The sequence below is a fragment of the Corynebacterium afermentans subsp. afermentans genome, from assembly GCF_030408355.1.
Classification (GTDB): domain Bacteria; phylum Actinomycetota; class Actinomycetes; order Mycobacteriales; family Mycobacteriaceae; genus Corynebacterium; species Corynebacterium afermentans.
In genome coordinates, this window is sequence record NZ_CP046606.1 from 342,379 (window position 1) to 397,510 (window position 55,132).

Genomic DNA, 55,132 nt, shown 5'->3' on the forward strand with positions numbered 1-55,132 from the left:
TCCGCGGCGCGTTTGAGCGGGTGTTTGGCACGCCGCACGGCACGGACGTGGAGAAGCTGGCGGAAGCCTACGGGGCCGACTACCGCCGCGCCGACACCCTCGCCGAGCTCAACGAGGTGCTGCTGGAGCTCGAATCCCAGCCGAACCCGATCACCGTCGTGGAAGCCGCCACCACCCGCAGCACCCGACGGGTGCTGGCGGCGCGCCTGAACCGATGAGGTGGCGCCGCCGCGCGCACCAGGTGGTGCTCGCGCTCTACGCCTTTGCCACACTCGGCAGCGTGGCAATGGTCGCCGGCCCCGCGCTCAACGACGCCCGCATCCAGGCCAACCCCGGCCGCGGCACCGCCACCGTCACCGAAGCCGGGCGCATGCGCACGTTCGTGGAGTACCAGACCGAAGACGGCCAGTTGGTCTCCCCGCCGCGCGGGCTGTTGTACCCGACCGGCCTGGGCGAAGGGCAGCACGTGTGGGTGACCTACGCGAAGTCCGACCCCGACCTGGTCAAGGTGGAAGGCCGCGGCTGGGCGCTCGCGCTTACCCCCGCCCTGTCGACCTGGGCGGTGGCCACGCTCGTCGCCGCCGGGGCGTGGTTCGCCGTCGGACGGTGGGTACCGGAGGGGTAAAAATTCATGTTTGGTTCAACCAAAATTGGCGGCAAATTTGGATTGCAGTGGGAGAGTGCCTGATATGCGAGTGGGAATCGTGGCGGAGTCTTTCCTGCCCAACGTCAACGGAGTGACCAATTCGGTGCTGCGCGTGCTCGAGCACCTCAAGCGCGAAGGGCACGAGGCCATGGTGGTCGCCCCCGGCGCGCGCGACTTCCAGGACGAGATCCCGGACTACCTAGGCTTCGAGATTGTCCGCGTGCCCACCGTGATGGTCCCGCTGGTGGATTCCCTGCCCATCGGTGTGCCCACCACCACCGTCGCCGCGGCGCTTTCCGAGTTCAAACCGGACATCATCCACCTGGCCAGCCCGTTCGTCCTCGGCGGGGCGGGCGCGTTCGCCGCGCGCCAGCTCGGGGTGCCGGCGGTGGCGCTCTACCAGACGGACGTCGCGGGCTTCGCCACCAAGTACCACCTGCCCATGGTGGCGAATTTGGCGTGGGACTGGACGCGCACGATTCACAATATGAGCGAGATGACGCTGGCGCCGTCGTCAAGCTATATCCGCATGCTCGAATCCCACGGCATCAACAACGTGCGACACTGGGGCCGCGGCGTGGACACCGAGCTGTTCAACCCGCAAAAGCGCTCCGACGTGCTGCGCCGCTCCTGGGACCCCACGGGGACGAAGAAGATCGTCGGCTTCGTCGGGCGCCTGGCCGCGGAGAAGTCGGTGCACCGTCTTGCCCCGCTGCATAGCGACCCGTCGGTCCAACTCGTCATCGTCGGCGACGGCCCGGAGCGCGACTGCCTGGCCGAGACGCTGCCTTCGGCGGTGTTCACCGGGGCGCTGTCCGGCGAGGAGCTCGCCCGCGCGTACGCGTCGCTGGACCTGTTCGTGCACACCGGTGAGTTTGAGACGTTCTGCCAGACCGTACAGGAAGCGCAAGCCTCGGGCTTGCCCACGATCGGCCCGCGCGCGGGCGGCCCCATCGACCTGATCAAACACGGCGACAACGGGCTTTTGCTCGAGGTGGACACCTTCGAGCAGGAGCTTTACGACGCCGCACGGTGGATCCTCGACGACGCCCGCCACACCACGCTGCAGGCCGCCGCGCGCGAGTCCGTGGCGGACAAGACCTGGGCCGCGCTCGGCGACCAGCTGCTGGGCTACTACTCCGAGGTCCTGGACGCCTACGAGCGCAACGTGGTGCACCTGTTCGGCCGCGATGTGGCCCTGCCGCGCTGGGCGCCGGTACGCCTGGGCCAGCCCCGAAGGCAAGCGCGGCGCGACGACACCGCGTAGGCGCATGCGCGCCGCCAAGTAGAGTGGCGAGCATGTCCGTCGGCGACCTATCCACCAGCACCCAGAACTACCTCAAAGGCATCTGGGCGCTTTCGGAGTGGTCAGATACGCCGGTGACGCCGTCGTCGGTGGCCAAGCACCTTGGACTGCGCAAATCCACCGTCTCCGACGGGGTGCGCAAGCTCGGCGAGCAGGGCCTGGTGGAACACAAGCCTTACGGCGCCGTCGAGCTGACCGACACTGGCCGCACGTACGCGGTGGCGATGATTCGCCGCCACCGCCTGATTGAAACGTTTTTGGTGGAGGCGTTGGGTTACACCTGGGACCAGGTGCACGACGAGGCCGAAAACCTCGAGCACTCGGTGAGCGACTTCATGGTCGACCGCATCGACGCGTTTTTGGACTACCCCAGCCGCGACCCCCACGGCGATCCCATCCCCTCAGCCAGCGGCAGCGTCGAGACCCCCGCGGCGGTGCCGCTGACCGGTGTGCAACCCGGGCACACGGCCACGATCGAGCGCATCGCGGACGACGACCCGAAGCTGCTGAAGTTCCTTGACAGCCATGGGCTCGTCGTCGGCGCACAGCTCGAGGTGGCGGCCGGCGCGCCTTATTCCGGCGCGGTGGAAGTCCGGCTGGCGGGCGCGTTGGCGGCGGTTCAGCTCGGCGAGGCCGCGACGGACTCCGTCTTCGTGCACGTCGACGAGTAGCCGCGCCCGCGCCTACGCCCGCCGCGGACGCCGTGCGGGCCGAGAAGCCACACCGCGGCGAACACCGTGCCCTGGGCGAGCACGATCATGCCGCCAGAGGCCGTGTCCAGGTAGTAGGAGCAGTACAGCCCCACAACCGCGCACGCGGCGGACATAGCCGGCGCGATAAGCAGCATCACGCCGAACTTGTTGGTGATCAGGTACGCGGTCGCGCCCGGGATGATCAGCATCGCCACCACCAGGATCACGCCGACGGCCTGCAGCGCCACGACTGACGTCAGCGCCAGCAGCGCCAACAGGGTGGCGCCGAGCAGCCTCGGGTTCAGCCCGATCGCGTGCGCGTGCACGGGGTCGAACGCGTACAGGGTGAAGTCGCGCCGCTTCACAAGGAGCACCGTGAGCACTACCGCGCCCAGCAGCGCGACCTGCAGCACATCCCCGCGGGATACACCCAGCAGGTTGCCAAAGATGATGTGGTTCAAATCCGTATGCGACGGCGTCACCGAAATCAGCACCAAACCCAGGGCGAACATGGTGGTGAACACGATGCCGATCGCGGCGTCCTCCTTCACCCTGGAGGTATCTCGCACCACGCCGATCAGGCCCACCGCCAAAAAGCCGAACAGTACCGCCCCGACGGCGAACGGCACGCCCACGATGTAGGCCAGCACCACGCCGGGCAACACCGCGTGGCTCACCGCGTCGCCCATGAGCGACCAGCCCACCAGCACCAGCCAGCAGGACAAAAGCGCGCACACAACGGACGCCACCAGCGACGTTGCCAGGGCGCGCACCATGAACTCGTAGCCGAACGGCTCGGTTAACAGCGAGGTCATGCCGGCACCCCCATCCCGAAGCCTTGCACGAGGTTGTCTGGCTCCAGCACCACCTTGGTCGGGGCGTGCATGAGCACGCGCCGGTTTAACAGCACCGTCTCGGGCGCGAGCTTCGGCAGCGCAACCAGGTCGTGGGTTACCACAACAACCGTGGTGCCTTCGGCGGCGAGCTCGTGCAGCAGCGCTGTGATGGTGGCTTCGGAGTTGGTGTCTACCCCGGCGAACGGCTCGTCGAGAAGCATGATGCTCGCGCCCTGGGCGATGCCGCGCGCGATGAACGCGCGTTTTTTCTGCCCGCCGGACAGCTGGCCGATCTGGCGGCTGGCGAAATCCTCCAGGTGGGTGCGCGCCAGCGCCCGGTTCACCGCTTCGACGTCCTCCTCGCGGGGGCGGCGGGTCAGGCCCATCCGACCGTAGCGGCCCATCATGACCACATCGCGCACAGTGACGGGAAACTGCCAGTCCACCTCTTCACTCTGGGGGACATAGCCCAAAATCTGCGACTTTCTCGCGCGCTGCGGATCCATCCCGTTGATGCGGACCGTGCCACGATCAGGATGCACCAGCCCCATCACCGCTTTGAGCAGCGTGGATTTTCCGGCGCCGTTCATGCCGATCAGGCCGCAGATGCGGCTTGGCTGGACGGTGACAGTCGCGCCGTCAAGCGCCGCCACGTCGCCGTAGCGCACCGAGACATCCTCCACCGCGATCGCAGGGGTCACTGCTTGCTCCCGGTCAGGCCTTCGATGATCACCTTCGTGTCGTGGCGGATAAGGTCCAGATACGTCGGCACCGGGCCGCCCTCCTCGGACAGCGAATCGACGTACAGTGTGCCGCCGAACTCCGCGCCGGTGGCCTCCGTGACCTGCATCATCGGCGCGTTAGACACCGTGGACTCGCAGAACACCGCCGGAACCTCGTTGTCCTTGACAAACTCGATTGCGCCCGCGATCTGCTGCGGGGTGGCTTCCTGCTCCGCGTTGACCGGCCAGATGTAGCGCTCCTTGAGCTTCGCGTCGCGCGCCAGGTAGGAAAACGCACCCTCGCAGGTCACCAGCGCGCGCTGGTTGTCGGGCACTGCGGCGAGCTTGGTCTCGAGCTCGTCTTGCACGTCCTGCAGCTCGTTTTTGTACTTCCCGCCGTTGGCCTTGAAATCCTCGGCGTGCTGCGGCGAAAGCTTGCTGAACTCCTCGACGATGTTGTCCACGTAGGTCTGCACGTTCACCGGGCTCATCCAAGCGTGCGGGTTGGGCTTGCCGGCGTAGGCGTCCTCGGCGATATCGATCGGCTCCACACCGTCGCTGACCGTGGCGTGCGGCACGTCCAGGTCGGAGACGAACTGGGAGAACCAGCTTTCCAGGTTCATGCCGTTGTCCAGGATCAGGTCGGCGTCGGAGGCGCGTGAGATGTCGCCCGGGGTGGGCTCGTAACCGTGGATTTCCGCGCCGGGTTTGGTGATGGACTCCACCCGTAGGTGGTCGCCGGCGACGTTCGAGGCGATGTCCTGGATCACCGTGAACGTGGTGAGCACCACGGGGGTGTCTTTGTCACCGGCGGTGTCGGTGCTGTCCTGCGAACAGCCTGCCAGGCCGGCAGCTAGCGCAGCCGTGGCGGCGAGTGCGAGCACCTTGGATTTCAGCATGTTGGTCCTTTTCTTTCTGTGTTTTTCCGTGCGGTTAGAGAAGCGGCGGCGGGCCGACGCGGTGGGACGTGGCAATGAATCGGTCGAGCTTTTGCGGGGATTCGTCGCGCAGGTAGACGGCGAGCAGCCGCATCAGGTTGAGCGTGACGTCTTCCGGGTTGGTGCTGGAGCGCACGAGCCGCGCGGACGCGAGGTAGTCGCCTTCGCGTGCGGTCTCGAACAGTGCGATGGCTTCGAGCCATGCGCCCATGTTGGAGTCATCAAGTCCCATACCGGCGAATAATAAAGTTCGGGTCACCGAACTTGCAAGTGTTGTGTTGTCGTACGGCCTCCGTTTGTGGGTGGCAAAGTAGACTTGCGCACCATGGCCAAGGCGGATCTGGACAAACAACCCTTCGACGTTGCCGGCATGTTCGACGACGTGGGCAAAAACTACGACAAGACCAACACTGTGCTGTCGTTCGGCCTGGACAAGCACTGGCGACGCCGCACGCGCGAGCGCCTCAACCTGCAGCCGGGCGAGCTCGTGCTGGATCTCGCCGCCGGCACCGCCGTATCCACCGTGGAGCTTGGCAAGTCCGGCGCGTGGGTGGTGGCCTGCGACTTCTCCCAGGGCATGCTCGCCGCCGGCAAAGACCGCAACGTGCCCAAGGTCGTCGGTGATGCGATGCACCTGCCGTTCGCCGATGGCACCTTCGACGCGGTGACCATCTCCTACGGGCTGCGCAACGTCCACGACTTCGAGGCCGGCTTGCGCGAGATGGCGCGCGTGACCAAGCCGGGCGGGCGCCTGGCCGTCAACGAGTTCTCCACCCCCGTCGTGCCGGGTTTTCGCACCCTGTACAAGGAGTTCCTGCCGCTGGCGGTGCCGGCGCTGGCGAAGCTATTTTCCTCCAATGCGGAGGCATACGAGTACCTCGCCGAATCCATCCGCGCCTGGCCGGGCCAGAAAGAGCTCGCCGCGGCGATTAACGCCAACGGCTGGGCCGATGCCGGCTGGCAGAACCTCACCGGCGGTATTGTCGCGCTGCACAGCGCGGTCAAGCCTGCCTAGCGCACGTCCCAAAGCGGCTGGTCGCCCGACACCGCCCGCGCGCCCTTACCGGCCATGCGCCACAGCCTTGCGACGAGGTCTGTATCTTCCTCGGCCACCAGGTTGCCCATCAGCCGCGCCGCCGCCGGCATGAGGTAGCGCCCGCCCAGCCCGCGCAGCGCCACCGGTCCCGCCAGCGGCAAAAACTGCGGGTATGTCAGCAGGCGCGCCAGGGTGCGGGCCAGGGTGAACGCCTCGCCGTAGCGCTCGCGCAGAAGCGCCGGCCACGCCAGCGTCAGGTCCCCGCCGCCTGCGATCAGCTCGACGGCGGCGACCGCCGTTTCCAGCCCGTAGTCGATGCCCTCGCCGTTGAGCGGGTTCACGCACGCCGCCGCGTCGCCGATCAGCGCCCAGTTCGGGCCCGCCACGTTGGACACCGCCCCACCCATCGGCAGAAGCGCCGAGGCCACCGCCTGTTCTGGGCCGAGCTGCCACGCCTCACGCTGCTGCGAGGCGTACAGGGCCAAAAGCTTTTTGGTGTTGACCTTCGCCGGGCGCGCATCCGTCGACAGTGCGCCGCAGCCGAGGTTGACGGTGCCGTCGCCGAGCGGGAAGATCCAGCCGTAGCCGGGCTGGATTACCCCGTCGGCGTCGCGAAGTTCCACGTGGGAGTGCATCCACGGCTCGTCCGAGTACGGCGAGTCGCAGTAGGAGCGCGCCGCAATCCCGTAGACCTGCCCGCGGTGCCACGTACGCCCCAGCAGCTTGCCGAAAGGGGAGCGCACCCCGTCCGCCACGACCACCCAGCGGGCGCGCACCACCCCCTGCTCGGTCTCCACCGCGCTGATCGCTCCGCCGCTGAAACGCACCCCCGTCGCCGCACAGTCGTGGCGCACGGTCGCGCCGGCCTGCGCCGCCGCGGTCACCAGCGAGGCGTCAAACGCCGCACGCGGGGACGCCGAGCCCTCCCCACGCGGCCACGGCGCGACCACATCCCCGCCGAAGCCATGCAGCTTCAGGCCTTTGTTGCGGTACGCGGGCACGTCCAACCCCAGGCGCACAAGCGTATCGACGGCCCGAGGGGTCAGTCCGTCCCCGCAGGTTTTGTCGCGGCGGGGACCCTGGGCGTCGAGAAGCAATGTGCTCATGCCGGCGCGCTGAGCCGCGATCGCCGCGGCGGAACCCGCAGGGCCAGCGCCCACAACAACGAGGTCGAACAACTCACTCACGCGCCACATTCTGCCAGCGCCACCCGCAAGTGCACCCGGCGGGGTAATTGGGCTACGGTTAGTGCGTTACACATGGGCCCACCCAACCTGCAAGGACGTTATCTATGACGTACGGCACCACTCCGTCACCGCGCCACGGATTCAACCTGGACCTGGGCGACGACGCGCTCAACACCCGGCTCAACACCGGGCTCGAAGCGGTGGAGGAGCTGCTGATAACGGAGCTCAACCGAGGGGAGAGCTTCCTCACCGACAAAGTCACCCACCTGGCCAAAGCCGGCGGCAAACGCTTCCGCCCCATGATGGCGCTGCTCTGCAGCGAATTCGGGCCGAACCCCGGCGCCGAAAACATCATCCGCGGCGCCGCCGTGACCGAGATGGTGCACCTGGCCACGCTCTACCACGACGACGTCATGGACGAAGCCGAGCGCCGCCGCGGCGTCGAATCCGCCAACACCCGGTGGACCAACACCGTGGCCATCCTCGCCGGCGACATCCTGTTCGCCCACGCGTCGCGCCAAATGGCGCTCATGGACCTCGACACCGTGGCCCACTTCGCCGACACCTTCTCCGAGCTGGTCACCGGCCAGATGCGCGAAACCGTCGGCGCGGACGGCACGGGCGCGACGGACCCAGTGGAGCACTACCTGAAAGTCATTGAGGAAAAAACCGGCGTGCTCATCTCCTCCGCCGCCTACCTGGGCGCGCGCCACGCCGGCGCCTCCGACGAGGTGGTGGCGCGCTGCGCCCGCATCGGCGACGCGGTGGGCATGATCTTCCAAATCGTCGACGACATCATCGACATCTTCTCCGACCCCGAGCAGTCCGGAAAAACCCCCGGCACCGACCTGCGCGAGGGCGTGTTCACCCTGCCGGTGCTCTACGCGCTGCAAGAGGACTCGCCGGCGGGCGAGGAGCTTCGCGGGCTGCTCACCGGCCCGCTGACCAACGACGATGATGTGAACCGCGCCCTCGAGCTGCTCGGCCAGACCCGTGGGCGCGAGCGTGCCCTGGAGACCGTGCGCGGCTACGTCGACGACGTTGAGCGCGAACTCGACGCCCTGCCCGACGGCCCCGCCCGCGAAGCGCTTCGCACCATGACCCGCCTGACCGTCGAACGAGTCGGTTAACCAGCCGATTTGCGCCGATTGCAGGGCGGTGTTGTAAGGTAAATCCCGCACTTTGAACGTGCTTGCCAGGTTGCCCGAGCGGCCAAAGGGAGCGGACTGTAAATCCGCCGGCATTGCCTTCAGAAGTTCGAATCTTCTACCTGGCACCACACACAAAACCCCGTCGGTTTTTCAACCGGCGGGGTTTCGTCGTGAGGTGGGGGCAAAGGTGCGCCCGGTTCAGCGTGCCGCGGGGGTGAGGCTTGGCCCCTTTTTGGTGTGCGTAGCTCTGGCCAAGGTGCCGTTTCACTTCACCGCCGCGGTTGGCATTGCGACACCACCGATGCGACATCTTTTGATCCTTATCGCCCTTCAAAACCACCTCTTTCCAGCCGATTTGTGTTTGAAAACAATATCGGGTTAATCTTTCCAAGGCTTCAACGGAGCGGGTCAGAGCGAAAGCGAAGATCCACAACAAAGAGGCTGTGCCCCCTTAGCTCAGTCGGCAGAGCGTTTCCATGGTAAGGAAAAGGTCGACAGTTCGATTCTGTCAGGGGGCTCTGTTGTTTGCTGGGGTCCTTGCACTTCGTGCGAGCGTCAGCGAGCACCATGGCGGTGTAGCTCAGTGGTAGAGCAAGCGACTCATAATCGCTGTGTCGAGAGTTCAATTCTCTCCATCGCTACTCACCTCAAACGGGAACCGAAAGGGCCCCGTGGTAGGGTTAGGCGCACTTGATCGAGTGCCCTAGGGGCGTGGCGCAATTGGTAGCGCAACGGTCTCCAAAACCGTAGGTTGCAGGTTCGAGTCCTGTCGCCCCTGCCAAAACAACCTGGAGGAGTTTTAGTGACTAACCCCAACGGTCAAAACCCCGCACAGCCGACCGGCAAGCGTCAGCTGCGTGGGGCTTCTCCCATTTCCTCCGAAGGCTACGAGGCGAAGCGCGCCCCCGTCGCCACCGACGACGAAGACGCCAAGGACGGCTCCAGCGTCACCGCCTTCCCGGGCGAAGTCGTCTCCGAGATGAACAAAGTCATCTGGCCCACCGGCAAGCAGATGCTCAACTACACGCTCATCGTGTTCGCGTTCTTGATCGTGCTGACCATCTTCGTGTGGGGCACCGACGCGCTGGCATCGTGGGCGATTCGCTGGATCTTCATCCGCTAGGTACAATTTCACGCGTACAACGTTTTCCCGCCGCCTCGGACACCGAGGAGGGCGGGATAATTTTTGCCCCGGTACCCTGGGGCGCACACGTTTCGACGCATGAGGAGACAAAGCCATGACTGAGGCAAACAAAGACGTTCAAGGCGCCATCGAGAACAACGAGCAGGAAATGATCGACGAGGGCGCGCCCGTGCAGCCGTCCACCGACCCGGCCCTCAACGGCGGCGACGACGACCCGGCCGGCACCGAGGGCGGTGACTCCTCCGACGAGGAGAGCGACAGTAGCGGCGAGTCTGACGCTGCGGACGCTGACGCTGCCGTCGCTAGCACGGAGTTGAGCGACGCCGAGGTGCAGGACGCGGCGCAGGACTCCGTCGACGCCGAGGCGGACGAGGCGGCAGACGCCGACGGTGCCGTCGAGGAGCCGGTCCAGGAGACCGACCTCAACAACGTCGAGGCCGAAGCGGGCGAGGGCGAGGCCGACGCGGACGCTGACTCCGACAGCGAATACCGCCGCCGCCTGCGCGAGTACACCCGCGAGCTGAAGAAGCAGCCGGGCGACTGGTACATCATCCAGTCCTACTCCGGCTACGAAAACAAGGTGAAGACCAACCTAGAGATGCGCTCCCAGACCCTCGAGGTCGAAGACTCCATCTACGAGGTTGTCGTGCCCATCGAGCAGGCCATCGAGAACAAGGACGGCAAGAAGAAGCTGGTCAAGCGCAAGCTTCTGCCGGGCTACGTGCTCGTGCGCATGGACATGAACGACGCCGCCTGGTCCGTGGTCCGCGAGACGCCGGGTGTGACCTCGTTCGTGGGCAATGAGGGCAATGCGACGCCGGTGAAGCACCGTGACGTCGCTAAGTTCTTGCTTCCCAAGTCCGCCGCTACCGGCGCGAAGCCGGAGGTCAACGCCGAGGGCGAGACCGTCGTGGCGATGCCGGAGGAAGAGGCGCCGAAGCAGCTCGCGCACGACTACAAGGTCGGCGAGGCTGTCACGATCCTCTCCGGCGCGCTGGCGAGCGTGTCCGCCACCATCAACTCGATCGACCCGGAGACCGGCAAGATCGAGGCGCTGGTGTCCATCTTCGGCCGCGAGACCCCGGTGGAGCTGACCGCCGACCAGATCGAGCGCATCATGTAGGAGCGTTTTGCTTCTCGACGTCCTCACGGCGTATCCTGATTCGTCGCGCGTGCACGCACGCGCGACGTTTCCGTTTCTTGTAAATCCCCGGTGGCTGGGCCAATCCCCGGCATCCGGAAGCCCCGCGGCAGCTCATCGTGGCTGCGGGTGCTGTAACTAGGAGGTAATGCGATGGCTAAGAAGAAGGTCACTGGCCTGATCAAGCTGCAGATCGAAGCAGGCATGGCCAACCCGGCCCCGCCGGTCGGTCCGGCCCTCGGTGCGCACGGCGTGAACATCGTCGAGTTCACCAAGGCCTACAACGCCGCTACCGAGTCCATGCGCGGCAACATCGTGCCGGTGGAGATCACGGTCTACGAGGACCGCTCCTTCGACTTCATCCTGAAGTCCCCGCCGGCAGCGTCGCTGCTGCTGAAGGCTGCAGGTCTGAAGAAGGGCTCCGGCGTCCCGCACACTGACAAGGTTGGCAAGGTCACCTGGGAGCAGTGCAAGGAAATCGCCGAGACCAAGAAGAACGACCTCAACGCCCGCGACATTGAGGCTGGCGCCGCGATCATCGCTGGTACCGCCCGTTCCATGGGTATTGACGTCGAGAAGTAAAAAGCTTCACGTGGAAGGGCCGTAAGCCAGGCCCGCAAACCACAACTCCTGAAAGGAATCCAACATGGCTAAGAAGTCCAAGCACTACATCGAGCAGCTGGCGAAGGTCGACCGCGACAGCTTCTACCACCCGCTCGACGCCGTCACGCTTGCGAAGGAGACCTCCTCCGACAAGTACGACGCCACCATCGACGTGGCAATGCGTCTGTCTGTCGATCCGCGCAAGGCCGACCAGCTGGTCCGCGGCACCGTCAACCTGCCGCACGGCACCGGTAAGACCGTCCGCGTCGCAGTCTTCGCAGAGGGCGAGAACGCTACCAAGGCGCAGGAGGCTGGCGCGGACATCGTCGGCACCGACGAGCTGATCGAGCAGATCAACGCCGGCCAGATCGACTTCGACGTGGCTATCGCTACGCCGGACCAGATGGCCAAGGTCGGCCGCGTCGCCCGCGTGCTGGGCCCGCGTGGTCTGATGCCGAACCCGAAGACCGGCACCGTCACCCCGGACGTCGCGAAGGCGATCCAGGACTCCAAGGGCGGCAAGATCGCCTTCCGCGTGGATAAGGCGTCGAACCTGCACGCGATCATCGGCAAGGCATCCTTCACCCCGGAGCAGCTCGCTGAGAACTACGGCGCACTGCTCGACGAGGTCATCCGCCTCAAGCCGTCCTCCGCGAAGGGTATCTACCTGAAGAAGATCACCGTCTCCGCAACCCAGGGCCCGGGTGTGCCGGTAGACACCTCCGTGGAGAAGAACTACGCCACCAAGTAGTTCGACTTCGAGCGCTTTTACGCGTGCGTTTTACGCCGTCGTCCGTTTGGGCGGCGGCGTTTCGCGTTGCTAGGTGCTTTGTGGTCCGAAGAGTTGGTCGAGTGCTCCGCGGTCGGTGTTTTTGATGTGGTAGCCGCGGGGTGAGACCCACCAGGGTGCGCCTCTGATCATGGCGATGCGGCCGCGTTTGGTGCGCCAGGGGTCATCGTCGTTGATCCGGTTGTGATACCTGCATAGCGGCACCAGGTTGTTCATGTTGGTCAGCCCGCCGTGTTTCCACGCATCCACGTGATGAATCTCCGACCCGTACGCCCCGTGGCGGCAGCCTGGGAAGGCGCACACGGGTGAGACCATGCAGGCCATATCGCGTTGTTTCTGGTTGGCGAAGCGTTCGGTGTCGTAGAGGTTCACCGCGCCTTCCTCGGGGTGGAAGGCGGCAACCTCCAAGGCTTCGCCGAACTCTTGCTGGAGGTACTCCGCCCCGGTCATGATGGTGCCGTCAGTCAGCGTCAGGATGATGTCGTCGCCGTCTCCCGCCATGATGCGTGCGTGCTCCGTGATCGGCACCAGCACGATCGGTCGTGGCGCGGCGGCGACCACCCCGCCAGCCTTACCTTCGACGATGCGCCAGAACGCCTCCTCCATCTGCGCCGCCGCCGGCAGCGTGGCGTCGATGTCTTGGCGCAGGCGGTGCTCTAAGTCGGCTGCTTTGCGGTCGGTGGTGTCGATGGTGATGCGTGCGCGCCCGTTTCTCGGCTGTGAGAACGCCACCTGTTTCTTTGTCGGGGTGTTGTCCTCGCGGGGCACGATGTCGCGTGCGGCGCGTTCGATCGCGCGGTACCCGCCGGTGACATCCAACAGTTCCAGCCGCAGCCGCCACCGCTCGCCGGCATCCTTCACCACGGCAACACGTCGTTCGATCAGCGCGAGCTCGTCCAAGGAGAACCCGCGGGCTTTCTGCACAGCCTCCGATTGCTTGCGGGTGAATTTCGTTGTCCCGTAGTAGACGTCCTGCATCTGATCCCACGCACGCGCCCGATCCGGCGCCATGCCGGCAGCAAGGGCAACCGGCAGGTCGAAGTGCCGCAGTGTCTCCATGGATACTGCGGACATCGCCTGGATGAATGCGTCGAACGAGTTCATGGCCACAGACCCTAAACCCAACGCAACCCCACACAACCCCCACAAGCCCAATCTGTGGATAACCCGTCCCAAAACGCACCAAAGTTGTCCACAGTTGCGGCAGGTCCTTGTGTTTTCCCCGTGATGGGGGTAAATTTCCCGCGCCAATAACTATTGAAACTAATCTCCATTAAGTGTTGAAAAGAGCCGGCAAGGGCAAGCTCACGCTGCCGGGCGCGATTGCGGAGGGCATCCGCTCGCTGGAAAAGGAGCTGAAAAAGCCGGCGACACGCTTGCGCCGCTCGCACGCAAAAAGGACAACAGCGGCGACGGCGGCAGCGGCGCGAAGTCGGGGTCCCTGTCGAGCTTGGCCGCGGCACCGGCAGCACCGCCGAAGCAACCTCAATCGGCCGCCGCGCAACCCGCGCCCGCGCAGCCAGCTCCGGCACCCGCTGCGCAACCTGCGGCGCAGCCGCAGCCGCAGCGCGCGTCGAGCAACAACCGCGCCAGCACCCCCTCCGACAAGCAAAGCACCCGCCGCGCCAGCAGGTCGAAGACCAGGGAGGACACCAAGGCCGCAAAGCCCGCGGTAACGACCAAGGCGAAAGCACCGTCCGAAGCGTCTTCGGCAACGGCCGGTAGCGCAGGCACGTCCGAGACCTACGCCGCCCAGCCAAATCCCGCAGGCGGAAGCGGCACGGGGATCCACTCGTCGCTGGATGCCGCCGGCGCGCAGCCGGACGGTCAGGCCGCGGACACGTCGCCGACCGCGGGCGGGTTCTGGGCGGGCCTTGCCATCGGCGTCGGCGTCATGGCGTTGATCGGAGGGTGCGTCCTGTTCATCGCGGCGGCGAGGTTGCTGCGGCGGGTGGAACAAGGCGCGTCCTAAGGGCGGGGATGGCTCAAACCCTGGGAGGCAGACCCTGGGTTCGCGCAAAAATGCCGCACTCCCCGGGTCTGCCTCCCAGGGTCTGCGGCACAAAGGGAACCATCCCGGCCACCGGGCGCGAAAAACTACCAAAGCGCGATTTGGTTAAACCAGCACCCACCCGCTAACATCCCCAACCGAAGTTTGAACGGCCCAAAAAAGGGCCGAGCTCAAGTTTCACCGAAGACCGTCGGTCACTCTCGTGAGGGAGTCGAAGGCGCTCCACTAAAAAGGGGCCGACCCACGCAGGAGAAACGCGGCACACTCCAACGTATGCCTCGTGCTTCTGCACGGGGCATTTTTGCTTGTATGCGTCAGCTTCGCGCGAAGCGAACGTCGATAGGCAAGATGCTCCGGGCGGATTGAACAACATGAAGTAATCGGAAGGAGGCGTGTGTCATGGCAAACCCGAAGAACACTGCGGAACTTGCAGCTCTGAAGGAGAAGTTCGCTGAGGCGGATTCCCTCGTGCTGACTGAGTACCGTGGCCTGACCGTCGGCCAGCTGCAGCAGCTGCGCGGCGATATGGGTTTCGATGTCGAGTACCACGTCGCCAAGAACACCCTCATCAAGATCGCTGCGAACGAGCAGGGTATCGAGGGTCTCGATGATCTTCTCACCGGCCCGACCGCCGTCGCGTTCATCAAGGGCGACGCTGCTGTCGACGCTGCGAAGGTGATGAAGAAGTTCAACAAGGACCACGACGCGTTCGTGATCAAGGGCGGCTACATGGACGGCAACGTCATGGACGCTTCCCAGGTCGACGCTCTGGCCGAGATGGACAACCGCGAGACCACCCTGGCCAAGATCGCTGGCGCATTTGAGGGCTCTCTGGCAAAGGCAGCCGGCCTGTTCCAGGCTCCGGCATCCAAGACGGCCCGCCTTGTCGCTGCACTGCAGGACAAGCAGGAAGCCGCATAAACACACTTTTACATCCGGGTTGTAAACGCCCACCAACAGAAAGGAAGCCACAATGGCTAAGCTCACCAAGGACGAGCTCATCGAGCAGTTCAAGGAAATGACCCTCATCGAGCTCTCCGAGTTCCTGAAGGAGTTCGAGGAGGTCTTCGACGTGACCGCAGCCGCTCCGGTTGCTGCTGTCGCTGCAGGCGCTCCGGCAGCTGGCGGCGACGCTGCCGCTGAGGAGAAGGACGAGTTCGACGTCGTTCTCGAGGACGCTGGCGACAAGAAGATCGGCGTGATCAAGGTTGTCCGCGAGCTGGTTCCGGGCCTGGGCCTGAAGGACGCCAAGGAAATGGTCGAGGGTGCTCCGAAGGCAATCCTCGAGGGCGCCAACAAGGACGACGCCGAGGCTGCCAAGACCAAGCTCGAGGAGGCTGGCGCAAAGGTCACCCTCAAGTAAGAGCTTTTTGCTTGACGACGATCACCCCCTCCGGTTCGCACACGCGACCGGAGGGGGTTTCGCGTGTGTGGCTGCGGTAAAGTAGCCCACCATGCTGCCCACTTCCCGCATTCTCTACGTCTTGCTCGCCGGCGTCGGTGCTGCGCTGGTGGTGGCGGGGCTGCTGGCGCCGAGCGTGCTGCTTTCGGGCAACCGCCTGCCGCTGGCGCTGGGGGAGGCCACGTGGACCATCACGGACCCGAACGGCACTCGTGACGGCGAGGCGGCGCCGGTGACGCGTCAGCTGCACATGGAGATTCAGGAGCCGTCCGACGGTGACTCGGCGAGTGTGCGCGTGGGCGACACGCTGCGGGCGGGGGAGTCTGGCTCCGATTTCAATGACCTGCTGACGGCCTCTACGTGGTCCTACGCCGTAGACCGCGTCTCAGGCGCCGCGCAAGGCCCGGCGGAGGCGCAGATGATCATGGGCATGCCCGCAACACAGGTGCCTATCGACGGCGCGTGGCTGACCTTCCCCGCCCTCGCGCCGCAGGACACCGTCCAGGTCTTTGACCCGGTGCTCCGCGGCGCGGCGCCGGCGGAGTTCTCTGGCGAGGAAGAGATCGCCGGGCGCGTAGTGCACCGCTATACCCAGCGCATTGCGCCGACGAACGTGGCCAAGCGCTACGCCGACCCGCGCAACACGCTCACAATCGAGGGTGAAAACGGCGAGCCGCAGCGCACCTTCCTGCACCACGCCGCCGAGCGCGTAATCCTGGTGGACCAGGAAACCGGCGTGGTCGTGGGCATCGACGAGAAGGTGGACGACTACTACGCCGACGCAGAAGGCAACGGCGTGAAGAACGTGGTCACCTATGACGGGGTGATGGACCGGCAGGACGTCGAGAAGCTTGTGCGCAAAGTGGATGATGCGCAGACCGCCGCGGCGGACCGTGGGCTGTGGCGCGTGCTGGCCTGGATTGGTGCAGCGCTGAGCCTTGCGGGCCTGGCGGGTGCGCTGCGGCCGGGGCGTGCGGCGCGTCGCGATTGACCGCGCGCGCGGGCCGGGTGGTAGGCTTCCGGCAGCAACCGCACGAGTCGCCCAGACGGCATCGGGCAGACCGGCGGGAGTGATGGCGGGGGCCTTTACAAACAGGGGAGATTACTCTATGGTTGTTCTTTGCGCTGGAAGCCGTCTGCAGTACGCATAGAGAGCCTTGTGCAACGGGAACGAAAAAACCCGATTTGACAAGGTGATTTTGTTGTCTCTGGGGGCGGGTCTTCCGAATGCAGACCGAATGCTAACTTATCCTGCGGAAACGCCGCCGGGCCGCGAAGCCAGACGCGGTGCGGCGAGCCTCCGCCAGAGGTGCTGGAAGGACCCAACTTGGCAGTCTCAGACCAGACCATGAACATGGCTGATACCCCCGGGGCTCCCGAACGTTACTCGTTCGCGAAGATTAATGAGCCGATCACCGTCCCGGGGCTTCTTGATGTGCAGCTCGAATCGTTTGCGTGGCTCGTCGGCACGCAAGAGTGGCGCGAGCGCGAGCAGGCCAACCGCGGCGACGATACACGCATCACGTCCGGCCTGGAGGACATCCTCGAAGAGCTCTCCCCGATCGAGGACTACTCCGGCAACATGAGCCTGACGCTGTCCGAGCCGCGCTTCGAAGACGTGAAGTACACGATCGACGAGTGCAAGGACAAAGACATCAACTACTCCGCGCCGCTGTACGTGACCGCGGAGTTCATCAACAACGACACGCAGGAGATCAAGTCCCAGACCGTGTTCATCGGCGACTTCCCGCTGATGACGGACAAGGGCACCTTCATTGTCAACGGCACTGAGCGTGTCGTCGTCTCGCAGCTGGTGCGCTCCCCGGGCGTGTACTTCGACGAGACCATTGACAAGTCCACGGAGCGCCCGCTGCACTCCGTGAAGGTCATCCCGTCGCGCGGCGCGTGGCTGGAGTTCGACGTGGACAAGCGCGACACCGTCGGTGTGCGCATCGACCGCAAGCGCCGCCAGCCGGTCACCGTGCTGCTGAAGGCGCTGGGCTGGACCACCGAGCAGATCACGGAGCGCTTCGGCTTCTCCGAGATCATGATGTCCACCCTGGAAAACGACGGTGTGTCCAACACCGACGAGGCGCTGTTGGAGATCTACCGCAAGCAGCGCCCGGGCGAGCAGCCGACGCGCGATCTTGCGCAGTCCCTGCTGGAGAACTCCTTCTTCAAGGCCAAGCGCTACGACCTCGCGCGGGTGGGCCGCTACAAGACCAACCGCAAGCTCGGCCTCGGCGGCGACCATGACGGTCTGATGACGCTGACCGAAGAGGACATCGCCACCACGCTCGAGTACCTCGTGCGTCTGCACGCCGGCGAGACCGAGATGACCTCCCCGGCCGGCGAGATCATCCCGATCAACACCGACGACATCGACCACTTTGGTAACCGCCGCCTGCGCACCGTGGGCGAGCTGATCCAGAACCAGGTCCGCGTCGGCCTGTCGCGTATGGAGCGCGTCGTGCGCGAGCGCATGACCACCCAGGACGCGGAGTCCATCACCCCGACGTCCCTGATCAACGTGCGCCCGGTTTCGGCTGCGATCCGCGAGTTCTTCGGTACCTCGCAGCTGTCGCAGTTCATGGACCAGAACAACTCCCTGTCCGGCCTGACCCACAAGCGCCGCCTGTCCGCGCTTGGCCCGGGTGGTTTGAGCCGTGAGCGCGCCGGCATCGAGGTGCGAGACGTGCACCCGTCGCACTACGGCCGAATGTGCCCGGTTGAGACCCCGGAAGGCCCGAACATTGGCCTGATCGGCGCGCTGTCCACCTACGCGCGCGTCAACGCCTTCGGCTTCATCGAGACGCCGTACCAGAAGGTCAACGACGGCAAGCTCACCGGCCAGATCGACTACCTCACCGCCGACGAGGAAGACCGCTACGCCATCGCCGAGGCCGCGACCCCGATGGACAAGGACAACAACCTCACCGGCGAGCGCATCGAGGTCCGTCTCAAGGACGGCGACATCGGCGTTGTCGGCCCGCAGGGCGTTGACTACCTGGACATCTCCCCGCGCCAGATGGTTTCCGTCGCTACCGCGATGATTCCGTTCCTGGAGCACGACGACGCGAACCGTGCGCTGATGGGCGCGAACATGCAGAAGCAGGCTGTGCCGCTGCTGCGCGCCGAGTCCGCCTACGTTGCCACCGGTATGGAGCAGCGCGCCGCGTACGACGCGGGCGACACCGTCATCTCCAAGAAGGCCGGCGTGATCGAGAACGTCACCGGCGACTTCATCACCGTCATGGACGATGAGGGCGGCCGCGACACCTACATGCTGCGCACCTTCGAGCGCACCAACCAGGGCACCTGCTACAACCAGACCCCGATTGTCTCCGCGGGCGACCGCGTCGAGGCCGGCCAGGTCATCGCTGACGGCCCGGGCACCAAGGACGGCGAGATGGCGCTCGGCCGCAACCTGCTGGTTGCGTTCATGCCGTGGGAAGGCCACAACTACGAGGACGCCATCATCCTCAACCAGCGCGTGGTGGAGGAAGACATCCTCACCTCCGTGCACATTGAGGAGCACGAGATTGACGCCCGCGACACCAAGCTCGGTGCCGAGGAGATCACCCGCGAGATCCCGAACGTCTCCGAAGACGTGCTCAAGGATCTGGACGAGCGCGGCATCATCCGCATCGGCGCGGACGTGCGCGACGGCGACATCCTCGTGGGCAAGGTCACCCCGAAGGGCGAGACCGAGCTGACCCCGGAGGAGCGCCTGCTGCGCGCCATCTTCGGCGAGAAGGCCCGCGAGGTCCGCGACACCTCCCTGAAGGTGCCGCACGGCGAGCAGGGCAAGGTCATTGCCGTGCGCCGCTTCTCCCGCGAGGACGACGACGATCTGTCCCCGGGTGTCAACGAGATGATCCGCGTGTACGTGGCTCAGAAGCGCAAGATCCAGGACGGCGACAAGATGGCCGGCCGCCACGGCAACAAGGGTGTCGTGGGCAAGATCCTGCCGCAGGAGGACATGCCGTTCATGGCTGACGGCACCCAGGTGGACATCATCCTGAACACCCACGGTGTGCCGCGTCGTATGAACATCGGCCAGGTCCTGGAGATCCACCTCGGCTGGCTGGCGAAGGCCGGCTGGACCGTCAACCCGGACGACCCGGCAAACGCCAAGCTGCTCGAGACCCTGCCGGAGCACCTCTACGACGTGCCCGCGGATTCGCTCACCGCAACCCCGGTGTTCGACGGCGCGACCAACGAGGAGATCGCAGGCCTTTTGGCAAACACCAAGCCGAACCGCGACGGTGACGTCATGGTCGACGGCGAGGGCAAGACCACCCTGTTCGACGGCCGTTCCGGCGAGCCGTACAAGTACCCGATTTCCGTCGGCTACATGTACATGCTCAAGCTGCACCACCTGGTGGACGAGAAGATCCACGCCCGTTCCACCGGCCCGTACTCCATGATTACGCAGCAGCCGCTGGGCGGTAAGGCCCAGTTCGGCGGCCAGCGCTTCGGCGAGATGGAGGTGTGGGCGATGCAGGCATACGGCGCCGCCTACACCCTGCAGGAGCTTTTGACCATCAAGTCCGATGACGTGGTGGGCCGCGTGAAGGTCTACGAGGCCATTGTGAAGGGCGACAACATCCCGGATCCGGGCATTCCGGAGTCCTTCAAGGTGCTGCTCAAGGAGCTGCAGTCCCTGTGCTTGAACGTGGAGGTCCTCTCCACCGACGGCACCCCGATGGAGCTCGACGGCGACGACGACGAGTTCGATCAGGCCGGCTCCTCGCTTGGCATCAACCTTTCCCGTGACGAGGGTGCAGCGGCGGACACCGCCTAAGCGCCAGGTAGCCGTCGTGAAGCAATTGCTTTTCGACGGCACGACGAACGAACAGCACACATCTAGAAGAAAAGGAACTTTTACGTGTTTGACGTAAACCTCTTCGACGAGCTTCGCATCGGCCTGGCCACCGCCGACGACATCCGCCGTTGGTCCCACGGCGAGGTGAAGAAGCCCGAGACCATTAACTACCGCACCCTCAAGCCGGAAAAGGATGGCCTGTTCTGCGAGCGCATCTTCGGCCCGACCCGCGACTGGGAGTGCGCCTGCGGCAAGTACAAGCGTGTCCGCTACAAGGGCATCATCTGTGAGCGCTGCGGCGTTGAGGTGACCAAGTCCAAGGTGCGCCGCGAGCGCATGGGCCACATCGAGCTGGCCGCTCCGGTGACGCACATCTGGTACTTCAAGGGTGTCCCGTCCCGCCTGGGCTACCTGCTCGACCTGGCACCGAAGGACCTCGAGCGCATCATCTACTTCGCGGCGAACATCGTCACCTCCGTTGACGAAGAGGCCCGCCACACCGACATGTCCACCCTTGAGGCGGAGATGTTGATGGAGAAGAAAGATGTCGAGGACGACACCAACTCCGAGATTGCGGACCGCGCGCAGAAGCTGGAGGAGGACCTCGCCGAGCTCGAGGCTTCCGGTGCGACCGCTGCTGCCCGCAAGAAGGTGCAAAACGCTGCGGACAAGGAAATGCAGCACATGCGCGAGGCCGGCGAGCGCGAGGTTGAGCGCCTAGACGAGATCTGGACCACCTTCCAGAAGCTCGCGCCGAAGCAGATGATCATCGACGAAAACCTCTACGAGGAGCTCGTCGACCGCTACGAGGACTACTTCACCGGCGGCATGGGCGCCGAGGCGATCCAGACCCTGATCCGCAACTTCGACCTGGAGGCTGAGGCTGAGGAGCTGCGCGGCATCATCGCCGAGGGCAAGGGCCAGAAGAAGGTCCGCGCGCTGAAGCGCCTGCGCGTCGTCGCGGCCTTCCAGCGCTCCGGCAACGACCCGGCCGGCATGATCCTGGACGCGATCCCGGTGATCCCGCCGGAGCTGCGCCCGATGGTCCAGCTCGACGGTGGCCGCTTCGCCACCTCGGATCTGAACGACCTGTACCGTCGCGTGATCAACCGCAACAACCGTTTGAAGCGCATGATCGACCTGGGCGCGCCCGAGATCATCGTGAACAACGAAAAGCGCATGCTGCAGGAGTCCGTTGACGCCCTGTTCGACAACGGCCGCCGCGGCCGTCCGGTCACCGGCCCGGGCACCCGTCCGCTGAAGTCCCTGTCCGATCTGCTCAAGGGCAAGCAGGGCCGCTTCCGCCAGAACCTGCTGGGCAAGCGTGTGGACTACTCCGGCCGTTCCGTGATTATTGTCGGCCCGCAGCTGAAGCTGCACGAGTGCGGTCTGCCGAAGCGTATGGCGCTCGAGCTGTTCAAGCCGTTCGTGATGAAGCGCCTGGTGGACAACGACTACGCGCAGAACATCAAGTCCGCCAAGCGCATGGTGGAGCGCCAGCGCCCCGAGGTGTGGGACGTGCTGGAAGAGGCGATTTCGGAGCACCCGGTGCTGCTCAACCGCGCACCGACGCTGCACCGCCTGGGTATCCAGGCCTTCGAGCCGAAGCTGGTCGAAGGTAAGGCCATCCAGCTGCACCCGCTGGCCTGTGAGGCGTTCAACGCCGACTTCGACGGCGACCAGATGGCAGTCCACCTGCCGCTGTCCGCCGAGGCGCAGGCTGAGGCCCGCGTGCTCATGCTGTCGTCGAACAACATCCTGTCCCCGGCGTCTGGCAAACCGCTGGCTATACCGCGCCTCGACATGGTCACCGGCCTGTACTTCCTGACCATGGAGAAGAGCCCGCAGGAGATCGGCGGCGAGGGCGCGTACGCACCTGCCGACGACAACGGCCCGGCCCGTGGCGTCTACTCGTCCTACCGCGAGGCCATCATGGCCTACGACCTGGGTGTTTTGGGCCTGCAGGCGCCGATCCAGGTGCGCATCGACCACCTGCGTCCGACGCCGGAGATCGAGCAGGAGCAGTTCCCGAACGGCTGGTCGAAGGGCCAGGCATGGACCACCGAGACCACCCTCGGCCGGATCATGTTCAACGAGCTGCTGCCGTTTAACTTCCCGTACCAGGAAGGCGCCATGGTCCGTAAGGGCGGTGGCGGCGGCAAGGTGCTGCTCGGCGACATCATCCAGTCGATGGTGGAGAAGTACCCGATGATCACCGTCGCTCAGGTGCTGGACAAGATGAAGGACGCCGGCTTCTACTGGGCCACGCGTTCCGGCATCACCATCTCCATGGCCGACGTGCTCATCCTCCCGAACAAGACCGAGGTCCTCGAGCAGTACGAGAAGGAAGCCGAGGCCATCGAGCGCAAGTTCTGGGAGAAGGGTGCGCTGACCGAGGAGAACCGTTACGACCGCCTGGTCGAACTGTGGCAGGACGCCACCAACAAGGTGGGTCAGGCCGTGGAGGACCTGTACCCGGACCACAACCCGATTCCGATGATCGTGAAGTCCGGTGCTGCCGGTAACATGCGCCAGATCTGGACCCTGGCCGGCATGAAGGGCATGGTCGTGAATTCGCGCGGCGAGTACATCACCCGCCCCATCAAGACCTCCTTCCGCGAGGGCCTGTCCGTGATGGAGTACTTCAACAACTCCCACGGTTCCCGTAAGGGCCTGGCCGATACCGCGCTTCGTACCGCGGACTCCGGCTATCTCACCCGTCGTCTGGTGGACGTGGCGCAGGACGTCATCGTCCGCGAAGAGGACTGTGGCACCCGCCAGGGCGTCAGGGTGCCCGTTGCGGTCGAGTCCGGCGACTCTTTCGTGCGCCACGACCTGGTCGAGACCTCCGTGTCCGGCCGTGTCCTGACGGCCGATGTCAAGGACTCCGACGACAAGGTCATCGCCGAGGCTGGTGCCGAACTGACCGAGGAGCGTATCGACGAGCTCGTGGCAGCCGGTGTCACCCAGATCAAGGTCCGCTCCGTGCTGACCTGCCAGACCCCGACCGGTGTCTGCGCCAAGTGCTACGGCAAGTCCATGGCGTCCGGCCAGCTCGTCGACATCGGCGAGGCCGTCGGCATCGTGGCCGCGCAGTCCATTGGTGAGCCGGGTACGCAGCTGACCATGCGTACCTTCCACCAGGGCGGCGTCGGCGGCGACATCACCGGTGGTCTGCCGCGTGTGCAGGAGCTGTTCGAGGCCCGTGTGCCGAAGAACCGTGCCCCGATCGCGTCCGTTGCTGGCACGATCTCGCTCGAGGACGAGGGCAACTTCTGGACCCTGACCATCCACCCGGATGACGGCTCCGACGTGGTGGTCTACGAGAAGCTGTCCAAGCGCCAGGGCCTGGCCCAGGTGCGCCGCCCGATGGAGTCCAACCCGGACGCCATGATCGAGCGCGGCCTGCGCGAGGGCGACCACGTCGAGGTGGGCGAGCGCCTGCTCCGCGGCGCTGCCGACCCGCACGACGTGCTCGAGGTCCTCGGCCGCCGTGGTGTGGAGAAGCACCTGATCGACGAGGTGCAGGCCGTGTACCGCACCCAGGGTGTGTCCATCCACGACAAGCACATCGAGATCATCATCCGCCAGATGCTGCGTCGCGGCACCGTCATCGACTCCGGTTCCACGGAGTTCCTGCCGGGCACTCTGGTGGATCTGTCCGAGGCGCGCCAGGTCAACGCCGCAGCTGTGGCGGACGGCGGCGAGCCGGCGGAGATGCGCTCCGAGATCATGGGCATCACCAAGGCCTCGCTGGCCACGGAGTCCTGGCTGTCGGCGGCCTCCTTCCAGGAGACCACCCGCGTGCTCACGGACGCCGCGATTAACAAGCGCTCCGACAAGCTGATCGGCCTGAAGGAGAACGTGATCATCGGCAAGCTGATCCCGGCCGGTACGGGCATTTCCCGCTACCGCAACATCCAGGTCAAGCCGACCGAGGCTGCACGCTCTGCGGCGTACTCCATCCCGACGTTCGGCGACTCCATCTACGGCGACGAGGGCTACGGCGAGTTCACCGGCGCCTCCGTGCCGATGGACGAGTTCGGCTTCGAGGAGCTGTAAACGCAAGACCCAGCACTCTGGCTTTTAGCTAGGTCTGCGTAGAAAGCGCCCGGCCTCCCCGCAAAAGGGGAGCCGGGCGTTTTTTCGTTTCCATAGCACTTTGAGTCGAGGCTTCACCTAGAATCTTGGTGTGCGGATGGAGTCATCGCTCGAAACTAAAATGAGCGTAACTAGGACTAATGTGGCGGTGGTCGCCGCTTTTGTAACGCTGCTGGGAGCAGCGGGCCTCAGCGGTGGCTTCCGCGCAGCGAAACCGGAAACGATGGTTGTTGCGGAATTGTCGGCCACCCAGGAGGGGATACAGCCTGTAAGGCTGCGCGCTTCGCCACTGAGCATTGAAGTTTACCGGAGTTACGTCGTGGACGGTGCCCGCATCGTTGAAATGGATGTTACTAACGAATCGTCGATTCCCATGGGAGCATCTCGTTTTACTCAGGGGATTGACCTAATGCATTCGAATCGTGGCAAAGGCGAACAGCCGCAGGTGTCTAAGCATCTTTATCGGCGTGAATCCACAGCCCCCTTGACTGAGGTTCCACTAGGGATTAGCCCAGTTTTAAATCCGGGTGTATCTATAGAGGCGATCTTAGTTTTGACTGATCAACTTGACTTCGAAAACCAGGCCTACAACGTGGCGGATGCCGATACGCTTCGATTTTGGTCACGCGAATATCGCAAGACTCCTCTCGATGGATCCGTCGGGTGGTGGAAGGGGGACGTTGTGGGCGAGTTGATTCTCAGGTGAAGAGTTTTTGCGACATTATTCGTACAGCTTCGGTCGCGGTAGCAGCGTCCGTCGTTTTGTTCATTGGGATGTTGATCCAAGAGCGCATAGCGGATCCACATGATCTTGTATTCGGCACCTTTGATTACGGTAACAATGCGCCCTTGATCGGTGAGATTAGCAAAATGAGCGCAAGCCTCAGTGATGTTGTTAATGGCACCAAGACGAATGGAAAATGGCTGGTGATCGACTTCTCTCGAAAAGCAGACGGTTCGATCCCTCTGTCCGGCGTGATCGAGGATGAGAACGGGACAGTGTTCTATTCAATCAATCCCATGACGTATACCTGTGGCATTGGATACCCGGGGCTGGCCGAAGATTGCACCTTAGTTTTCGAAATCCCAGCAGATATGGGGACGGAAAGTATCCGCGAGGCAGATCTGGTGCTCGCTCGGACGAACACAAAGATGAGCCCTCTGGTTGTTCTGCCGTTGTCCGAGATGGAGTTTGTTGAAGAGACCAGTCTCGAGAGGGAGAACGTCATCTTATGAAGAAGACCTGGTGGGTAAGTGCGTTGGTCGCCGTAGCGTTAATGTTCGCTTCATCATCGAGACCGTATTTCACCATTTACCAGCCATGGTCGTGGACTCGAGAACACAACCTTGATAAGGAGGGTGCCAGTCGTTTCAGTTTGCCTGTGAATGAGGTCGAAAACGCTGCCGGCCTGCCGCGGACAGCGATTGTTGAGATAAAAGGCTTCGAGCAGGTCGATGATGAGAACGATCTCGACGTGTTTGTCCCGGATGGATTCGATGGGTGGGTCCTCTATACGAAGTGGAAGGCCCCCACCAATTCTCTGCTTTCAGGTTGCCAGGTGTGGTTCTCGGGGGCCGATGGGAGGCATTACGAACTCAGCGAGAAACTTACAGGTGACAGTTTTGGAGGTGCTTCAGCCGTACGTCCAGATGAGGTAAGAATCTCCCCAACTTGCACTCCACCCATGCAAAGCGGCCCTCGATACAACTGGCTCGATGGCAAGTTAGAAAACGAGTTTCCACGTCCGGAGACTTGGGACCGGTTTATAGCTGTCTCGATGCCGGACGGAGTGCGGCCGACAGAGTTTCATTTTGGCTGGAGCCCGCCACACTACATAACTTTGGAGTTGCCGGAAAACGCGCCATTTTTAGACGAATTGCTGGGAGACGCTACTTAGCTCGATGAACTTTCGAGGTGGTTGGCAGGTCTCGAGAAGTAATCAACCGCCGACGCGACAAGACAGACAACTACTACTAGGTAGGCGGTTTTGGCCGCTATGAGGATGTAGGATGCTGCAACCTCACTTGCCAGCACGTCAAGCGGGCCAACCATCGCCCGACCAAGATGAATCACCCCGATCTCAACAAAGTTGGTGAGGGTAAATATCAAACAGAATAGTGCTACCGAAAACAACCCTGGCTGCGCGAGTACCCGTAAGCCCCTCCAAGTTGCTTTGAACGTGCCCATAACTGATGGCAGGGAACTACGGGATGAAAGGGGGCGTGGCTGTTGGCCGGTTTCGCAGTTTGGCGCAGCTGAAGTGCCCAATACGAGTACCGCTAGGGTGAGCCAAGCAGTCGGTACAGCTACGAATTGAAGAAGAAGAGGCCAATGGATGGAAATCCAAGCTGCAATCTGGAGGAGTAAGCCATCAGTATTTGAACTCAAACCACTAGAAATGTCGCGGATATTCTGCACCGTTGGAGCAATGTTGCGCCGGTTCGTAACCCATCGTTCAATTTGGCGTGTGAGAAATGCTGATCCCGTTGCCATCCATAGCACTTCGAGGTAAGCCGAAAAAAGCGCTAGTAGGTGGGTTGGTCCCTTTCTCGATATCACATAACCAACCACTCGCCGAAGGATGATTGTGACACCTACGAGCACCACTAAAACAGTCAGATCATTGATGAACGAGCGCGAGGTATCGGCATCATAGCCTCGGTTGATGATTTCTGTTGTGGTCGCTGCGTAGCGGAATGACGTTAGATCGTCACCAAGCATTCCATGCGTTGAATACGCGCCCAAGAATGGCACGAGGAGAGTGCCGACCGAGAGCCAATAAGACTGGCTTGCTTGCCGGGGTGGGGACCACGAATCGTTTCCCAGGTGGAAAAGCGAGGGTTGGACGAACCAAAAAGCAAAAATCATCGATGCCATCACGCATGCTGGTGCGAGGGGCATGATTAGCATCGCTGCGAGCGAACTGAACGACGAGACGCCGACCGCGATCCAGATGACAGCTTGGCGTCCGGCAAGGCCCAAGCAGACTGCGGTGATTAGTTGGGGCAGGTGGCGCCAGAGTAAACGCAGCGCTTGAGAGGGGATGGCGAAGACTTCGACGACTGACCTTCGAATCGGCGAATCTGGATACGCGATTTCGCGCTGACGCATAAAAGTAGTGTATCGGCGTTCTACTTCACGTGGGCGCCGCGGGCCGCGCGGATGATCTCTACCCCGCCCATGAAGGCCAAGCCGCGCACGCGGATCACCGGGGCGTCGGCGGGGAGGTCGGCGAGGGGGAGAGTGCAGGATTCGTGGTCACGGGCCTCGAATCCGCCCATGAGGCTTGCGCCGTTGTCGATGACGCGGACGTCCTCCGGCACGATGATCTCCACCCCGCCCATCAGCGTGACGGCGTTGATGACGGTCTCCTGGGCAGCGAGGCGAGCCTCGCGCAGGTCGATGGTGTTTCCACCCATCACCGCCACGGAGGTGTGCATCGGGGCGACGAGCCACTGGCCCATGCGGTCGCTACCACCCATGAGCGATAGGGAAAAGGCGCTCCCACCGTCCTCGCCCGTGACGTAACCGCGAGACGCGGGTGCAGATGCAGAGGGGGTCGCGGGGGAGAGGTCGTCCACCAGCGCCGGCAGCTCGTCTGAGTAGGTAGCGGCGTACAGGGCGCGGGAGCGTTCGTAGAACTCGGAGACGCTCAGCTGCCCGTCGGCGAAGGCGTCCTGGAGGCGGGTGGCTATGTCGTTGCGCTGGGAACCGGATAGGCGGGTGCGGGGAGGATTTGGCTCGCTCATGGCTATAAGGGTAGAGGGGCGGAGCTGACGTCGATAAGCGATTTGCTTGTGATATGTGGCGTGATGTAGTTTTGACGAGGTTTCGCCCGTACCATGCGGTGCGAAGTACTACGAACTCCGAGCGACTCGTTCACACGGCAGTTCATGCAATCGGCAGGGCCCCGAAGAAGAGCCCCCATTTTTGCATGTATGGCCGGGTGTGAGCGGGAAGCGCTAACAGAAAGAGCGTGAATGCCTACTATTCAGCAGCTGGTCCGCAAGGGCCGCCACGATAAGTCCACCAAGGTGGCAACCGCTGCGCTGAAGGGTTCCCCGCAGCGCCGCGGCGTGTGCACCCGCGTGTACACCACCACTCCGAAGAAGCCGAACTCTGCTCTGCGTAAGGTCGCCCGTGTGCGCCTGACCTCCGGCATCGAGGTTTCCGCATACATCCCGGGCGAGGGCCACAACCTGCAGGAGCACTCCATGGTGCTCGTGCGCGGCGGTCGTGTGAAGGACCTGCCGGGTGTGCGCTACAAGATTGTCCGCGGCGCTCTGGATACCCAGGGTGTGAAGGACCGCAAGCAGGCTCGCTCCCGTTACGGCGCAAAGAAGGGACAGTAATCAATGCGTAAGCAGCAAGCACCGAAGCGTCCCGTCGTTAAGGATCCGGTTTACAATTCCGAGCTGGTCACCATGCTCGTGAACAAGATCCTGCGGGACGGCAAGAAGGCCACCGCAGAGCGCATCGTCTACGGCGCTCTCGAGCAGTGCCGCGAGAAGACCGGCACCGATCCGGTTGGCACCCTGGAAAAGGCAATCGGCAACATCCGCCCGGACCTCGAGGTTCGTTCCCGCCGTGTCGGTGGCGCGACCTACCAGGTGCCGGTGGACGTCAAGCCGGCCCGCTCCACCACCCTCGCCCTGCGTTGGCTGGTCACCTTCACCCGCCAGCGTCGCGAGAACTCCATGATGGAGCGCCTCGCCAACGAGATCCTGGATGCTTCCAACGGTCTCGGCGCCTCCGTGAAGCGCCGCGAGGACACCCACAAGATGGCCGAGGCCAACCGCGCTTTCGCCCACTACCGCTGGTAATCGCTGGAGCAAGGCGACGCATGGACACCCGGAAACTGCATACCCGCTTCCACGTGGAGCGAGCTGGTGCGTTTCCGGGTTTTTCCAGCTGAGTCGAACCTCACGCTGCCACTTCCGCGATGAAGTGGCAGAATTGACAAAGGACAACTGACCGACATAGGCGCCGACAGGCGTCGACGACTTCAAAGTTGGGGTATTTAACGTGGCACAAGAAGTGCTTAAGGATCTGAACAAGGTCCGCAACATCGGCATCATGGCCCACATTGACGCCGGTAAGACCACCACTACCGAGCGCATCCTCTTCTACACGGGTCTCAACCGCAAGGTTGGCGAGACCCACGACGGTGGCGCCACCACTGACTGGATGGAGCAGGAGAAGGAGCGCGGCATCACCATTACGTCCGCCGCTGTTACCTGCTTCTGGAACAACAACCAGATCAATATCATCGACACCCCGGGTCACGTGGACTTCACCGTTGAGGTGGAGCGCTCCCTGCGCGTGCTCGACGGCGCTGTGGCCGTGTTCGACGGCAAGGAAGGTGTGGAGCCGCAGTCCGAGCAGGTGTGGCGACAGGCCGCCAAGTACGACGTCCCGCGTATCTGCTTCGTCAACAAGATGGACAAGCTGGGCGCTGACTTTTACTACACCGTCGGCACCATCGTCGACCGCCTCGGCGCGAAGCCGTTGGTCATGCAGCTCCCGATCGGCGCTGAGGACAACTTCGACGGCGTTGTCGACCTCATCGACATGAAGGCGCTCATGTGGCCGGGCAAGGTCGAGACCGGCACCCCGCCGCAGATCGAGGAGATCCCGGAGGATCTCAAGGAGAAGGCTGAGGAGTACCGCGAGAAGCTGCTCGAGGCCGTCGCTGAGTCCGACGAGGAGCTCATGGAAAAGTACTTCGGCGGCGAGGAGCTGACGAAGGAAGAGATCCAGGCAGCCATCCGCAAGATGACCATTGCTTCCGAGATCTACCCGGTGTTCTGCGGCACCGCATACCGCAACAAGGGCATCGAGCCGATCCTCGACGCTGTCGTCGCTTACCTGCCGAGCCCGCTGGACATCGGCGAGGTACACGGCACCTCCGTCAACGGCGAAGAGGAACTGACCCGTAAGCCGTCCGTCGAGGAGCCGTTCTCCGCTCTGGCGTTCAAGATCGCCGTCCACCCGTTCTTCGGCAAGCTCACCTACGTGCGCGTCTACTCCGGCCAGGCAATCCCGGGCGAGCAGATGCTCAACTCCACGAAGTCCAAGAAGGAGCGCGTGGGCAAGCTCTTCCAGATGCACGCGAACAAGGAGAACCCGGTCGAGCACGCCGACGCCGGCAACATCTACGCGTTCATCGGCCTGAAGGAAACCACCACGGGCGACACCCTGTGCAACCCGGACCACCCGATCATCCTCGAGTCCATGGACTTCCCGGATCCGGTGATCCAGGTGGCCATCGAGCCGAAGACCAAGGCTGACCAGGAGAAGCTGGGCACCGCTATCCAGAAGCTTGCCGAGGAGGACCCGACCTTCACCGTCCAGCTGGACGAGGAGACCGGCCAGACCGTCATCGGCGGCATGGGCGAGCTGCACCTCGACGTGCTGGTGGACCGCATGAAGCGCGAGTTCAAGGTCGAGGCGAACATCGGCTCCCCGCAGGTTGCGTACCGCGAGACCATCCGCAAGAAGGTCGAGTCCCTGGACTACACCCACAAGAAGCAGACCGGTGGTTCCGGCCAGTTCGCGAAGGTCATCGTCACCATCGAGCCGTACTCCCCGGACCCGGAGGAGCTGGAAGAGGGCGAGTCCACTTCCTACAAGTTCGAGAACGCCGTCACCGGTGGCCGCGTGCCGAAGGAGTACATCCCGTCCGTCGACGCTGGTATCCAGGACGCGATGCAGTACGGCTTCCTCGCCGGCTATCCGCTGGTGAACATCAAGGCCACCCTCGAGGACGGTGCGTACCACGACGTCGACTCCTCGGAGATGGCGTTCAAGCTCGCTGGTTCCCAGGTGCTGAAGGAGGCTGTCGCTAAGGCGAAGCCGGTCCTGCTCGAGCCGGTCATGGCCGTCGAGGTTGTGACCCCGGAGGAGTACATGGGCACCGTCAACGGTGACATCAGCTCCCGCCGTGGCCAGGTCTTCGCAATGGAGGACCGCTCCGGTGCGAAGGTTGTCAAGGCAAAGGTGCCGCTGTCCGAGATGTTCGGCTACATCGGCGACCTGCGTTCCTCCACCGCTGGCCGCGCGAACTTCACCATGGTGTTCGACTCCTACGCTGAGGTTCCGCAGTCCGTGGCTCAGGAGATTATCGACGAGCGCAACGGCAACTAAATAGTCGCCGCCCTCCCTTCTCAACGGGCCGCACCGCGTGCCAGCGGTGCGGGTCTACCCCGCGGGATAGGGAGAACGGAGGGCAGCGGCCGCGCTGAGATACCGCAAGAACCGACAAGGTGAGCGGTGTCTGAGCCGGCCGTTACCCTCTAGGTCGATCCCGGGGGAAACGGCAAGGCCGGTTTGAAAAACGGCCGCTGGAAACCTAGGATCTTGTAACTGGCACATTGTGAAATGGCTCCCGTATCCGTGCCCTGCGATGGGCGCGGGCCGGGGCGTATGTAAACCACGTGGCTGCGAAGGTCGTAGTCACCATGAAGTCCAGGAGGACAACAGTGGCAAAGGAAAAGTTCGAGCGCTCTAAGCCGCACGTGAACATCGGCACCATCGGTCACGTCGACCACGGCAAGACCACCACCACCGCCGCTATCACCAAGGTGCTGGCTGATGCTTACCCGGAGGAGAACAAGGCCTTCGACTACGCGATGATCGATAAGGCTCCGGAGGAGCGCGAGCGCGGCATCACCATCAACATCTCCCACGTGGAGTACAACACCCCGAAGCGCCACTACGCTCACGTTGACGCCCCGGGCCACGCCGACTACATCAAGAACATGATTACCGGCGCTGCTCAGATGGACGGCGCAATCCTCGTGGTTGCTGCTACCGACGGCCCGATGCCGCAGACCCGCGAGCACGTGCTGCTGGCCCGCCAGGTTGGCGTTCCGTACATCCTCGTTGCACTGAACAAGTGCGACATGGTCGACGACGAAGAGATCATCGAGCTCGTCGAGATGGAGGTCCGCGAGCTGCTGGCTGAGCAGGAGTACGACGAGGAAGCACCGATCGTTCACATCTCCGCTCTGAAGGCTCTCGAGGGCGAGGAGAAGTGGGTTCAGTCCGTCGTTGACCTCATGCAGGCTTGCGACGACTCCATCCCGGATCCGGAGCGCGAGACCGACAAGCCGTTCCTGATGCCGGTCGAGGACATCTTCACCATTTCCGGCCGCGGCACCGTGGTTACCGGTCGTGTGGAGCGTGGCGTGCTCAACCTCAACGACGACGTTGAGATCATCGGCATCCGCGACAAGGCCACCAAGACCACCGTCACCTCCATCGAGATGTTCAACAAGCTTCTCGACACCGCTGAGGCTGGCGACAACGCAGCTCTGCTGCTCCGCGGTCTGAAGCGTGAGGACGTCGAGCGTGGCCAGGTCGTCATCGCACCGGGCGCTTACACCCCGCACTCCAAGTTCGAGGGTTCCGTCTACGTCCTGGCCAAGGACGAGGGCGGCCGCCACACCCCGTTCTTCGACAACTACCGTCCGCAGTTCTACTTCCGCACCACCGACGTGACCGGTGTTGTGAAGCTGCCGGAGGGCACCGAGATGGTCATGCCGGGCGACAACGTCGAGATGTCCGTCGAGCTGATCCAGCCGGTCGCTATGGACGAGGGCCTGCGCTTCGCTATCCGCGAGGGCTCCCGCACCGTCGGCGCTGGCCGCGTCACCAAGATCCTGGACTAATTCCACTTTTGGTGTAACCAGCTGACGTAAAAAGCCGCCTTTCCCGCTGGGGAGGGCGGCTTTTCGCATGCGATAGGCTCATCGGTGTGCATGACCCGACCCATATCCCACGTCTGATCGAGGCGCTGCAGCGCGCCTGGGAAGGACAGCCGGACCTCACGCTCGCCCAACTGATCGGGGTACTGGAGAACAGCGGCCTGGGCTGGGGCACAACAGACGAGGAAGCCGTCGAGTTGCTCACCGCGATGGAGCGCGAACATCCCTCGATTATCGACGCCACCTCCGGCTCCCACGCCATCACCACCGTCAACCCGCCCCATCTAGTCACAATCACGAACAGATATGTGGTGGTGCGAAACGACGCCGACCCCGAGCGCATGCCGGCGGTGTGGCGCATGGGCGGGATGCGCAAGGCGGGCCCCGGCCTACCGCTGGTTATCGCTGACGCTGAGGGGGTTGAGCACCGCCTGGGGATCGTGTCTTTGTTAACGCGGTTGGAGGGGGCACCGGAGGCGTCGATAAGCACCCCGCGAGCGGACGTGGGCAACAGGCGATGGCTAGTGCTTTTCGACGATGGTGCGCGGGCCGTGGTCGGGCAGCGCATCCGCATCTGGCGAATGGGAAGACGCAGCGTGGTGAGTGAACGTCTCGCCTGGAGCGACATTTTGCGCTGCGAGCCTGGCGCGGAGATGGAAATAGCCCCAGCGGGCGGCGGGAAGCCGCGCACGCTGGGGCTGGTCAAGCTCGTGCTGGAATTGGAGCGCTAGGCGGTAATCCGGTCCAGGTGGAGCTTCCACACCGTGTCGATTTCCATGGTGTGGCTTGCTTCGCGGAAATCCTGGTCCGCGCCTTCGATGACGCGTACGACGTCATCGAACGGGTACTCCGGGTTGGCGAAGACGGTAAACGTCGCGGTAGGGCGCTTGCCCACCATCGCCACCTTGGAGGAAGCGCGGCGGATCTCGCCTGCGTGCTCCAGGGAAGTGCAGGCCGCCTCAGACACACGCTGGACGTTGATAATGGTCTCGCCGTGCTCCGGGTCAGCCGGCAGGATGCCGCGGTTCGAAAACGCGCGGGACCGGATATTGGCCAGCAGGATCCACAGGCCCAGGATCGCTGAAATGACAGCGCCGATGATCAGGGCGGTGACGTAGAAGTCCTGGTAGCCCAGGTCGATCAGTCGGGTGCGGTCGACGAAATCGGCCGCGTCGACCAGGTACGGGATCTGCCAGTACTCGGCGATCGGGAAGAGGCCGGCGAGAATCAGCAGCAGGCCAAGCAGAAAAACCGCCAGGCGGTTAAAGAAGCTGAGCGTCTTAGTCATCGCGACACCTCCGGGGTCGTCTCGGCCGAAGCGGATCCGGCCGTCGGCTGAGGCGCGTTAGTGCGCTGCGCGGCGACCTGTTGCGCGGCTGGGCTGGGCAGCAACTTCACGGACACCGCCGGCGGCGTCTTGAGCACACGGAACTCGTCGTTCAGCGCACGAGTGATGCGTTCCTGCATCGCCGAGCCGGAGCCATCCTCGACCACCTGTACCTTCACGGACTTCCGGTTCGCCTTCGTGCTCACCTGCTCGCCGCCGAGATCGCCGCGGGTAGTGAACGTCGTCTTGCGGGCGATGTCCACCGGGCGGGTCCAAACGGAGGCGGGCGAGTTCACGCGCACGTGCCCGTGCGGGCGCGGTTTGAACGAGAAGAACAGGAGGATCAAACCTACGAGCACAAGGAGGATGCCCACCACTACCGCGGTGACATCTGCTGCGAAGGAACCGAGGAAATCCCAGGTGCGGCCCAGCCAGGAATCCGACGGGGCTTCATCGCCGTAGAAGTGGTACCACAGGTCGCGAGCAGCCACACCAGCCAGCGAGAGCAAAATCAGGCTGATCAGCACCGCAAACCAGCGCGATGCCGGGTTGCCCAGCGGCTCATCGCCCGGGTGCGGGCCGACAGCTGCGTTAGTGGGCGCCTTGTTAGCGGGAGCGGTCATAGTACTTCACCACCGGTTCAATCGTGATCTGCTTCAGCGGCTTCGGTGCTGGTGCCTTGGGCACAATCACCGGCCGCGGCGCGGGCGCGGACGAGAACGGGGCGCGCGGCGCCGGCTCCACCACGATGGGTTTGAGCGGCGGGCGGTTGACCGTGATCTCCTTCAGCGGTGCGCGGTTCGGCATAGGGACATCGCGGGGCTGTGCGAAACGCTTGATGTCCACAGGCTTGAGCGTCTGCAGCGGAGGCAGCTGCGGGTGACGGGGGATAACCCCGTTCGCCTGCGGCGCCCACGGGCGGATCGGCTCCGGCGGGAACGGCACGCGCGCTTCCGTCTGCGAGGTGTGGATGGCAGCGAGGCGCTGCGGCTCCGGTACCTCGGGGGAGAACGTTCGCACCGGCTCCGGGGCTGCAACGCTTGCCGCGTGCACCGGATCCGGCTGGCCGGGGTGGTCCACCTCGATCGGGGCGGGGACAACGACGTCACGCATGTCGTCGACAAGCGAGCGCGCCTTGACGGGCGCGAGCTGCTGGAGCGGTTTCGTCGTGGGGTGCTCCACGTGGGTCGGGGAGACCTCGATGGGGGTCGGGATCACGAAAGCCTCGTGCTCCGCCACCTGGTCCCAGGTGACGCGGCCGGTGTCGGGGAGAGTTTCCACATTGGCCACGGTGACCTTCACGCGGGAGACGTCAAGGCCCACCAGCGTGCGAATGTGCGCGATGATGGTCGCGCGCACTGCGTCGGTGATGGCAGCAACCGGGGCGGGGTAGGAGGTGGCAATTTCGGTGTCCACCGCCACTGTGCCCGTCGCCTGGTCCAACCGGGCGTTGATCCGCGGGAAGCTTCGTCCCGCGAGCCCGGCCAACTTTGCGTCGATAGTCCGGCAACCCGGAACCGCCGCAGCTGCCACCTCAGCGACACGCTCGATGGTGCGCTCACTGACGTGGTAGAAGGAATTATCCATTAGCTTCGGCCTCTGCCGGTGCCGTTACTCAGGGCCGCGGACAGATCCAGACGGCCGTCGAGCTGGGCCCCGACAACCCCGCCGATGATTGTGAACAGCAGCAGCCAGAGCAGGCCCGGCCAACCGCCGAAGGTGACAAAGAAGGCGACCACAACACCAATAAGAATGCCGGTCAGCGCCTTGTTAGCAAAAAGATTCATAATAAAACCACGTTTCGGGTTATGAGGTTGGGGCGGGCATCGCTACTGTGCGTCGCCTGCGACAACGTCCACGAACTCCGCGTCGGATGCGCCGAGCACAGCCGCGCGGACATCCTCGGCCACGTCCTGCACCTTGCGGCCGGACGCGACATCGAAGACGAAGTGGACTTCAAATCCGGTTCGGCCGTCCCGCGAAATGGCCTTCAAGCCTTCGATGCGGGCGTTGGGCAGGTAGGTCGCAATCTCGCCGACACGGCCGCCGTGCAATGCGGCGACCCCGTCGACGGCGACGGCGGCATCGCGGACGCCCTCCGCAACCTCGCGGCTAACGGGGGTGTACGCCATGGCTTACTGGTTGATCGGCTGGTTGACGGCCTGGTAGTTGGCGTTGGAGTTGGTTTCCTCGTACTGCTCAGCGCCCTCCTGCTCCGGCAGGTGCACGTCGTGCACGGTGACATCGACGCGGTCCACGATCAGGCCGGTCATGCGGGTGATGGCAACGGTGACGTTCTCGCGGATAGCGTTCGCGAGCTCGTGGATAGCAACGCCGTACTCGGCGATGATGGCAACTGCGACGGAAGCGTGGCCGTCCTCGACAGCGACGTTGACGCCCTGCTGGACGTTGGTGGAGGAGGTCAGGGACTCGCGTACAGCGCCCCACATGCGGGCTGCACCGCCGCCGAGGTTATTCACGCCGGAGACCTCACGGGCAGCGATGCCTGCGATCTTGCCCACAACGTTGTCGTCGATGACGGTGGAGCCGTGCTCGGTCTCCAGGTTTTCGTTGCGCGGGCGAACCTGCTCCGGCTCCACGGCGGTGGAGGTGGAAGCCGGGGTGTTTGCGTCGGTCTTCGCTGCAGCAGTGTTCGGGGTGTTTGCAGAGGTCTCGGTGATGTTCTTGTCGGCCATGACGGTCCTTTCGTTCTGTAAAAACTGTGAATCCGCGCGTCCTTATTTACGAAGCGCACGGCCTGGAAATAAAGGGTACACACATATTTCAGGTAGAGCCGGGCTGAGAAGAAGGTGATATCAAGTTGAAATAATCCGGGCCTGGCCGAAGGTTCGTCGAGAAGCGGGCTTGTGCTTACCGCAACCTTGTGTTTTAATACCCGGGTTGCCTTGACATGGGCCGGAGCAAACCGGCCGGTGGCCAGGCAAACATGACACCTTCCAACCGGAAGAACCGGAGAAGGGCCATGGCAAATTCACAGCGGCAGTACGCAAGGGTCACGCGCCCTTCCGAGTCTGACACCCAGGCATGTGCTTATAGACGGGCACGCCTTGGCGGAAGCACTGAAACAGCATGAATTTGCTCGGTCACCTTCCGGACGTGTCATGACAGTCAGAAACGACACTGGCGTTGAGCCATGGGCCCAGCCCGGACAACGTTATAGAGAAACTAGAAGCTACAAACCCCACCGCTTCGCCCGTTTCTCACTCCGTTCGAAACGAGCGGGAGAGAGAAGGACGAACGTGGGGATGCGAGGAAGAGGTAAGCGTGGCGGGACAGAAGATCCGCATCAGGCTCAAGGCTTACGACCACGAGGCGATCGACGCATCCGCGAAGAAGATCGTCGAGACGGTCACCCGCACGGGTGCCCGCGTCGTTGGCCCGGTGCCGTTGCCCACTCAGAAGAACGTGTACGCCGTTATTCGTTCTCCCCACAAGTACAAGGATTCTCGCGAGCACTTCGAGATGCGCACTCACAAGCGCCTCATCGACATTCTCGACCCGACGCCCAAGACGGTGGACGCGCTCATGCGCATCGACCTGCCAGCAAGCGTCGACGTGAACATCCAGTAGAGCAATCCCCAACGCAAGTAGTGGAGAACTAACAACATGTCTGAGAACCAGATCAAGGGCATTCTGGGCAAGAAGCTCGGCATGACCCAGATCTTCGACGAAGACAACCGAGTTATCCCGGTTACCGTCGTCGAAGCTGGGCCGTGCGTGGTCACCCAGATCCGTACCCCTGAGACCGATGGCTACTCTGCCATCCAGATCGCCTACGGCGACATCGATCCCCGTAAGGCAAAGAAGCCGCAGGCCGGCCACTTCAAGAAGGCCGGCGTGAACCCGCGCCGTTTCGTCACCGAGATCCGCATGGATGACACCTCGGGCTACGAACTCGGCCAGGAATTCAACGCAACCATCTTCGAGGGCGACACTTACGTGGATGTCGCCGGCACCACCAAGGGCCACGGCTACGCCGGCGCTATGAAGCGCCACGGCTTTGCCGGCCAGGGTGCCGCACACGGTAACCAGGCTGCGCACCGCCGCGTGGGCTCCATCGGCGGCTGCGCAACCCCGGGCCGCGTGTTCAAGGGCACGCGCATGGCAGGCCGCATGGGCGGTAACCGCGTTACCACCCAGAACCTGAAGATCCAACGCATCGACGGCGACAACAACCTCATCCTGATCAAGGGCGCCATCCCGGGCGCTAAGGGTTCCGTTGTTACCGTCAAGACCGCAGTGAAGGGCGGTGCTCACGCATGACGAACCTGACGCTTGACGTCCACACCGCTGACGGAGCCACCAAGGGCTCTGTCGATCTCCCGGCCGAGTTCTTCGACCGTGAGGCATCCGTGGCGCTGATGCACCAGGTTGTGAACGCACAGCTTGCTGCCGCACGCCAGGGCACCCACGCGACGAAGACTCGCGGCATGGTCGCCGGCGGCGGTAAGAAGCCGTTCCGCCAGAAGGGCACCGGCCGCGCACGCCAGGGTTCCATCCGTGCTCCGCACTACACCGGCGGTGGCACCGTGCACGGTCCGCAGCCGCGTTCCTACGCGCAGCGCACCCCGAAGAAGATGATCAAGGCTGCCCTCGCAGGCGCTTTGACCAACCGCGCACAGAACGAGCGCATCCACATCGTGGAGGACCTGGTCCCGGGCCAGACCCCGTCGACCAAGTCCGCCCGCGCTTTCATCGAGCGCCTCACGGACCGCAAGTCGGTTCTGCTGGTGATCGGCCGTGATGACCAGAACTCCCGTCTTTCCGCGAGGAACCTGCCGGGTGTCCACGTCATTGAGCCGGCTCAGCTGAACGCATACGACGTGCTCAACGCTGACGACGTTGTGTTCTCGGTCGAGGCGCTGCACACCTTCGTCAACCGCGGCAAGGAGCTCGCTACCGCCGCTGCGGAGGAGGAGAAGTAAATGGCTAAGATCGCGAACCCGCGCGACATCATCATCGCGCCCGTGCTCTCTGAGAAGAGCTACGGCCTGATGGAGCAGAACACCTACACGTTCTTCGTCGCTCCGTCGGCCAACAAGACCCAAATCAAGATTGCCGTGGAGCAGATCTTCGGCGTCGACGTCGCTTCGGTGAACACCGTCAACCGCGAGGGCAAGCGCAAGCGTTCCCGCACCGGCTACGGCCAGCGCAAGGACACCAAGCGCGCCTACGTCACGCTCCGCGAGGGCAGCGACTCCATCGACATCTTCGGAGGTGCGACGGCCTAACGGCTATCGCACAGCGAAGAGGACGATAGAAAAGGAACCATTATGGCTATTCGTAAGTACAAGCCGACAACTCCGGGTCGCCGTGCCAGCTCCGTTTCCGCGTTCGACGAGATCACTCGCTCGACCCCGGAAAAGTCGCTGCTGCGCCCGCTCCCGAAGAAAGGTGGCCGTAACTCCCACGGCCACATCACCACCCGTCACCGCGGCGGCGGCCACAAGCGTCGCTGGCGCGTGATCGATTTCCGCCGCTCCGACAAGGACGGCGTGCTGGCAAAGGTCGCTCACATCGAGTACGACCCGAACCGCACCGCAAACATTGCGCTGCTGCACTACTTCGACGGCGAAAAGCGCTACATCATCGCGCCGAAGGGCCTGACCCAGGGCACGATCGTCGAGGCTGGTCCGAACGCCGACATCAAGGTCGGTAACAACCTGCCGCTGCGCAACATTCCGACCGGTACGACCATCCACGCAGTGGAGCTCAAGCCGGGTGCTGGTGCGAAGCTCGCCCGCTCTGCAGGCGCTTCCATTCAGCTGCTGGGTAAGGAAGGCAACTACGCAGTCCTGCGTATGCCGTCTTCCGAGATCCGCCGCGTGGACATCCGCTGCCGCGCCACCATCGGTGAGGTCGGCAACGCCGACCAGATCAACATCCGTTGGGGCAAGGCCGGCCGTATGCGCTGGAAGGGCTGGCGCCCGACCGTGCGTGGTGTGGTTATGAACCCGGTCGACCACCCGCACGGTGGTGGCGAGGGTAAGACCTCGGGTGGCCGCCACCCGGTGTCGCCGTGGGGCCAGAAGGAAGGCCGCACCCGCAACCCGAACCGTTATTCCAACAACATGATCGTGCGGCGTCGCCGCTCGAAGAAGCGCTAAGAGGAGGTAAACAGACATGCCACGTAGCCTGAAGAAAGGCCCGTTCGTCGATGAGCACCTCCTCAACAAGGTGGACGCTCAGAACGAGGCTGGTACCAAGCAGGTCATTAAGACCTGGTCGCGCCGTTCGACCATTCTCCCCGATTTCATCGGTCACACCTTCGCCGTCCACGACGGCCGTAAGCACGTGCCGGTGTTCGTCGACGAGTCCATGGTCGGCCACAAGCTCGGCGAGTTTGCACCGACCAAGACCTTCAAGGGTCACGTCAAGGAACAGAAGGGACGTCGATAAGCAATGGCTGACACCATCACCACTGCATCCGCGACGGCCAAGTTTGTCCGCGTCTCGCCGATGAAGGCCCGCCGCGTGCTGGCTCTCGTCCGCGGTAAGGACGTTGCCGAGGCCCTCGCGATCCTGAAGTACGCACCGCAGGGTGCTGCCAAGGACGTTGCGAAGGTTGTTGCCTCCGCAGCAGCCAACGCTGAGAACAACTTCGGCATGGACCCGCGCACGCTCGTCATCTCCGAGTGCTACGCAAACGAGGGTCCGACGATGCGCCGGTACCAGCCGCGCGCTCAGGGCCGCGCCTTCCAGATCCGGAAGCGCACCTCCCACATCACCGTTGTTGTCGAGTCCAAGGAAGGGGCCAAGTAATGGGCCAGAAGATTCACCCGCACGGCCTGCGCCTGGGTATCACTTCCGACTGGAAGTCCCACTGGTACGCCGACAAGAACTACGCCGACTACGTTGCGGAGGACATCAAGGTCCGCGAGTGGCTTGAGAAGAACCTCGAGCGCGCCGGCATCTCCGACATCGTCATCGAGCGCACCCGCGACCGCGTGCGTGTGGACATCCACACCGCTCGTCCGGGCATCGTCATCGGCCGCCGCGGCGCCGAGGCCGACCGCATCCGCCGCGAGCTGGAGAAGCTCACCGGCAAGATGGTCGCGCTGAACATCATCGAGGTCAAGAACATCGATGCCGACGCAACCCTGGTTGCGCAGTCCATCGCCGAGCAGCTGGTCAACCGTGTCGCGTTCCGTCGCGCCATGCGTAAGGCCATCCAGTCCGCGATGCGCAACCCGCAGGTCAAGGGCATCAAGGTTATGACGTCCGGCCGCCTCGGCGGCGCGGAAATGTCCCGTGTCGAGCGTTACCACGAGGGTCGCGTTCCGCTGCACACCCTGCGTGCGGAGATCGACTACGGCACGGCAGAAGCACACACCACCTTCGGCGTCATCGGCGTCAAGGTGTGGATCTACAAGGGCGACGTCGTGGGCGGTGTCCGCGAGTCCGAGCTGAACGCCCCGAAGAACGAGCGCGGTGGCCGAGGCGACCGTCGCCCGCGCCGCGGCGGCCAGCGTCGCCAGCGTGCAGAGCAGAAGAAGGAGGGCTAATTCATGCTCATCCCTAAGCGCGTGAAGTACCGCCGTCAGCACCGCCCGAACCGCTCGGGTGTGTCCAAGGGCGGCAACACGATCACCTTCGGCGACTACGGCCTGCAGGCACTCGAGCCGGCGTACATCACCAACCGCCAGATCGAGTCCGCACGTATCGCCATCAACCGCCACGTCAAGCGTGGTGGCAAGGTGTGGATCAACATCTTCCCGGACCGTCCGTTGACCCAGAAGCCGCTCGGCGTGCGTATGGGTTCCGGTAAGGGCCCGGTAGAGAAGTGGGTGGCCAACGTTAAGCCTGGTCGCATCCTCTTCGAAATGTCCTACCCGAACGAGGAGACTGCAATTGAGGCTCTGCGCCGCGCTGGCGCAAAGCTTCCGTGCAAGGTCCGCGTGATCAAGAAGGAGGACCAGTTCTAATGGCAACCGGTACCCCCGCATCTGAATTCCGTGAGCTGAGCGATGACGAGCTGCGCACCCGCCTGAGCGAGGCGAAGGAAGAGCTGTTCAACCTGCGCTTCCAGCTTGCTACCGGCCAGCTCACCAACAACCGCCGCATCTCCACCGTGAAGCGCGACATCGCTCGCATCTACACGGTGCTGCGCGAGCGCGAGCTTGGCCTGTCCGTCGTCCCGGAGTCCACGGGAGCTGAGGCATAACCATGAGTGAGGCAAACGTGACTGAGAACACCAAGGTCAAGGCAGTGCAGAAGCGTCGTCGTGGCTACGTCGTGTCCGACAAGATGGACAAGACGATCGTCGTTGAGGTCGAGGACCGTAAGTCCCACGCCTTGTACGGCAAGATCGTGCGTACCACCGAGCGTGTGAAGGCACATGATGAGACGAACACCGCAGGTGTTGGCGATCTCGTCCAGATCGAGGAGACGCGTCCGCTGTCCAAGGACAAGCACTTCCGTCTCGTCGACATCATCGAGAAGGCTCGCTAAGAGCACTTAGCTTCTCGACAACGTACCCGTCCAACCTGTGTTGGGCGGGTATTTTCGTCTTTGGTGGGCCCCATTAGGAGAGTTTGACAAGTGTTCACCTGGAATTCGGCATTCATACACGCCTGTTGACTAACTTCTTTTCAGGCCAAAGTCTGTATACGTTTCCTGGGAGAACTCATGCCTATCAAGGGTATTAACCTGCTGTTCCAGTCCAAGCGCTCCTCGATGACCTGCACCTACAAGTGTGGTAACGCGTGCGCTGGCGATTGCACCAACGAGTCCGACAACCCGTACTTCGGCGACCTGATGTCCCGCCGTGGCGTTCTCAAGGCCTTCGGCGCCGGCACCGTGACTCTCGGCGGCGGCGCGCTGCTGGCCGCGTGTGGCGTCGATGAGAATGCGGCGCAGACCACCGAGTCCGCCACCGCAACCACCACCAACACCACAACCGAGGCTGCGAAGGCTGAAATCAAGCCGGCAGCGGGTATGCAATTCGAGGGCGTGCAGCCGAACGAGAAGGACGAGGTTGTCGTCCCGGCCGGCTACGCCACCTCCGTGCTGATCGCCTGGGGCGACCCGGTTTACGAGGACGCTCCCGAGTTCGACCCGAATAACCAGACCGCCGAGGCCGCTGCCCGCCAGTTCGGCTTCAACAACGACTTCGCCGGCTTGATGGAGCACCCGACGGACAAGGACCGCATGGTCTACGTCTGCTCCCACGAGTACACCACCGAGCCGCAGATGCTGCCGAACTACGATCCGGAGAACCCGACGGACGAGCAGATCAACATCGGCATCATGGGCCACGGCCACACCATCCTCGAGGTGTCCAAGGACGCCAAGACCGGCGAGCTCAAGCGCGAGTTCGGCCCGCTGAACCGCCGCATTACCGGTGAGACCGAGTTCAAGATCGTCGGCCCGGCCGCTGGCCACGACCTGCTCAAGACCTCCGTCGACCCGACCGGCACCAAGGTCTTCGGCACCTTCAACAACTGCGCTGGCGGCGTCACCCCGTGGGGCACCTTCCTGTCCGGCGAGGAGAACATCGACCAGTACTGGGCCAACGCAGCTGCCGTCACCGGCGAGCGCCCGGCCGCCGACGTGAAGCGTTTCGGCGTGTCCGAGGAGGCATCCCAGCGTAAGTGGGAGCGCCTGCACGACCGCTTCGACCTGGCCAAGGAGCCGAACGAGTTCAACCGCTTCGGCTACCTGGTTGAGATCAACCCGTATGACCCGGAGTCCGTCCCGGTCAAGCACACCGCCCTGGGCCGCTTCAAGCACGAGGCCGGCAACGTCCACGTCACCGAGGACGGCACCGTAGTGTGCTACTCCGGCGACGACGCACGCTTCGAGTACATCTACAAGTTCGTCTCCTCCAAGAAGGTCAAGGAGGGCGACGTCGCCCACAACATGACCATCCTGGACGAGGGCACCCTCTACGTTGCCAACCTCGAGGGCAACTCCCCGGCCGGCGAGATCACCGGCGACGGCGACCTGCCCAAGGACGGCGACTTCGACGGCACCGGCAAGTGGATCCCGCTGCTGACCGCACACGCAGACGGCACCGCTGAGTCCCACGTCGACGGCTTCACCGGTGAGGAGGTTGCCATCTACACCCGCCTCGCAGCTGATGAGGTCGGTGCCACCAAGATGGACCGCCCGGAGGACTTCGAGGTCAACCCGGTCAACGGCAAGCTCTACATGGCGCTGACCAACAACAAGTACCGCGGCGCCACCGGCGAGAACGAGAAGAAGAGCCAGGAAGACGTTACCGAGTACGCTCCGATCCGCGAGAACAAGAACGGCCTCGTCATGGAGCTCGAGGACGACTACGCAGGCACCGAGTTCACCTGGAACCTGCTGCTCGTCTGCGGCGACCCGAACGCAGCGTCGACTTACTTCGGCGGCTTCCCCAAGGAGCAGGTGTCCCCGATTTCCTGCCCGGACAACCTCGCGTTCGACTCCCACGGCAACCTGTGGATCTCCACCGACGGCAACGCACTCGGCTCCAACGACGGCCTGTACGCTGTCGGCCTCGAGGGCGAGAACCGCGGCCAGGTGATCTGCTTCCTCACTGTGCCGTACGCAGCTGAGACCTGTGGCCCGATCGTCACCGACGAGGTGGTCATGGTCAACGTCCAGCACCCGGGTGAGACCGACGAGGGCACCTTTGAGAAGCCGGCTTCCCACTGGCCGGACGGTGGCAACTCCGTTCCGCGCCCGGCCGTTGCACAGGTGTTCCGCACCGACGGCCAGAAGATCGGCATGGAAAAGGCGTAAGCCTGAAGGCGCAATCCGATCGACCCCGCCGCTGACCACAAATGTGGTCCGTGGCGGGTTTTCACTTTTTACAGCCCCCTATACAGGAGTACGATTTTTTCCCATGTGTGGAATCGTTGGATACGTTGGCGCCGGCACCGCTGAGCGCGACGCGAAAAATGTCATTGTCGAGGGACTTCGCCGCCTCGAATACCGCGGATACGATTCCGCAGGTGTTGCGGTGGCCAACAACGGCGTCATCGAGTGCCGTAAGAAAGCCGGCAAGGTCGCGGACCTCGAAGCTGAAATTGCTGATAACCCCATCGCCTCCTCGAAGCTGGGCATCGGACACACCCGCTGGGCAACCCACGGCGGCCCGACCGACGTCAACGCCCACCCGCACGTGGTCGGCGACGGCCGCATGGCTGTGGTCCACAACGGCATTATCGAGAACTTTTCGGCGTTGAAGGCGGAGCTCGTCGATAAGGGCTACCGCTTCATCTCCGAAACCGACACTGAGGTTGCTGGCACCCTGCTGCTGGACATCTACGACAAGGAAGCTGACAGCGACCTCACCCGCGCGATGCAACTGACCGCGCAGCGCCTTGAAGGTGCGTTCACCCTGCTGGCGATCCACGCGGACCACCCGGACCGCATCGTCGCCGCACGCTGGAACTCCCCGCTGGTCATCGGCGTGGGCGAGGGCGAGAACTTCCTTAGCTCCGACGTCGCCGGCTTCATCGAATTCACCCGCGACGCAGTGGAGATGGATAATGGCCAGATTGTCACCCTAACCGCCGACGGCTACGAGGTCTGCGAATTCGACGGCAACCCCGCCGAAGCCAAGCCGTTCACCGTGGAATGGGACGTCACCGCCGCGGAGAAGGGCGGCTTCAACTCCTTCATGGAGAAGGAAATCCACGACCAGCCCTCCGCCGTCCGCGACACGCTCTACGGTCGTTTCGACGAACAGGGCAAGCTCATCCTCGACGAGCTGCGTATCGACGAATCCGTGCTGCGCTCCATCAACAAAATCATCATCGTCGCCTGCGGCACCGCTTCCTACGCAGGCCAGGTGGCGCGCTACGCCATCGAGCACTGGTGCCGCATTCCGACGGAGGTAGAGCTCGCCCACGAGTTCCGCTACCGCGACCCGATTGTCAACGAACGCACCCTCGTGGTGGCCGTGTCCCAGTCCGGCGAAACCATGGACACGCTCATGGCCGTGCGCCACGCCCGCGAGCAGGGCGCGAAGGTGATCGCGATCTGCAACACCGTCGGTTCCTCCATCCCACGCGAGGCAGACGCGTCGCTGTACACCTACGCCGGCCCGGAGATCGCCGTCGCGTCGACGAAGGCGTTCATCTCCCAGATCGTCGCCGCTTACCTGCTCGCCCTGTACCTGGCGCAGGTGCGCGGCAACAAATACGCCGACGAAATCCGCCAGATCGTTGACGAGCTGCAGGAGATGCCGGACAAGATCCAGCAGGTGCTGGACAACGAGGGGCAGGTCAAGCAGCTGGGCCAGGACATGTCGGATGCGAAGTCTGTGCTGTTTTTGGGCCGCCACGTCGGCTTCCCGGTCGCTCTCGAGGGCGCTTTGAAGCTCAAGGAGGTGGCTTACCTGCACTCCGAGGGCTTCGCCGCCGGCGAGCTCAAGCACGGCCCGATCGCGCTCGTGGAGGAAGGCCAGCCGGTGTTCATCATCGTGCCGTCCAAGCGCTCCCGCAATAACCTGCACGCCAAGGTCGTCTCCAACATCCAGGAGGTCCGCGCCCGCGGTGCGGTGACCATCGTGATCGCGGAAGACGGCGACACGGACGTGGAGGCCTACGCCGACCACATCATCCGCATCCCGCAGTCCGCCGGCCTGATGCAGCCGCTGCTGTCCACCATTCCGCTGCAGATCTTCGCCTGCTCCGTGGCGGAGGCCCGCGGCCTGAACGTGGACCAGCCGCGCAACCTGGCCAAGTCCGTGACGGTGGAGTAGGGGTTTCGCGCTTTCCTGGCGTCGGGCTCGGGCGGTTTCGTCCAGGTCCGGCGCCTTTCTCGTGCCGGTTGCGCGAATCGTCTAGCAGTGGGCCGGAGAGTGCTAGACGATCACGCACCGGGCGCCGCGTTTGCCCAGGTGAAGTTGGAAATAGTTGTCGTTAGCAGCGTGATCGTCTAGCAGCGGCGGCGAGCTGCTAGACGATCAGGCCTCAGTGGGATTCGGGGGACCACGCCACGCCGGGGTGCGCGCGGCGGAACTCCATCATCCGGTGGAAGACCTCAGCTGCGCCTGCTCTTTGGCCCTGCGTCTCGCTGAGTGAGCCACTGCCGTCGGGGAGATCTGTCGGGACGAACACGCCGGGGCGCAGTACTTGGGCGAGAAAAGAGGGATCGGCAGTTGCAGCGCCGACGTATCGGGCAGCGTGTGCCTCCGCGGCGTCGATACGCGTCCAGTCCACCGCCCAACCTGCAGCGCGCAGCATCTGATCGAAGAAGTACCGCTGCGTGCGGGAGTTGCCGTCGCGGAACGGGTGCACGATTGTGAGCTCGCTCCAGTGATCTGCGACGGTCCGCACCGCAGACTCGATTTCTGACGACGAAGGCGGCAACTTCGCGATGCGGCTCATGACCCGGTCAAGCTCAGTGTCGACGTACTGTGCCCGGCACATTGCCATGCCCATTGCGCCGACCTCCTCGGTGCGGATATCGCCGGCCCACGGGTAGATGTCTTGCATCAGGTAGCGGTGGGTGCGGAGGAGAGATTCGCGGGTGAACTCGGTGAGGGGCGGCCCGGTCTCGAGCTCACCCAACCGTTGCGTAGCAAGGCTCCCGGCGATGCGTTCTAGCTGCGCGGGATCTGAAATCCCAAACAGGTTATCGGGTGCTTCCCGGCTCTGTCGGGCCACGATGCTTAGGCCACGCCGGCGATGCGTCGGCGCAGTTCGTGTGCGCGTGGCGAATCGCCCAGCCCCTCGCGCTCCAAGACAAGCAATACTGCCTCGTCGGCGGAGACCTCGCCACGGAATTGCCGTCTTAGCAGCGTTTCGTCTTCGGCTGATAAGGGCTGCCCCGCCATGACCATAGATGCGTTCACGGCGGCAACCTTTTGGTCTTCACTGCGCGGGTCGGTCATGGTGCAGAATTTTACCCGCTCAGGAGTGGAAGCGGAACCCTGCGGATCTGCTAGTTCCGCTTTGGACAGCACTAGCAGATCAACTGTCCAAGTTTTTGTTTGCGCAGGTGGTGTTGAAACTGCTTGTCGGTAAGAGCGTGATCTGCTAGTTGCCTGGTCTCGAGGTGGTTGGGGAACTAGCAGACCCGCGCCTACGCCAGTTCGTGCAGGTACGGCGTGTCGGCGCCGGTGCGGGAGACAGTGATGGCGGCGGCGCGGGCGGCGAAGTCCAGGATCTCGCGCCACTCATCGGCGCCCAAGGCCAACAGCGCGGAACGGTCGAGGCCGCGGGCGTCGAACTGGTGCACCAGCGCGGCCATGATGGTGTCGCCGGCGCCGATGGTGTCCGCGACCTCCACGGCGGGGGCCTGCACCTCCACGGAACCGAACGGTGCGCGGACGCGGATGCCGTCGCCGCCGAGGGTGGTCACCACAACGGGCACGTCGGAGGTGTCGCCGAGGAATTCGACTTCCTCGTCGGATAGCTTCAGCACCGTGACAGATTCCAAAAGCCCGCGCAGGAACAGGCGGTGCTTCTCGGAGGAAAACGCGGGCCGCAGGTTGGGGTCCAGGCACACGATCGCGCCGTTGTCGGCGCTGACGCGCGCGGCTTCGGCGTAGCGCAGCGAGCCGGGTTCCAGGGCCAGGGACAACGTGCCGAACACTGCGTAGCCGTCGGTCACCGGCACGGGTTCGGCGAGCCGGTCCGCGGTGCCGTTGACGTAGAAGGTGTAGGAGGCGGAGCCGTCGTCAAGCAATGCGGTGACTGCAAGCGTGGTGGGTTCGCTGCCGCTGGGGCACAGCGAGAGGTCGACGCCAGCGTCGAGGAGCGATTGCCGCAGCGCCGCGCCGTATGCGTCGGAGGAGAGGCGCGACTGGAACGCCACTGAAGCCCCGAAGCGCCCCAGCGCGCGGGCCACGTTGAACGGGCCGCCGCCGAGCGCCGGGGTGAGCGGCGCGAGCGGGCCGGGGGCGGACGGCACGAGGTCGACCAGGGCTTCGCCGTACACGGTGATCATGCGTCATAGAATAAACACATGTCGTACCGGCCGAAACACCACCTCACCGCGCCTCAGGGCAGACTCAACGACCCGAACGGGATGATGTTGCTCGGCGATGAGCTGCATGTGTTCTACCAGCACGACCCGAGTTTTCCCGCCCAGCCCAAACGCACCGGTTGGGGGCATGCGGTGACCACGCTGGGCTCGGGGGTGTGGCGGCATCTCCCGGACGCGCTCTACCCGGGCGTGTCTTACGACGAGAACGGCTGCTACTCCGGCTCGGGCGTGGTGCACGACGGCCAGATCCGCCTGTTTTACACCGGCAACGTCAAACGCGACGGAAAGCGGTTGACCAGCCAGAACATCGTGGATGTGGACGACATCGAAGGCCCCATGGGCGGGACGTACCGCCGCCGCGGCACCAACCCGGCGATCGACGGCCCCGCAGAGGGCTACACCGCGCACTACCGCGACCCGCACGTCACCCAGGCGCCGGACGGCACCTGGCGGATGGTGCTGGGCGCCCAGCGCGACAACGGCACCGGCGCGGCTGTGCTCTACACCTCGGATGACTTGGACACGTGGCAGTTCGCCGGCGAGATCGAGTTCGCGGGGCTGAACTACAACGTGGCCTCGGCCTACATGTGGGAGTGCCCGAACCTGCTGCGGATGCGCGATCAGGCCACGGGCACCGAGCGCGACGTGTTTGTCTTTTGCCCGCAGTTTCCGGATTCGGACGAGTGCGGGTACGTCGTGGGCAAGCTTGAAGGCTTGCGGTTCGAGGTCGAGCGGGATTTCACCCCGCTGGATTACGGTTCGGAGTTCTATGCGCCGCAGCTCATCAGCGACAACAACGGCGGCGCGCTCATGCTCGGCTGGATGGGGCTGCCCGCGCGCGACGGCACCCCCACCTTCCACGCGGAGGGGTGGGTGCATCAGCTCACGCTGGTCAGGGAGCTTTTGCTTATCGACGGCCACCTGGCCACCGCCCTGCAGATCCCGGACGCCCACGACATGCTCGTCGAGCGGGTGGCGCTGGGGGACGCACCCTGGGCGGCGGACCTCGTCGCCGAGGGGGAGCACACGTGCGCCACAGTGGCCTGGCGGCCGGACGGAAAAGGGCGCGGCACCGTGTTGGTTGATGTGGGCGGGCGTATCCGGTGGGCCGAGTGCGCCGCAGGTGAGCTGGTGCTTACCGCGGACGGCGCGGCGGTGGAGTGCACCGCGGGCGACGGGGAAGTCGCGTTTTCTTTTGCCGTCTTTGCTCCCGGTGGGGCGCAGTGGTCGGCGCTGACACCTCAATAGGAAGGAACAACTGTGCAACATAAGGATGTGGCCAGCCGAGTGCTGGCCGCCGTGGGCGGCGAGGACAACATCGTCGGCGCGGCGCACTGCGCCACGCGTCTGCGGATGGTGCTGAAGGATTCTTCGCTGGCGGACACAGCCGCGCTGGAGAACGACCCGGATCTCAAGGGTGTGTTCGAGACCGGCGGGATGTACCAGATCATTGTCGGCCCTGGCGACGTGGATCAGGTGTTTGCGGCGATGGACGGGATGACGTCGAGAAGCATTGCGGTCTCCACCGAGGAGCTGAAAAGCGTGGCGGCGGACCAGGGCAACTGGTTCACCCGCTTTATCAAGGTGTTTTCCGACATCTTCGTGCCGCTGATTCCGATCCTGGTCGGCGGCGGCCTGCTCATGGCGCTGAACAACGTGCTCACCGCGGAGGGGCTGTTCGGCGACGATTCCCTGGTGGGGATGTTCCCGCAGATCCAGGGGCTGACCGAGATCATCAACGTGCTGTCGTCCGCCCCGTTTGCGTTCCTGCCGGTGCTGGTGGGCTTTTCCGCGACGAAGCGCTTCGGCGGCAACGAGTACTTGGGCGCAGGCATGGGCATGGCGATGGTGCACCCCGCGCTGGTCAACGGCTACGACGTGGCCACGTCCATGGCGGAGGGGACCATGCCGTACTGGGACCTGTTCGGCTTCCCGGTGGCGCAGGGCGGCTACCAGGGCGCTGTGCTTCCGGTGCTGGCTGTCGCGTGGATTCTGGCCACGATTGAGAAGTGGTTCCACCGCCGACTGAAGGGCACCGCGGACTTCTTGATCACCCCGCTGGCCACGCTGCTGATCACCGGGTTTATCACCTTCATCGCTGTCGGCCCGTTCGTGCGCTGGCTCGGCGATCTGCTCATCCACGGCCTGGCCGGCCTGTACGACCTGGGCGGCCCGGTGGGCGGGTTCCTCTTCGGCCTGGTGTACTCGCCGATTGTGATCACAGGACTGCACCAGTCCTTCCCGCCGATTGAGCTGGAGCTGTTCAACCAGGGCGGCTCGTTTATCTTCCCCACGGCGTCCATGGCCAACATCGCGCAGGGCGCGGTGGCGCTGGCGGTGTACTTCCTGGCGCGCAACGCCAAGCTCAAGGGCCTGGCGGGGTCCTCGGGTGTCTCGGCGGTCTTCGGCATCACCGAACCGGCGATCTTCGGCGTGAACCTGCGTCTGCGCTGGCCGTTCTACATCGGCATGGGCGCGGCGGCAGTTGGTGCGATGCTGATTGCGCTTTTCGACGTCAAGGCCACCGCCCTAGGTGCCGCCGGCTTCATCGGAGTCGTGTCCATGCGCCCGGGCGATATGCCGACGTTTTTGGCGCTTGCTGCCGTCACGTTCGTGGTCGCGTTCGCGGCCGCGTATGGCTACGGCCGCTACTTGGTGGGCAAGCAGGGGACCATCGACCCGAATGCCCCGGAAGATTCGCGCGCCGATGCCGCCGCGGCGGCCACGCTGCGCGAGGCGTCCGCGGACGCGCTTCCTGTCGCGGCCCCGCTCACCGGCGAGGCGCTGCCGCTGGCGGAGGTTTCTGACCCGATGTTCGCCCAGGCCAAACTCGGCGAGGGCGTGGCGATCCGCCCGACGGTGGGGGAGCTGCGCTCGCCCCTCGACGGCAAAGTGGTGGTCACCTTCCCGTCCGCCCACGCCTACGCGGTGCGCGGCACCGGCTCCGACGGCAAGCCTGTGGACGTGCTCATGCACATCGGCTTCGACACCGTGAACCTCAAGGGCGAGCACTTCACCCCGCAGGTGAAGAAGGGCGACGAGGTGCGCGCGGGTGACCTGTTGGCCACCTTCGACATCGAGGGCATCGAGGCCGCCGGCTACGAGGTAACCACACCAGTGGTGGTGTCCAACACCAAGAAGGTCGGCGAGGTGCTGCCGAGCCTGCTGCTGCCCGGCAGCGTCAGCGCCGGCGACAAGCTGTTCGCGGTGGAACCGAAGGAGCCGAAGCCTGTAGCGCCCGAGGCTCAGACCCCGCCGGCCAGCCGGTAGAGACGGTGGAAGTGGTGCACGGGGCCGTTGCCGCGGCCGACGTTAAGTTCGTCGGCATGCGCGATGGCCTCATGGAGCCACTCGGATGCCCAGGTAACGGCGGCAGTGGCGCTGCCGAGTGCCATGCGCGTTGCCAGCGCGGAGGACAGGGAGCAGCCGGTGCCGTGGGTGTTTTTCGTCGCTACGCGGGGCACCTCGGCGACGTGCGCGCTGCCGTCGGGGGCAACGAGTGCGTTGGAGGCACGCTCGCCGCTGAGGTGGCCGCCCTTGACCAGGACCTGCACGTCTGCCTCGCGGGCGTAGCGCTGTCCCAGTTCCACCGCCGCGTCGAACGAATCTGGCTCGGGCTCGTCGGTCAGTACCGCCAGCTCCGGGATGTTCGGGGTGACCACGGTGGCGTGGTCGGCCACCAGCTGGCGCAGCGCGGCTTCTGCGTCGGCGGAAAGCAGCCTGTCGCCGGAGGTGGCCACCATCACCGGGTCCACCACCACGACCGGCACAGGGCGGACGGCGAGGTAATCGGCGACGGTGTGGGTGGTCTCTGTGTCGCCGAGCATGCCGATCTTCACGGCGTCGACCGCGACATCGTCGAATACCGCGTCGAGCTGCGCGCGCAAAAACGACTGCGGGGGTGTGTGGATCTCGCGCACACCTTGGGTGTTTTGCGCCACCAGCGCGGTGGTCACGCTCATGCCGTAGCCGCCGGCGGCGGCGATGGCCTTCAGGTCGGCCTGGACGCCGGCGCCACCGGTGGGGTCGGTGCCAGCGATGGACAGAACTCTGGGGATTTGTGCCATGTCTGTCGACCGTACAGGGAAACTAGCCGGCGGCTACGGCGATGCGTTCGGCGAAGCGGGAGTAGTCCTCCCGGATCGCCAGAAGCGGCTCCACGACGGCGGTCTGGGAGACCTCCGCGACCTGTTTCTGCACCGCCGAGCGGGTGCGCCGCTTCACCCCGGAGCCGAGCATCCCGCCGAACACCGCGGAGATCAGGCCAATGACTAGGCCGGTGAGCAGCCCCGCCATGATCAAAAGCGTCGGGATCGGCCAGCCCTCCACGTCGGGGACAAGGTCGCCGCCGAGCAGCGGCGTGAGCACGCCCGGCACGAACGCGACCAGGAGGTACCACAGCACGCCCACCAGTGCGGCCAGCAGCGTCAGCCACTGGATCACGGTGAGCAGCGACCAGCCTTTGGACGGCTCCGCGGGCAGCGTGGTGCGGGCCACGGCGCGGTCCAGCTCCGCGGGCAGGCCGGCGGAGACCTCCTCGGCGCGGTCGGCCACGGCGGCGGACCACTCGTGCGGCAGCCCGTCGGAAACGGCGCTCGCGTAGTCGCGCACGCCCCGGTTGGCCACGGCCTTCGAGGCGGCGTCGAGCTCCGGCATGGAGCTGCGGTGCACGCCGATTTCGTCGGATGCTTCGCGTAGCCCCAGACGGCGCAGCGGGTCGGGCTTGAAGCGGGTGATCCAGGACGTCAGCAGCCACCCGGTGCGCTCGCGCAGCCGCTTGCGGTAGGCCGCGGCGGTGGTCTGCGCGATGCGGTCCGCGCCGGCGGCCTGCGCGAGCACGGCATCCATGTCGCGTTTCGCATGCTTTGTCACGCCTCCGGCACCCTTCACCCCGGCATACCCTTCGGCAACGGAGCGGATGTCCGCCTCGATGCGCGCAGTCTGCGCCGTGTGGGCCTTGGCAACTTTCGCGATCGCGGCGCGCAGGTCCTCGATGCCGGCACCGGTCAGGGTGGAGGTAGGGACGACTTGGACGTTGGAAAGGCCGTCGTCACGCAACAGCCCCGCATACGAGTCCGCGACGGTGCCGACATCGCCTGCGTTGAGCAGGTCGGACTTGTTCAGCACCGCCAGCGTCACGGCGGAGTGGTTGGCGTGCGGGCGGATGAACTGGTCGTGGATGACGGAATCCGCGTACTTCTCCGGGTCGGAGACCCACACCAGCACGTCCACCTGGCCGGCGAGACGCTCCGCGATGGCGCGGTTGGACTCCTCAACCGAGTCGAAATCGGGCAGGTCCAGCAGGATCAGCGGGCCTGCGCCGCGGGCGAACTCGCCTTCGCGTGCACGGCGGTCTTCCACACCGAGCCAGTCCAAAAGTTCCTCGGAGCCGTCCGGCTCCCAGATCGCGGCCAAAGGCGAGGAAGTGGTGGGACGCCGCGCTGCCGCCTTGCCCAGGTCCTCGCCCACGACAGCGTTGAACAGGGAGGTTTTGCCGGAGCCGGTGGCGCCGAAAAAGCCCACAACGGTGTGGTCGCCGGACAGCGCGCGGCGTTCCGCGCCCGCCTTCGCCACGCGCTCGAGGCCCTCGCGGTGTGCGGGGGAGAGGTA

The 55,132-nt window shown here is 64.3% G+C and carries 58 protein-coding genes and 4 tRNA genes (2 of these 62 running past the window's edge); 43 read left to right on the forward strand and 19 right to left on the reverse strand.

What is annotated here, in order from left to right; translation table 11 throughout:
• From menD to CAFEA_RS01505, 4 genes are all read left to right on the forward strand, one after another.
• A protein-coding gene (gene menD / locus CAFEA_RS01490) for a 2-succinyl-5-enolpyruvyl-6-hydroxy-3-cyclohexene-1-carboxylic-acid synthase (protein WP_063937634.1) crosses the window boundary here: on the forward strand, positions 1-218 show its final stretch. It extends 1,399 nt beyond the left edge of the window; the window shows 218 of its 1,617 coding nt (coding positions 1,400-1,617); its start codon lies beyond the left edge, outside the window; the stop codon is at positions 216-218.
• A complete protein-coding gene (locus CAFEA_RS01495) occupies positions 215-625 on the forward strand; it encodes a DUF3592 domain-containing protein (protein WP_034997176.1) in 411 nt (136 codons plus the stop codon). Before menD ends, CAFEA_RS01495 begins: the two co-directional genes overlap by 4 nt.
• 64 nt (positions 626-689) lie before the next feature.
• Positions 690-1,913 (forward strand): glycosyltransferase family 4 protein, encoded by a 1,224-nt coding sequence (locus CAFEA_RS01500; RefSeq protein WP_063937632.1) that lies wholly within the window; start codon positions 690-692, stop codon positions 1,911-1,913.
• Positions 1,914-1,945: 32 nt separating this feature from the next.
• Positions 1,946-2,623, forward strand: coding sequence for a metal-dependent transcriptional regulator (locus CAFEA_RS01505; protein WP_063937630.1), 678 nt, complete (start codon positions 1,946-1,948; stop codon positions 2,621-2,623).
• Here CAFEA_RS01505 and CAFEA_RS01510 read toward each other — a convergent pair.
• Genes CAFEA_RS01510 through CAFEA_RS01525 form a run of 4 tightly spaced genes read right to left on the reverse strand, consistent with a single transcriptional unit; the run spans position 2,572 to position 5,372 of the window.
• A complete protein-coding gene (locus CAFEA_RS01510) occupies positions 2,572-3,459 on the reverse strand; it encodes a metal ABC transporter permease (protein WP_063937628.1) in 888 nt (295 codons plus the stop codon). The two genes, CAFEA_RS01505 and CAFEA_RS01510, sit on opposite strands and share 52 nt — an antisense overlap.
• Positions 3,456-4,181 (reverse strand): metal ABC transporter ATP-binding protein, encoded by a 726-nt coding sequence (locus tag CAFEA_RS01515; RefSeq protein WP_063937626.1) that lies wholly within the window; start codon positions 4,179-4,181, stop codon positions 3,456-3,458. The genes CAFEA_RS01510 and CAFEA_RS01515 overlap by 4 nt, the downstream gene beginning before the upstream one ends.
• On the reverse strand, positions 4,178-5,101 hold the full coding sequence (locus CAFEA_RS01520; RefSeq protein WP_063937624.1) for a metal ABC transporter substrate-binding protein: 924 nt from the start codon (positions 5,099-5,101) through the stop codon (positions 4,178-4,180). The genes CAFEA_RS01515 and CAFEA_RS01520 overlap by 4 nt, the downstream gene beginning before the upstream one ends.
• 34 nt (positions 5,102-5,135) lie before the next feature.
• Positions 5,136-5,372: a hypothetical protein gene (locus tag CAFEA_RS01525; protein ID WP_063937622.1), complete on the reverse strand. Its 237-nt coding sequence runs from the start codon at positions 5,370-5,372 to the stop codon at positions 5,136-5,138.
• 93 nt (positions 5,373-5,465) lie between these two features.
• Between CAFEA_RS01525 and CAFEA_RS01530 the strand changes: the two genes are divergently transcribed.
• Positions 5,466-6,155, forward strand: a complete 690-nt coding sequence (locus CAFEA_RS01530; protein ID WP_063937620.1) for a demethylmenaquinone methyltransferase — start codon at positions 5,466-5,468, stop codon at positions 6,153-6,155.
• Here CAFEA_RS01530 and CAFEA_RS01535 read toward each other — a convergent pair.
• Positions 6,152-7,372, reverse strand: a complete 1,221-nt coding sequence (locus tag CAFEA_RS01535) for a geranylgeranyl reductase family protein (RefSeq protein WP_063937618.1) — start codon at positions 7,370-7,372, stop codon at positions 6,152-6,154. The two genes, CAFEA_RS01530 and CAFEA_RS01535, sit on opposite strands and share 4 nt — an antisense overlap.
• A 95-nt stretch (positions 7,373-7,467) precedes the next feature.
• Between CAFEA_RS01535 and CAFEA_RS01540 the strand changes: the two genes are divergently transcribed.
• From CAFEA_RS01540 to rplA, 9 genes are all read left to right on the forward strand, one after another.
• Positions 7,468-8,493 (forward strand): polyprenyl synthetase family protein, encoded by a 1,026-nt coding sequence (locus CAFEA_RS01540; RefSeq protein WP_063937616.1) that lies wholly within the window; start codon positions 7,468-7,470, stop codon positions 8,491-8,493.
• 64 nt (positions 8,494-8,557) lie between these two features.
• Positions 8,558-8,642: transfer RNA gene (locus CAFEA_RS01545), tRNA-Tyr, on the forward strand.
• A gap of 317 nt (positions 8,643-8,959) precedes the next feature.
• A tRNA-Thr gene (locus CAFEA_RS01550) sits at positions 8,960-9,032 on the forward strand.
• Between the two features lie 51 nt (positions 9,033-9,083).
• Positions 9,084-9,155: transfer RNA gene (locus CAFEA_RS01555), tRNA-Met, on the forward strand.
• 64 nt (positions 9,156-9,219) lie between these two features.
• A tRNA-Trp gene (locus CAFEA_RS01560) sits at positions 9,220-9,295 on the forward strand.
• Between the two features lie 21 nt (positions 9,296-9,316).
• Complete coding sequence (secE, locus tag CAFEA_RS01565; protein ID WP_034997186.1) at positions 9,317-9,637, forward strand: preprotein translocase subunit SecE; 321 nt, start codon at positions 9,317-9,319, stop codon at positions 9,635-9,637.
• Positions 9,638-9,806: 169 nt separating this feature from the next.
• Positions 9,807-10,781: a transcription termination/antitermination protein NusG gene (gene nusG, locus CAFEA_RS01570; protein ID WP_081634382.1), complete on the forward strand. Its 975-nt coding sequence runs from the start codon at positions 9,807-9,809 to the stop codon at positions 10,779-10,781.
• A 171-nt stretch (positions 10,782-10,952) separates the two neighbouring features.
• Entirely contained in the window at positions 10,953-11,381 is a 429-nt protein-coding gene (gene rplK, locus CAFEA_RS01575) for a 50S ribosomal protein L11 (RefSeq protein WP_034997189.1), read from the forward strand.
• Positions 11,382-11,445: 64 nt separating this feature from the next.
• Positions 11,446-12,153 carry a 50S ribosomal protein L1 gene (gene rplA, locus CAFEA_RS01580; RefSeq protein WP_034997191.1) on the forward strand — a complete coding sequence of 236 codons (708 nt, stop codon included), beginning with the start codon at positions 11,446-11,448 and terminating at the stop codon, positions 12,151-12,153.
• A 69-nt stretch (positions 12,154-12,222) separates the two neighbouring features.
• Here rplA and CAFEA_RS01585 read toward each other — a convergent pair whose 3' ends face one another.
• The gene (locus tag CAFEA_RS01585) at positions 12,223-13,296 is read right to left on the reverse strand and encodes an HNH endonuclease signature motif containing protein (protein WP_063937614.1); all 1,074 of its coding nucleotides are present in this window, start codon (positions 13,294-13,296) and stop codon (positions 12,223-12,225) included.
• Between the two features lie 346 nt (positions 13,297-13,642).
• Here CAFEA_RS01585 and CAFEA_RS01590 point away from each other — a divergent pair, with 346 nt between their 5' ends.
• The 9 genes from CAFEA_RS01590 (at position 13,643) to CAFEA_RS01630 (ending at position 26,432) form a co-directional block, all read left to right on the forward strand.
• Positions 13,643-14,164 carry a hypothetical protein gene (locus tag CAFEA_RS01590; protein ID WP_063937612.1) on the forward strand — a complete coding sequence of 174 codons (522 nt, stop codon included), beginning with the start codon at positions 13,643-13,645 and terminating at the stop codon, positions 14,162-14,164.
• 438 nt (positions 14,165-14,602) lie between these two features.
• A complete protein-coding gene (gene rplJ, locus CAFEA_RS01595) occupies positions 14,603-15,124 on the forward strand; it encodes a 50S ribosomal protein L10 (protein ID WP_034997196.1) in 522 nt (173 codons plus the stop codon).
• Positions 15,125-15,176: 52 nt separating this feature from the next.
• On the forward strand, positions 15,177-15,566 hold the full coding sequence (gene rplL, locus CAFEA_RS01600) for a 50S ribosomal protein L7/L12 (RefSeq protein ID WP_063937610.1): 390 nt from the start codon (positions 15,177-15,179) through the stop codon (positions 15,564-15,566).
• A 91-nt stretch (positions 15,567-15,657) separates the two neighbouring features.
• The gene (gene pgfA / locus CAFEA_RS01605; RefSeq protein ID WP_063937608.1) at positions 15,658-16,596 is read left to right on the forward strand and encodes a cell envelope lipid trafficking protein PgfA; all 939 of its coding nucleotides are present in this window, start codon (positions 15,658-15,660) and stop codon (positions 16,594-16,596) included.
• Positions 16,597-16,914: 318 nt separating this feature from the next.
• Positions 16,915-20,412, forward strand: coding sequence for a DNA-directed RNA polymerase subunit beta (rpoB, locus tag CAFEA_RS01610; RefSeq protein ID WP_034997202.1), 3,498 nt, complete (start codon positions 16,915-16,917; stop codon positions 20,410-20,412).
• 84 nt (positions 20,413-20,496) lie between these two features.
• Positions 20,497-24,495 (forward strand): DNA-directed RNA polymerase subunit beta', encoded by a 3,999-nt coding sequence (locus tag CAFEA_RS01615; protein ID WP_063937606.1) that lies wholly within the window; start codon positions 20,497-20,499, stop codon positions 24,493-24,495.
• 136 nt (positions 24,496-24,631) lie between these two features.
• Complete coding sequence (locus tag CAFEA_RS01620) at positions 24,632-25,240, forward strand: hypothetical protein (RefSeq protein WP_143313272.1); 609 nt, start codon at positions 24,632-24,634, stop codon at positions 25,238-25,240.
• Between the two features lie 68 nt (positions 25,241-25,308).
• Positions 25,309-25,770 (forward strand): hypothetical protein, encoded by a 462-nt coding sequence (locus CAFEA_RS01625; RefSeq protein WP_290183578.1) that lies wholly within the window; start codon positions 25,309-25,311, stop codon positions 25,768-25,770.
• The gene (locus CAFEA_RS01630) at positions 25,767-26,432 is read left to right on the forward strand and encodes a hypothetical protein (protein WP_143313269.1); all 666 of its coding nucleotides are present in this window, start codon (positions 25,767-25,769) and stop codon (positions 26,430-26,432) included. Before CAFEA_RS01625 ends, CAFEA_RS01630 begins: the two co-directional genes overlap by 4 nt.
• On the opposite strand, the gene CAFEA_RS01635 is transcribed toward CAFEA_RS01630, so the two are convergent.
• The gene (locus CAFEA_RS01635) at positions 26,429-27,646 is read right to left on the reverse strand and encodes a hypothetical protein (RefSeq protein ID WP_143313267.1); all 1,218 of its coding nucleotides are present in this window, start codon (positions 27,644-27,646) and stop codon (positions 26,429-26,431) included. The genes CAFEA_RS01630 and CAFEA_RS01635 overlap by 4 nt on opposite strands.
• Before the next feature lie 20 nt (positions 27,647-27,666).
• Entirely contained in the window at positions 27,667-28,284 is a 618-nt protein-coding gene (locus CAFEA_RS01640) for a DUF1707 SHOCT-like domain-containing protein (RefSeq protein ID WP_063937600.1), read from the reverse strand.
• 231 nt (positions 28,285-28,515) lie between these two features.
• Between CAFEA_RS01640 and rpsL the strand changes: the two genes are divergently transcribed.
• The 5 genes from rpsL (at position 28,516) to CAFEA_RS01665 (ending at position 33,974) form a co-directional block, all read left to right on the forward strand.
• On the forward strand, positions 28,516-28,887 hold the full coding sequence (gene rpsL / locus CAFEA_RS01645) for a 30S ribosomal protein S12 (RefSeq protein WP_034997208.1): 372 nt from the start codon (positions 28,516-28,518) through the stop codon (positions 28,885-28,887).
• A 3-nt stretch (positions 28,888-28,890) separates the two neighbouring features.
• Positions 28,891-29,358 (forward strand): 30S ribosomal protein S7, encoded by a 468-nt coding sequence (gene rpsG / locus CAFEA_RS01650; protein ID WP_034997209.1) that lies wholly within the window; start codon positions 28,891-28,893, stop codon positions 29,356-29,358.
• A 202-nt stretch (positions 29,359-29,560) separates the two neighbouring features.
• Complete coding sequence (gene fusA / locus CAFEA_RS01655; RefSeq protein ID WP_034997211.1) at positions 29,561-31,681, forward strand: elongation factor G; 2,121 nt, start codon at positions 29,561-29,563, stop codon at positions 31,679-31,681.
• A gap of 335 nt (positions 31,682-32,016) precedes the next feature.
• Positions 32,017-33,207: an elongation factor Tu gene (gene tuf / locus CAFEA_RS01660; protein WP_034997213.1), complete on the forward strand. Its 1,191-nt coding sequence runs from the start codon at positions 32,017-32,019 to the stop codon at positions 33,205-33,207.
• An 86-nt stretch (positions 33,208-33,293) separates the two neighbouring features.
• Positions 33,294-33,974: a hypothetical protein gene (locus CAFEA_RS01665; protein ID WP_063937598.1), complete on the forward strand. Its 681-nt coding sequence runs from the start codon at positions 33,294-33,296 to the stop codon at positions 33,972-33,974.
• Here CAFEA_RS01665 and CAFEA_RS01670 read toward each other — a convergent pair.
• The 6 genes from CAFEA_RS01670 to CAFEA_RS01695 are packed head-to-tail and all read right to left on the reverse strand — an operon-like array spanning position 33,971 to position 37,266.
• Complete coding sequence (locus CAFEA_RS01670; RefSeq protein ID WP_063937596.1) at positions 33,971-34,531, reverse strand: hypothetical protein; 561 nt, start codon at positions 34,529-34,531, stop codon at positions 33,971-33,973. The genes CAFEA_RS01665 and CAFEA_RS01670 overlap by 4 nt on opposite strands.
• A complete protein-coding gene (locus CAFEA_RS01675) occupies positions 34,528-35,193 on the reverse strand; it encodes a hypothetical protein (RefSeq protein ID WP_063937594.1) in 666 nt (221 codons plus the stop codon). The genes CAFEA_RS01670 and CAFEA_RS01675 overlap by 4 nt, the downstream gene beginning before the upstream one ends.
• Positions 35,177-36,157, reverse strand: coding sequence for an Asp23/Gls24 family envelope stress response protein (locus CAFEA_RS01680; protein WP_063937592.1), 981 nt, complete (start codon positions 36,155-36,157; stop codon positions 35,177-35,179). Before CAFEA_RS01680 ends, CAFEA_RS01675 begins: the two co-directional genes overlap by 17 nt.
• Positions 36,157-36,357 carry a hypothetical protein gene (locus CAFEA_RS01685; protein ID WP_034997223.1) on the reverse strand — a complete coding sequence of 67 codons (201 nt, stop codon included), beginning with the start codon at positions 36,355-36,357 and terminating at the stop codon, positions 36,157-36,159. The genes CAFEA_RS01680 and CAFEA_RS01685 overlap by 1 nt, the downstream gene beginning before the upstream one ends.
• Positions 36,358-36,399: 42 nt before the next feature.
• Positions 36,400-36,702 carry a hypothetical protein gene (locus tag CAFEA_RS01690; RefSeq protein ID WP_034997225.1) on the reverse strand — a complete coding sequence of 101 codons (303 nt, stop codon included), beginning with the start codon at positions 36,700-36,702 and terminating at the stop codon, positions 36,400-36,402.
• A gap of 3 nt (positions 36,703-36,705) precedes the next feature.
• Entirely contained in the window at positions 36,706-37,266 is a 561-nt protein-coding gene (locus CAFEA_RS01695) for an Asp23/Gls24 family envelope stress response protein (protein WP_081634358.1), read from the reverse strand.
• Between the two features lie 589 nt (positions 37,267-37,855).
• On the opposite strand from CAFEA_RS01695, the gene rpsJ reads away from it, so the two are divergent.
• The 13 genes from rpsJ to glmS all read left to right on the forward strand — a co-directional run bounded on the left by rpsJ (position 37,856) and on the right by glmS (position 47,291).
• A complete protein-coding gene (gene rpsJ, locus CAFEA_RS01700; RefSeq protein ID WP_034997227.1) occupies positions 37,856-38,161 on the forward strand; it encodes a 30S ribosomal protein S10 in 306 nt (101 codons plus the stop codon).
• 36 nt (positions 38,162-38,197) lie between these two features.
• Positions 38,198-38,854 carry a 50S ribosomal protein L3 gene (gene rplC, locus CAFEA_RS01705; RefSeq protein ID WP_034997229.1) on the forward strand — a complete coding sequence of 219 codons (657 nt, stop codon included), beginning with the start codon at positions 38,198-38,200 and terminating at the stop codon, positions 38,852-38,854.
• On the forward strand, positions 38,851-39,516 hold the full coding sequence (rplD, locus tag CAFEA_RS01710) for a 50S ribosomal protein L4 (protein ID WP_034997230.1): 666 nt from the start codon (positions 38,851-38,853) through the stop codon (positions 39,514-39,516). The genes rplC and rplD overlap by 4 nt, the downstream gene beginning before the upstream one ends.
• Positions 39,517-39,822 carry a 50S ribosomal protein L23 gene (rplW, locus tag CAFEA_RS01715; RefSeq protein ID WP_034997232.1) on the forward strand — a complete coding sequence of 102 codons (306 nt, stop codon included), beginning with the start codon at positions 39,517-39,519 and terminating at the stop codon, positions 39,820-39,822.
• Between the two features lie 42 nt (positions 39,823-39,864).
• On the forward strand, positions 39,865-40,698 hold the full coding sequence (gene rplB / locus CAFEA_RS01720) for a 50S ribosomal protein L2 (protein ID WP_034997234.1): 834 nt from the start codon (positions 39,865-39,867) through the stop codon (positions 40,696-40,698).
• A gap of 16 nt (positions 40,699-40,714) precedes the next feature.
• A complete protein-coding gene (gene rpsS / locus CAFEA_RS01725; RefSeq protein WP_018017481.1) occupies positions 40,715-40,990 on the forward strand; it encodes a 30S ribosomal protein S19 in 276 nt (91 codons plus the stop codon).
• Positions 40,991-40,993: 3 nt separating this feature from the next.
• Positions 40,994-41,353, forward strand: coding sequence for a 50S ribosomal protein L22 (rplV, locus tag CAFEA_RS01730; RefSeq protein ID WP_034997238.1), 360 nt, complete (start codon positions 40,994-40,996; stop codon positions 41,351-41,353).
• On the forward strand, positions 41,353-42,096 hold the full coding sequence (gene rpsC / locus CAFEA_RS01735; protein ID WP_034997239.1) for a 30S ribosomal protein S3: 744 nt from the start codon (positions 41,353-41,355) through the stop codon (positions 42,094-42,096). The genes rplV and rpsC overlap by 1 nt, the downstream gene beginning before the upstream one ends.
• Before the next feature lie 3 nt (positions 42,097-42,099).
• Positions 42,100-42,516, forward strand: a complete 417-nt coding sequence (gene rplP / locus CAFEA_RS01740) for a 50S ribosomal protein L16 (protein ID WP_034997241.1) — start codon at positions 42,100-42,102, stop codon at positions 42,514-42,516.
• Complete coding sequence (gene rpmC / locus CAFEA_RS01745; RefSeq protein ID WP_034997243.1) at positions 42,516-42,755, forward strand: 50S ribosomal protein L29; 240 nt, start codon at positions 42,516-42,518, stop codon at positions 42,753-42,755. Before rplP ends, rpmC begins: the two co-directional genes overlap by 1 nt.
• Before the next feature lie 2 nt (positions 42,756-42,757).
• A complete protein-coding gene (gene rpsQ / locus CAFEA_RS01750; protein WP_034997244.1) occupies positions 42,758-43,042 on the forward strand; it encodes a 30S ribosomal protein S17 in 285 nt (94 codons plus the stop codon).
• Positions 43,043-43,219: 177 nt separating this feature from the next.
• Positions 43,220-45,322: a PhoX family protein gene (locus CAFEA_RS01755; RefSeq protein WP_063937590.1), complete on the forward strand. Its 2,103-nt coding sequence runs from the start codon at positions 43,220-43,222 to the stop codon at positions 45,320-45,322.
• Between the two features lie 103 nt (positions 45,323-45,425).
• On the forward strand, positions 45,426-47,291 hold the full coding sequence (gene glmS / locus CAFEA_RS01760) for a glutamine--fructose-6-phosphate transaminase (isomerizing) (RefSeq protein WP_063937588.1): 1,866 nt from the start codon (positions 45,426-45,428) through the stop codon (positions 47,289-47,291).
• A gap of 211 nt (positions 47,292-47,502) precedes the next feature.
• Here the strand turns inward: glmS and CAFEA_RS01765 are convergent, their stop codons facing one another.
• From CAFEA_RS01765 to CAFEA_RS01775, 3 genes are all read right to left on the reverse strand, one after another.
• Entirely contained in the window at positions 47,503-48,102 is a 600-nt protein-coding gene (locus tag CAFEA_RS01765; protein ID WP_238635284.1) for a Fic/DOC family protein, read from the reverse strand.
• A 101-nt stretch (positions 48,103-48,203) separates the two neighbouring features.
• A complete protein-coding gene (locus CAFEA_RS01770; protein WP_063937584.1) occupies positions 48,204-48,425 on the reverse strand; it encodes an antitoxin VbhA family protein in 222 nt (73 codons plus the stop codon).
• 191 nt (positions 48,426-48,616) lie between these two features.
• Entirely contained in the window at positions 48,617-49,483 is an 867-nt protein-coding gene (locus tag CAFEA_RS01775; protein ID WP_063937582.1) for a carbohydrate kinase family protein, read from the reverse strand.
• An 18-nt stretch (positions 49,484-49,501) separates the two neighbouring features.
• Between CAFEA_RS01775 and CAFEA_RS01780 the strand changes: the two genes are divergently transcribed.
• On the forward strand, positions 49,502-50,770 hold the full coding sequence (locus CAFEA_RS01780) for a glycoside hydrolase family 32 protein (RefSeq protein ID WP_063937580.1): 1,269 nt from the start codon (positions 49,502-49,504) through the stop codon (positions 50,768-50,770).
• Between the two features lie 12 nt (positions 50,771-50,782).
• Positions 50,783-52,792, forward strand: a complete 2,010-nt coding sequence (locus CAFEA_RS01785; RefSeq protein WP_063937578.1) for a sucrose-specific PTS transporter subunit IIBC — start codon at positions 50,783-50,785, stop codon at positions 52,790-52,792.
• On the opposite strand, the gene thiD is transcribed toward CAFEA_RS01785, so the two are convergent.
• Positions 52,768-53,589 (reverse strand): bifunctional hydroxymethylpyrimidine kinase/phosphomethylpyrimidine kinase, encoded by an 822-nt coding sequence (gene thiD, locus CAFEA_RS01790; protein ID WP_063937576.1) that lies wholly within the window; start codon positions 53,587-53,589, stop codon positions 52,768-52,770. The genes CAFEA_RS01785 and thiD overlap by 25 nt on opposite strands.
• 22 nt (positions 53,590-53,611) lie before the next feature.
• A protein-coding gene (locus tag CAFEA_RS01795) for a GTPase (protein WP_063937574.1) crosses the window boundary here: on the reverse strand, positions 53,612-55,132 show its 3' portion. The gene runs 72 nt beyond the window's last position; the window shows 1,521 of its 1,593 coding nt (coding positions 73-1,593); its start codon lies beyond the right edge, outside the window; its stop codon occupies positions 53,612-53,614.

What these genes read in the sequence shown, in the direction of transcription:
- rplK (WP_034997189.1), top strand. Translation starts at nt 10,953, where the DNA reads ATGGCTAAGAAGAAGGTCACTGGCCTGATCAAGCTGCAGATCGAAGCA.
- pgfA (WP_063937608.1), top strand. Translation starts at nt 15,658, where the DNA reads ATGCTGCCCACTTCCCGCATTCTCTACGTCTTGCTCGCCGGCGTCGGT.
- rplC (WP_034997229.1), top strand. Translation starts at nt 38,198, where the DNA reads ATGTCTGAGAACCAGATCAAGGGCATTCTGGGCAAGAAGCTCGGCATG.
- thiD (WP_063937576.1), bottom strand. Translation starts at nt 53,589, where the DNA reads ATGGCACAAATCCCCAGAGTTCTGTCCATCGCTGGCACCGACCCCACC.
- rplD (WP_034997230.1), top strand. Translation starts at nt 38,851, where the DNA reads ATGACGAACCTGACGCTTGACGTCCACACCGCTGACGGAGCCACCAAG.
- CAFEA_RS01685 (WP_034997223.1), bottom strand. Translation starts at nt 36,357, where the DNA reads ATGAATCTTTTTGCTAACAAGGCGCTGACCGGCATTCTTATTGGTGTT.
- rplL (WP_063937610.1), top strand. Translation starts at nt 15,177, where the DNA reads ATGGCTAAGCTCACCAAGGACGAGCTCATCGAGCAGTTCAAGGAAATG.
- CAFEA_RS01530 (WP_063937620.1), top strand. Translation starts at nt 5,466, where the DNA reads ATGGCCAAGGCGGATCTGGACAAACAACCCTTCGACGTTGCCGGCATG.
- CAFEA_RS01775 (WP_063937582.1), bottom strand. Translation starts at nt 49,483, where the DNA reads ATGATCACCGTGTACGGCGAAGCCCTGGTCGACCTCGTGCCGTCCGCC.
- CAFEA_RS01695 (WP_081634358.1), bottom strand. Translation starts at nt 37,266, where the DNA reads ATGGCCGACAAGAACATCACCGAGACCTCTGCAAACACCCCGAACACT.
- rplP (WP_034997241.1), top strand. Translation starts at nt 42,100, where the DNA reads ATGCTCATCCCTAAGCGCGTGAAGTACCGCCGTCAGCACCGCCCGAAC.
- CAFEA_RS01585 (WP_063937614.1), bottom strand. Translation starts at nt 13,296, where the DNA reads ATGAACTCGTTCGACGCATTCATCCAGGCGATGTCCGCAGTATCCATG.
- CAFEA_RS01620 (WP_143313272.1), top strand. Translation starts at nt 24,632, where the DNA reads ATGGAGTCATCGCTCGAAACTAAAATGAGCGTAACTAGGACTAATGTG.
- CAFEA_RS01625 (WP_290183578.1), top strand. Translation starts at nt 25,309, where the DNA reads ATGTTGATCCAAGAGCGCATAGCGGATCCACATGATCTTGTATTCGGC.
- CAFEA_RS01780 (WP_063937580.1), top strand. Translation starts at nt 49,502, where the DNA reads ATGTCGTACCGGCCGAAACACCACCTCACCGCGCCTCAGGGCAGACTC.
- CAFEA_RS01640 (WP_063937600.1), bottom strand. Translation starts at nt 28,284, where the DNA reads ATGAGCGAGCCAAATCCTCCCCGCACCCGCCTATCCGGTTCCCAGCGC.
- rplW (WP_034997232.1), top strand. Translation starts at nt 39,517, where the DNA reads ATGGCTAAGATCGCGAACCCGCGCGACATCATCATCGCGCCCGTGCTC.
- CAFEA_RS01520 (WP_063937624.1), bottom strand. Translation starts at nt 5,101, where the DNA reads ATGCTGAAATCCAAGGTGCTCGCACTCGCCGCCACGGCTGCGCTAGCT.
- rpsC (WP_034997239.1), top strand. Translation starts at nt 41,353, where the DNA reads ATGGGCCAGAAGATTCACCCGCACGGCCTGCGCCTGGGTATCACTTCC.
- CAFEA_RS01525 (WP_063937622.1), bottom strand. Translation starts at nt 5,372, where the DNA reads ATGGGACTTGATGACTCCAACATGGGCGCATGGCTCGAAGCCATCGCA.
- rpsQ (WP_034997244.1), top strand. Translation starts at nt 42,758, where the DNA reads ATGAGTGAGGCAAACGTGACTGAGAACACCAAGGTCAAGGCAGTGCAG.
- CAFEA_RS01770 (WP_063937584.1), bottom strand. Translation starts at nt 48,425, where the DNA reads ATGACCGACCCGCGCAGTGAAGACCAAAAGGTTGCCGCCGTGAACGCA.
- glmS (WP_063937588.1), top strand. Translation starts at nt 45,426, where the DNA reads ATGTGTGGAATCGTTGGATACGTTGGCGCCGGCACCGCTGAGCGCGAC.
- rplJ (WP_034997196.1), top strand. Translation starts at nt 14,603, where the DNA reads ATGGCAAACCCGAAGAACACTGCGGAACTTGCAGCTCTGAAGGAGAAG.
- CAFEA_RS01670 (WP_063937596.1), bottom strand. Translation starts at nt 34,531, where the DNA reads ATGACTAAGACGCTCAGCTTCTTTAACCGCCTGGCGGTTTTTCTGCTT.
- rpsG (WP_034997209.1), top strand. Translation starts at nt 28,891, where the DNA reads ATGCGTAAGCAGCAAGCACCGAAGCGTCCCGTCGTTAAGGATCCGGTT.
- CAFEA_RS01680 (WP_063937592.1), bottom strand. Translation starts at nt 36,157, where the DNA reads ATGGATAATTCCTTCTACCACGTCAGTGAGCGCACCATCGAGCGTGTC.
- rplV (WP_034997238.1), top strand. Translation starts at nt 40,994, where the DNA reads ATGGCTGACACCATCACCACTGCATCCGCGACGGCCAAGTTTGTCCGC.
- rplA (WP_034997191.1), top strand. Translation starts at nt 11,446, where the DNA reads ATGGCTAAGAAGTCCAAGCACTACATCGAGCAGCTGGCGAAGGTCGAC.
- CAFEA_RS01635 (WP_143313267.1), bottom strand. Translation starts at nt 27,646, where the DNA reads ATGCGTCAGCGCGAAATCGCGTATCCAGATTCGCCGATTCGAAGGTCA.
- CAFEA_RS01690 (WP_034997225.1), bottom strand. Translation starts at nt 36,702, where the DNA reads ATGGCGTACACCCCCGTTAGCCGCGAGGTTGCGGAGGGCGTCCGCGAT.
- CAFEA_RS01495 (WP_034997176.1), top strand. Translation starts at nt 215, where the DNA reads ATGAGGTGGCGCCGCCGCGCGCACCAGGTGGTGCTCGCGCTCTACGCC.
- CAFEA_RS01630 (WP_143313269.1), top strand. Translation starts at nt 25,767, where the DNA reads ATGAAGAAGACCTGGTGGGTAAGTGCGTTGGTCGCCGTAGCGTTAATG.
- CAFEA_RS01675 (WP_063937594.1), bottom strand. Translation starts at nt 35,193, where the DNA reads ATGACCGCTCCCGCTAACAAGGCGCCCACTAACGCAGCTGTCGGCCCG.
- rpsS (WP_018017481.1), top strand. Translation starts at nt 40,715, where the DNA reads ATGCCACGTAGCCTGAAGAAAGGCCCGTTCGTCGATGAGCACCTCCTC.
- rpmC (WP_034997243.1), top strand. Translation starts at nt 42,516, where the DNA reads ATGGCAACCGGTACCCCCGCATCTGAATTCCGTGAGCTGAGCGATGAC.
- CAFEA_RS01755 (WP_063937590.1), top strand. Translation starts at nt 43,220, where the DNA reads ATGCCTATCAAGGGTATTAACCTGCTGTTCCAGTCCAAGCGCTCCTCG.
- CAFEA_RS01510 (WP_063937628.1), bottom strand. Translation starts at nt 3,459, where the DNA reads ATGACCTCGCTGTTAACCGAGCCGTTCGGCTACGAGTTCATGGTGCGC.
- CAFEA_RS01540 (WP_063937616.1), top strand. Translation starts at nt 7,468, where the DNA reads ATGACGTACGGCACCACTCCGTCACCGCGCCACGGATTCAACCTGGAC.
- nusG (WP_081634382.1), top strand. Translation starts at nt 9,807, where the DNA reads ATGATCGACGAGGGCGCGCCCGTGCAGCCGTCCACCGACCCGGCCCTC.
- CAFEA_RS01535 (WP_063937618.1), bottom strand. Translation starts at nt 7,372, where the DNA reads ATGTGGCGCGTGAGTGAGTTGTTCGACCTCGTTGTTGTGGGCGCTGGC.
- rplB (WP_034997234.1), top strand. Translation starts at nt 39,865, where the DNA reads ATGGCTATTCGTAAGTACAAGCCGACAACTCCGGGTCGCCGTGCCAGC.
- CAFEA_RS01505 (WP_063937630.1), top strand. Translation starts at nt 1,946, where the DNA reads ATGTCCGTCGGCGACCTATCCACCAGCACCCAGAACTACCTCAAAGGC.
- CAFEA_RS01500 (WP_063937632.1), top strand. Translation starts at nt 690, where the DNA reads ATGCGAGTGGGAATCGTGGCGGAGTCTTTCCTGCCCAACGTCAACGGA.
- rpsL (WP_034997208.1), top strand. Translation starts at nt 28,516, where the DNA reads ATGCCTACTATTCAGCAGCTGGTCCGCAAGGGCCGCCACGATAAGTCC.